The organism is Streptomyces sp. CNQ329 (assembly GCF_000482585.1).
Window position 1 is genome coordinate 1 of sequence record NZ_AXVU01000038.1, and the last position, 55,253, is coordinate 55,253.

General features: G+C 73.2%; 51 protein-coding genes and 5 pseudogenes (1 of these 56 running past the window's edge). 25 read left to right on the top strand and 31 right to left on the bottom strand.

Annotated features, from left to right (window positions below):
* Positions 1-161, top strand: a pseudogene (locus I003_RS36160) (IS701 family transposase); the annotation flags it as partial.
* 168 nt (positions 162-329) lie between these two features.
* On the opposite strand, the gene I003_RS0122810 reads toward I003_RS36160, so the two are convergent.
* The 7 genes from I003_RS0122810 to I003_RS0122840 form a co-directional block, all read right to left on the bottom strand.
* Positions 330-1,994 (bottom strand): threonine/serine exporter family protein, encoded by a 1,665-nt coding sequence (locus I003_RS0122810; protein WP_027773636.1) that lies wholly within the window; start codon positions 1,992-1,994, stop codon positions 330-332.
* Positions 1,995-2,220: 226 nt separating this feature from the next.
* Complete coding sequence (locus I003_RS0122815; RefSeq protein ID WP_027773637.1) at positions 2,221-3,057, bottom strand: ABC transporter permease; 837 nt, start codon at positions 3,055-3,057, stop codon at positions 2,221-2,223.
* Positions 3,054-4,106 (bottom strand): daunorubicin resistance protein DrrA family ABC transporter ATP-binding protein, encoded by a 1,053-nt coding sequence (locus I003_RS0122820; RefSeq protein ID WP_027773638.1) that lies wholly within the window; start codon positions 4,104-4,106, stop codon positions 3,054-3,056. Before I003_RS0122820 ends, I003_RS0122815 begins: the two co-directional genes overlap by 4 nt.
* A gap of 80 nt (positions 4,107-4,186) precedes the next feature.
* Positions 4,187-4,804, bottom strand: coding sequence for a PadR family transcriptional regulator (locus I003_RS0122825; RefSeq protein ID WP_027773639.1), 618 nt, complete (start codon positions 4,802-4,804; stop codon positions 4,187-4,189).
* Between the two features lie 175 nt (positions 4,805-4,979).
* Positions 4,980-5,423, bottom strand: coding sequence for a CBS domain-containing protein (locus tag I003_RS0122830; protein WP_027773640.1), 444 nt, complete (start codon positions 5,421-5,423; stop codon positions 4,980-4,982).
* 148 nt (positions 5,424-5,571) lie between these two features.
* Complete coding sequence (locus I003_RS0122835; protein ID WP_027773641.1) at positions 5,572-7,029, bottom strand: aldehyde dehydrogenase family protein; 1,458 nt, start codon at positions 7,027-7,029, stop codon at positions 5,572-5,574.
* A gap of 89 nt (positions 7,030-7,118) precedes the next feature.
* Positions 7,119-7,979: a Scr1 family TA system antitoxin-like transcriptional regulator gene (locus tag I003_RS0122840; protein ID WP_027773642.1), complete on the bottom strand. Its 861-nt coding sequence runs from the start codon at positions 7,977-7,979 to the stop codon at positions 7,119-7,121.
* A gap of 284 nt (positions 7,980-8,263) precedes the next feature.
* On the opposite strand from I003_RS0122840, the gene I003_RS0122845 reads away from it, so the two are divergent.
* On the top strand, positions 8,264-8,752 hold the full coding sequence (locus I003_RS0122845) for an ATP-binding protein (RefSeq protein WP_027773643.1): 489 nt from the start codon (positions 8,264-8,266) through the stop codon (positions 8,750-8,752).
* A gap of 535 nt (positions 8,753-9,287) precedes the next feature.
* Here the strand turns inward: I003_RS0122845 and I003_RS0122850 are convergent.
* Together I003_RS0122850 and I003_RS0122855 are read right to left on the bottom strand one after the other, a co-directional pair.
* A complete protein-coding gene (locus I003_RS0122850; RefSeq protein WP_018835984.1) occupies positions 9,288-9,527 on the bottom strand; it encodes a DUF397 domain-containing protein in 240 nt (79 codons plus the stop codon).
* A gap of 186 nt (positions 9,528-9,713) precedes the next feature.
* Positions 9,714-9,908 carry a hypothetical protein gene (locus tag I003_RS0122855; RefSeq protein WP_027773644.1) on the bottom strand — a complete coding sequence of 65 codons (195 nt, stop codon included), beginning with the start codon at positions 9,906-9,908 and terminating at the stop codon, positions 9,714-9,716.
* A gap of 165 nt (positions 9,909-10,073) precedes the next feature.
* On the opposite strand from I003_RS0122855, the gene I003_RS0122860 reads away from it, so the two are divergent.
* A complete protein-coding gene (locus tag I003_RS0122860) occupies positions 10,074-12,491 on the top strand; it encodes a phosphoketolase family protein (protein WP_078564270.1) in 2,418 nt (805 codons plus the stop codon).
* 54 nt (positions 12,492-12,545) lie between these two features.
* Here the strand turns inward: I003_RS0122860 and I003_RS0122865 are convergent, their stop codons facing one another.
* On the bottom strand, positions 12,546-13,955 hold the full coding sequence (locus I003_RS0122865; protein ID WP_027773646.1) for a family 2B encapsulin nanocompartment shell protein: 1,410 nt from the start codon (positions 13,953-13,955) through the stop codon (positions 12,546-12,548).
* 171 nt (positions 13,956-14,126) lie between these two features.
* Here I003_RS0122865 and I003_RS0122870 point away from each other — a divergent pair, with 171 nt between their 5' ends.
* The gene (locus I003_RS0122870) at positions 14,127-15,164 is read left to right on the top strand and encodes an NAD-dependent epimerase/dehydratase family protein (protein ID WP_027773647.1); all 1,038 of its coding nucleotides are present in this window, start codon (positions 14,127-14,129) and stop codon (positions 15,162-15,164) included.
* Between the two features lie 52 nt (positions 15,165-15,216).
* Here I003_RS0122870 and I003_RS0122875 read toward each other — a convergent pair whose 3' ends face one another.
* Positions 15,217-16,365 carry a sensor histidine kinase gene (locus I003_RS0122875; protein WP_027773648.1) on the bottom strand — a complete coding sequence of 383 codons (1,149 nt, stop codon included), beginning with the start codon at positions 16,363-16,365 and terminating at the stop codon, positions 15,217-15,219.
* On the bottom strand, positions 16,362-17,225 hold the full coding sequence (locus tag I003_RS32920; RefSeq protein WP_486584345.1) for a response regulator transcription factor: 864 nt from the start codon (positions 17,223-17,225) through the stop codon (positions 16,362-16,364). The genes I003_RS0122875 and I003_RS32920 overlap by 4 nt, the downstream gene beginning before the upstream one ends.
* Before the next feature lie 172 nt (positions 17,226-17,397).
* Between I003_RS32920 and I003_RS32925 the strand changes: the two are divergent.
* From I003_RS32925 to I003_RS32935, 3 genes and pseudogenes are all read left to right on the top strand, one after another.
* Positions 17,398-18,048: pseudogene (locus I003_RS32925) on the top strand (glycosyltransferase family 2 protein); the annotation flags it as partial.
* Between the two features lie 284 nt (positions 18,049-18,332).
* Entirely contained in the window at positions 18,333-19,088 is a 756-nt protein-coding gene (locus I003_RS32930) for a DUF2064 domain-containing protein (protein ID WP_037721479.1), read from the top strand.
* A gap of 173 nt (positions 19,089-19,261) precedes the next feature.
* Positions 19,262-20,101, top strand: a complete 840-nt coding sequence (locus tag I003_RS32935) for a class I SAM-dependent methyltransferase (RefSeq protein WP_106966327.1) — start codon at positions 19,262-19,264, stop codon at positions 20,099-20,101.
* Here the strand turns inward: I003_RS32935 and I003_RS35060 are convergent.
* On the bottom strand, positions 19,989-20,522 hold the full coding sequence (locus I003_RS35060; protein ID WP_078564274.1) for a hypothetical protein: 534 nt from the start codon (positions 20,520-20,522) through the stop codon (positions 19,989-19,991). The genes I003_RS32935 and I003_RS35060 overlap by 113 nt on opposite strands.
* Positions 20,486-21,775, bottom strand: coding sequence for a molybdopterin-dependent oxidoreductase (locus I003_RS0122900; protein ID WP_027773649.1), 1,290 nt, complete (start codon positions 21,773-21,775; stop codon positions 20,486-20,488). The genes I003_RS35060 and I003_RS0122900 overlap by 37 nt, the downstream gene beginning before the upstream one ends.
* 113 nt (positions 21,776-21,888) lie before the next feature.
* Here I003_RS0122900 and I003_RS0122905 point away from each other — a divergent pair, with 113 nt between their 5' ends.
* Together I003_RS0122905 and I003_RS0122910 are read left to right on the top strand one after the other, a co-directional pair.
* The gene (locus I003_RS0122905) at positions 21,889-23,358 is read left to right on the top strand and encodes a hypothetical protein (RefSeq protein ID WP_027773650.1); all 1,470 of its coding nucleotides are present in this window, start codon (positions 21,889-21,891) and stop codon (positions 23,356-23,358) included.
* Between the two features lie 90 nt (positions 23,359-23,448).
* Complete coding sequence (locus tag I003_RS0122910; RefSeq protein WP_027773651.1) at positions 23,449-23,670, top strand: DUF2277 domain-containing protein; 222 nt, start codon at positions 23,449-23,451, stop codon at positions 23,668-23,670.
* Between the two features lie 112 nt (positions 23,671-23,782).
* Here I003_RS0122910 and I003_RS0122915 read toward each other — a convergent pair whose 3' ends face one another.
* Complete coding sequence (locus tag I003_RS0122915) at positions 23,783-24,262, bottom strand: hypothetical protein (RefSeq protein WP_027773652.1); 480 nt, start codon at positions 24,260-24,262, stop codon at positions 23,783-23,785.
* Positions 24,263-24,489: 227 nt separating this feature from the next.
* Positions 24,490-24,960 (bottom strand): GNAT family N-acetyltransferase, encoded by a 471-nt coding sequence (locus I003_RS0122920; protein WP_199784342.1) that lies wholly within the window; start codon positions 24,958-24,960, stop codon positions 24,490-24,492.
* A gap of 79 nt (positions 24,961-25,039) precedes the next feature.
* Between I003_RS0122920 and I003_RS0122925 the strand changes: the two genes are divergently transcribed.
* Both I003_RS0122925 and I003_RS0122930 read left to right on the top strand, forming a co-directional pair.
* Entirely contained in the window at positions 25,040-25,693 is a 654-nt protein-coding gene (locus tag I003_RS0122925; RefSeq protein WP_027773654.1) for a TetR/AcrR family transcriptional regulator, read from the top strand.
* A complete protein-coding gene (locus tag I003_RS0122930; protein WP_027773655.1) occupies positions 25,677-27,341 on the top strand; it encodes an acyl-CoA dehydrogenase family protein in 1,665 nt (554 codons plus the stop codon). Before I003_RS0122925 ends, I003_RS0122930 begins: the two co-directional genes overlap by 17 nt.
* A gap of 66 nt (positions 27,342-27,407) precedes the next feature.
* Here I003_RS0122930 and I003_RS37005 read toward each other — a convergent pair.
* Positions 27,408-27,581: pseudogene (locus tag I003_RS37005) on the bottom strand (MFS transporter); the annotation flags it as partial.
* Positions 27,582-27,790: 209 nt separating this feature from the next.
* Between I003_RS37005 and I003_RS0122935 the strand changes: the two are divergent.
* A complete protein-coding gene (locus I003_RS0122935; RefSeq protein ID WP_027773656.1) occupies positions 27,791-28,657 on the top strand; it encodes a phosphatidylinositol-specific phospholipase C/glycerophosphodiester phosphodiesterase family protein in 867 nt (288 codons plus the stop codon).
* Between the two features lie 21 nt (positions 28,658-28,678).
* Here I003_RS0122935 and I003_RS0122940 read toward each other — a convergent pair whose 3' ends face one another.
* Positions 28,679-29,302, bottom strand: a complete 624-nt coding sequence (locus tag I003_RS0122940) for a TetR/AcrR family transcriptional regulator (protein ID WP_027773657.1) — start codon at positions 29,300-29,302, stop codon at positions 28,679-28,681.
* Positions 29,303-29,402: 100 nt separating this feature from the next.
* On the opposite strand from I003_RS0122940, the gene I003_RS0122945 reads away from it, so the two are divergent.
* Complete coding sequence (locus tag I003_RS0122945) at positions 29,403-30,851, top strand: MFS transporter (RefSeq protein ID WP_027773658.1); 1,449 nt, start codon at positions 29,403-29,405, stop codon at positions 30,849-30,851.
* A gap of 68 nt (positions 30,852-30,919) precedes the next feature.
* Here the strand turns inward: I003_RS0122945 and I003_RS0122950 are convergent, their stop codons facing one another.
* Positions 30,920-31,492, bottom strand: coding sequence for a TetR/AcrR family transcriptional regulator (locus I003_RS0122950; protein ID WP_027773659.1), 573 nt, complete (start codon positions 31,490-31,492; stop codon positions 30,920-30,922).
* Positions 31,493-31,582: 90 nt separating this feature from the next.
* Between I003_RS0122950 and I003_RS0122955 the strand changes: the two genes are divergently transcribed.
* Entirely contained in the window at positions 31,583-31,996 is a 414-nt protein-coding gene (locus tag I003_RS0122955; RefSeq protein WP_027773660.1) for an organic hydroperoxide resistance protein, read from the top strand.
* Positions 31,997-32,053: 57 nt separating this feature from the next.
* Entirely contained in the window at positions 32,054-32,842 is a 789-nt protein-coding gene (locus I003_RS0122960) for a M23 family metallopeptidase (protein WP_486584342.1), read from the top strand.
* 72 nt (positions 32,843-32,914) lie between these two features.
* On the opposite strand, the gene I003_RS0122965 is transcribed toward I003_RS0122960, so the two are convergent.
* The 6 genes and pseudogenes from I003_RS0122965 to I003_RS0122990 form a co-directional block, all read right to left on the bottom strand.
* A complete protein-coding gene (locus tag I003_RS0122965) occupies positions 32,915-36,019 on the bottom strand; it encodes a ThuA domain-containing protein (RefSeq protein ID WP_027773662.1) in 3,105 nt (1,034 codons plus the stop codon).
* 197 nt (positions 36,020-36,216) lie between these two features.
* The gene (locus tag I003_RS0122970; RefSeq protein WP_027773663.1) at positions 36,217-37,086 is read right to left on the bottom strand and encodes a sugar phosphate isomerase/epimerase family protein; all 870 of its coding nucleotides are present in this window, start codon (positions 37,084-37,086) and stop codon (positions 36,217-36,219) included.
* Entirely contained in the window at positions 37,086-38,333 is a 1,248-nt protein-coding gene (locus I003_RS0122975) for a substrate-binding domain-containing protein (protein ID WP_027773664.1), read from the bottom strand. Before I003_RS0122975 ends, I003_RS0122970 begins: the two co-directional genes overlap by 1 nt.
* Entirely contained in the window at positions 38,330-39,382 is a 1,053-nt protein-coding gene (locus I003_RS32940; RefSeq protein ID WP_051368387.1) for an ABC transporter permease, read from the bottom strand. Before I003_RS32940 ends, I003_RS0122975 begins: the two co-directional genes overlap by 4 nt.
* Positions 39,383-39,525: 143 nt before the next feature.
* Positions 39,526-40,554, bottom strand: a pseudogene (locus I003_RS32945) (ABC transporter permease); the annotation flags it as partial.
* The gene (locus I003_RS0122990) at positions 40,551-42,038 is read right to left on the bottom strand and encodes a sugar ABC transporter ATP-binding protein (RefSeq protein WP_027773665.1); all 1,488 of its coding nucleotides are present in this window, start codon (positions 42,036-42,038) and stop codon (positions 40,551-40,553) included. The pseudogene I003_RS32945 and the gene I003_RS0122990, both read right to left, overlap by 4 nt.
* Positions 42,039-42,208: 170 nt before the next feature.
* Here I003_RS0122990 and I003_RS0122995 point away from each other — a divergent pair, with 170 nt between their 5' ends.
* The 4 genes and pseudogenes from I003_RS0122995 to I003_RS0123010 all read left to right on the top strand — a co-directional run.
* A complete protein-coding gene (locus I003_RS0122995) occupies positions 42,209-43,450 on the top strand; it encodes an ROK family transcriptional regulator (protein WP_027773666.1) in 1,242 nt (413 codons plus the stop codon).
* A 222-nt stretch (positions 43,451-43,672) separates the two neighbouring features.
* The gene (locus I003_RS0123000; RefSeq protein WP_486584343.1) at positions 43,673-45,172 is read left to right on the top strand and encodes an FAD-binding oxidoreductase; all 1,500 of its coding nucleotides are present in this window, start codon (positions 43,673-43,675) and stop codon (positions 45,170-45,172) included.
* A 90-nt stretch (positions 45,173-45,262) separates the two neighbouring features.
* Positions 45,263-45,400 (top strand): hypothetical protein, encoded by a 138-nt coding sequence (locus tag I003_RS37010; RefSeq protein WP_486584344.1) that lies wholly within the window; start codon positions 45,263-45,265, stop codon positions 45,398-45,400.
* A 263-nt stretch (positions 45,401-45,663) separates the two neighbouring features.
* A pseudogene (locus I003_RS0123010) lies at positions 45,664-45,885 on the top strand (dihydrofolate reductase family protein); the annotation flags it as partial.
* 55 nt (positions 45,886-45,940) lie between these two features.
* On the opposite strand, the gene I003_RS35075 reads toward I003_RS0123010, so the two are convergent.
* A complete protein-coding gene (locus I003_RS35075) occupies positions 45,941-46,447 on the bottom strand; it encodes an SUKH-3 domain-containing protein (RefSeq protein ID WP_078564280.1) in 507 nt (168 codons plus the stop codon).
* 172 nt (positions 46,448-46,619) lie between these two features.
* Between I003_RS35075 and I003_RS0123015 the strand changes: the two genes are divergently transcribed.
* Positions 46,620-47,267 (top strand): class I SAM-dependent methyltransferase, encoded by a 648-nt coding sequence (locus I003_RS0123015; RefSeq protein WP_027773669.1) that lies wholly within the window; start codon positions 46,620-46,622, stop codon positions 47,265-47,267.
* A gap of 30 nt (positions 47,268-47,297) precedes the next feature.
* Here the strand turns inward: I003_RS0123015 and I003_RS0123020 are convergent, their stop codons facing one another.
* Positions 47,298-48,176: a LysR family transcriptional regulator gene (locus tag I003_RS0123020; RefSeq protein ID WP_027773670.1), complete on the bottom strand. Its 879-nt coding sequence runs from the start codon at positions 48,174-48,176 to the stop codon at positions 47,298-47,300.
* Between the two features lie 104 nt (positions 48,177-48,280).
* Between I003_RS0123020 and I003_RS0123025 the strand changes: the two genes are divergently transcribed.
* Complete coding sequence (locus tag I003_RS0123025; protein ID WP_027773671.1) at positions 48,281-48,937, top strand: dihydrofolate reductase family protein; 657 nt, start codon at positions 48,281-48,283, stop codon at positions 48,935-48,937.
* Between the two features lie 9 nt (positions 48,938-48,946).
* Here the strand turns inward: I003_RS0123025 and I003_RS0123030 are convergent, their stop codons facing one another.
* Together I003_RS0123030 and I003_RS0123035 are read right to left on the bottom strand one after the other, a co-directional pair.
* Entirely contained in the window at positions 48,947-50,581 is a 1,635-nt protein-coding gene (locus I003_RS0123030) for a gamma-glutamyltransferase (protein ID WP_037721481.1), read from the bottom strand.
* A 161-nt stretch (positions 50,582-50,742) separates the two neighbouring features.
* A complete protein-coding gene (locus I003_RS0123035; RefSeq protein WP_027773673.1) occupies positions 50,743-51,195 on the bottom strand; it encodes a phosphatase domain-containing protein in 453 nt (150 codons plus the stop codon).
* A 78-nt stretch (positions 51,196-51,273) separates the two neighbouring features.
* On the opposite strand from I003_RS0123035, the gene I003_RS0123040 reads away from it, so the two are divergent.
* A complete protein-coding gene (locus I003_RS0123040) occupies positions 51,274-51,762 on the top strand; it encodes a MarR family transcriptional regulator (RefSeq protein WP_027773674.1) in 489 nt (162 codons plus the stop codon).
* Positions 51,759-53,021 (top strand): MFS transporter, encoded by a 1,263-nt coding sequence (locus tag I003_RS32950; RefSeq protein WP_037721482.1) that lies wholly within the window; start codon positions 51,759-51,761, stop codon positions 53,019-53,021. Before I003_RS0123040 ends, I003_RS32950 begins: the two co-directional genes overlap by 4 nt.
* Here the strand turns inward: I003_RS32950 and I003_RS32955 are convergent.
* A complete protein-coding gene (locus tag I003_RS32955) occupies positions 53,018-53,266 on the bottom strand; it encodes a hypothetical protein (protein ID WP_051368389.1) in 249 nt (82 codons plus the stop codon). The genes I003_RS32950 and I003_RS32955 overlap by 4 nt on opposite strands.
* Between I003_RS32955 and I003_RS35080 the strand changes: the two genes are divergently transcribed.
* Positions 53,261-53,449 carry a DUF397 domain-containing protein gene (locus tag I003_RS35080; RefSeq protein WP_078564282.1) on the top strand — a complete coding sequence of 63 codons (189 nt, stop codon included), beginning with the start codon at positions 53,261-53,263 and terminating at the stop codon, positions 53,447-53,449. The two genes, I003_RS32955 and I003_RS35080, sit on opposite strands and share 6 nt — an antisense overlap.
* Before the next feature lie 34 nt (positions 53,450-53,483).
* Here I003_RS35080 and I003_RS0123055 read toward each other — a convergent pair whose 3' ends face one another.
* The gene (locus I003_RS0123055; RefSeq protein WP_027773675.1) at positions 53,484-54,659 is read right to left on the bottom strand and encodes an epoxide hydrolase; all 1,176 of its coding nucleotides are present in this window, start codon (positions 54,657-54,659) and stop codon (positions 53,484-53,486) included.
* 104 nt (positions 54,660-54,763) lie between these two features.
* On the opposite strand from I003_RS0123055, the gene I003_RS0123060 reads away from it, so the two are divergent.
* Positions 54,764-55,253, top strand: partial view of a CGNR zinc finger domain-containing protein gene (locus I003_RS0123060; RefSeq protein WP_027773676.1) — the 5' portion only. 74 nt of this gene lie beyond the right edge of the window; the window shows 490 of its 564 coding nt (coding positions 1-490); it begins with the start codon at positions 54,764-54,766; its stop codon lies off the right edge, out of view.

Below are 55,253 nucleotides of genomic sequence, written 5' to 3' on the forward strand. Positions count from 1 at the left end.
ACAACTACCAGGTACGCAAATACGACGCCTGGTATCGCCATATCACCCTGTCCATGCTGGCGTTGGCGTTCCTGGCCGCGATGACCCGAACCCCGCAAAAGGGGGCTCTTCACGCCTGGGCGGTGACCGCGGGCCGCGAACGCGGCGGCTCGCGGCCCTGACCGTCACCGAGGCCCGGCGGCTGTTCAACCTGATCGGCTCGACTCGCACCGCCATCGACCAGGGACTTCACTGGTCGATCTGGAGGCGCGCGCATCAGGCGGAGGCACGACGCCACCACTTCCGAAGGCGGCTACGACTTCAGGTGATCAAGATCTAGCCCTGTAGTACTAGAACCCGCGGGTGCGTTTGACGCCCCGTCGGGTGGGGGCCGTCTTCTCGCCGGGGCGCTTCATGAACAGCCGGGCCATTTCGCCGCCGAGGTTCACGCCGATCGCGATGGCCAGCGCCAGTGCGGCGGCGGTCAGCAGCGAGCGGGCGCCGGCGTTCAGCTCGTCCTGGGCGAAGCCCAGCAGGCCGAAGTACGTGGCGCTGCCCGGCAGCAGCGGGCCGATGGCGGCCGTGATGTACGGGAGCGCGGAGATGAACCGGTAGCGCGAGAAGAGCTGGCCGAAGAGCCCGACGAGCCCGGCGGCCAGCGCGGTGGCCAGCACCGGCGACTTGTTCGCCTGGTGGGCGATGACCGCGAAGATCAGCCAGGCGACGCCTCCGTTGAGGGTCACGACGATCACGGTGGAACGCTCCTGCTGGAGCAGCACCGCGAAGGCCAGCGTCAGCAGCATCGCCGCCAGCAGCGAGACCACGGGCCGCTCCTGGCGGTGCAGCGCCTGATCCGGGCTCAGCTCGGCGCCGAGTTCCACACCCACGTAGAGCACGATCAGCACCCCGACGACGATGCCGACGACGAGGTAGAGCACCTCGAGCAGCCGCGCCGACGCGGTGATGTAGTAGCCGGTCAGCCCGTCCTGCACGGCGGCGACCAGGGCCCGCCCGGGGATCAGCGCGAAGAGCCCGCCGGTGATGACGGCGGAGGACTGGGCGTCGACCTCGGCGATGTTGAGCGCGACGCCGACCGCCGCGGGCGCCATCGCCGCGGCCACGAACTGGTAGAACTCCGGCAGCCCGCGCCCCGCCGCCAGCCAGGCGAGCCGGTCGCCGAGCATCGCGCCGATCGCCGCCGCGCAGAACACCAGCGGGCCGCCGCCCACCAGCGTCGCCGCCGCGCCCGACAGGCCGCCGCTGGCGAGGGTGAGCGCCCACTTGGAGTAGGGGTGGCGGTTGCGGCGGATCTCGGCGAGCCCGCGGTACGCCTCCTCCAGACTGACGGCGGCGTCCTCGTCCACGATGGCGTCGATGAGGCGGTAGACGGCGGCGAGCCGGTTGTAGTCGGTGCCGCGGCGGCGCACCGTGCGGCTGACCGTCACCGGGTCGTCGACCAGGGACGGCTGGTACGTGACGGTCAGGAGGGTGAACGTGACGGTCGGCTCGCAGCGGTCCAGGCCGAAGGCGTGGGCGATGGCGAACATCGCGGCCTCGACGTCCTCCGCGCCCTCGCCGCCGGCGAGCAGCAGTTCGCCGATGCGCAGGGTGAGGTCGAGCACGCGCGGCACCGGCAGCGCGGTCTCCTCGGTGGGCGACAGGACCCGTTCGGGCTTGGGGCGTTCCGTCACGGGCGTACGGAGCATGACGCGCATCCGGTCCTGCCACGGCGTGGACCGCGACAGCGGACCGGTGGCGGGTGGGGGTGCCGTGGGCGGCGGGGCGGCCCCGGCGGCGGCCGAGGGGCCGCCGCGCGGGGGGCGGAAGCCGGAGCCGGAGCCGTGGTCCTCGGGGGCGTGCTCGCCGATGCCCGGGGGGCGGGCGAACTCCGAAGTCGTCTGGCCGTCTTCGGGCGCCGGGGGGAGGGGCACGCCGAAGGGCGGCGTGAACGCGCTGTGCGCCTCGTCGGACTGCGGCTTGTCTTCGCCGTTATCCGGTTCGGGCTCCTGACCCACTGGACCATCACCCCCCGCGGACGTGCCGAAAGGTTTACGCCCGCGAGCATAAGTCGGACGCAGGAAGAACGCCCCCGGGGGGTCGGAAGGGTACGGAGGCACGGCGGCACATCGGATCAAGTCGTACAAACGGGGCGCCACTGGCGCGCAGCGGGGGCGCCACCGGGATCCGGGGCGCCGTCGCGCGAGCCCGCGGGCGCCGCCCGCCACCTGTGCGTACGTGCTCTCAGCGCCCCAGACCACGGTACCGGCGCACCGCCAGCGGGCAGAACACCGCGAGCAGCACCAGCGGCCACACCACCGCCAGCAGCACCGGGTGCTGCGCCGCCCACGAGTCGCCGCTCCAGCCGGGGTTGCCGAACAGCTCGCGCACCGCGCCCGCCGTCGCCGACATCGGATTCCACTCCGCGACGGCGCCCAGCCAGCCCGGCATCGTCTCCGGCGAGGTGAACGCGCTGGACAGGAACGCCACCGGCCACACCAGGATCTGCACCGCCTGCACCATCTCCGGTTTACCCGCGAGGAGTCCGAGGAAGATCCCGGCCCACAGCATCGCGAACCGCAGGAGCAGCAGCAGCCCGAACGCGGCCAGAGCCTCCGCCCACGTACCGTGCCAGCGCCAGCCGACCGCGAGCCCCGCGCCGGCCATGGCGGCGAGCCCGGCGACCGACTCGGCCATGTCGGTGAGCGCCCGGCCGACCAGGACCGCGGACGGGGCCATCGGCATGGTACGGAAGCGGTCGACGACGCCTTTGCCGAGGTCGGAGGTGAGGGAGACCATCGTGGCCTCCAGCCCGAAGGACATCGCGAGCGCGAGCATGCCCGGCACCAGGTACTCGCGGTAGCTGCCGCCGCCGCTCACGGCCATGCCGCCGCCGAGCAGGTAGGTGAAGACCACCAGCATCATCACCGGGAAGACGAGGCTCACCACGGCCTGGGCGGGCCGGCGGGCCCAGTGGGCGAAGCCGCGGCCGGTCATCGTCAGGCCGTCGACGACAGCCCACTTGAGCCGTGCTCCGGGCGTGCGGGCGGGTGGCGGGACGGCGAGGGTGGTGGCGGTCATCGGGCGCTCCCTTCCGTGACGGTACGCGCATCCCCCGTGCCGCCATCTGCTGCCTGCTCCTGCTCCGGGCTCCGCTCCCGCTCCCGGTCCCGTTCCTGTTTGCGGCCGGTGAGATGGAGGAACACCTCGTCGAGCGTCGGGCGGCGCAGGGAGACGTCCTCGGCGGCCACGCCCGCCGCGCCCAGTCCGGCCACGGTCTCGGCCAGCGCCGCCATGCGGTCGGCGACCGGGGCACTGATCCGCCGGGCGTCGGAGTCGACCTCGACGTCGTCCTCCCCGGCCCGGGCGGCCATGCCGATGACGGCCGCGGCGGCGCCGAGCCGGTCCGCGTCCCGTACGACGACGTCGATGCGGTCCCCGCCGAGCCGGGCCTTGAGTTCGTCGGCCGTGCCCTCGGCGACGACGCGGCCGTGGTCGACGACCGAGACCCGGTCGGCGAGCTGGTCGGCCTCCTCCAGGTACTGCGTGGTGAGCAGCACGGTGGTGCCGTCGCCGACGAGCGAGCGGACGGCCTGCCACACCTCCGTACGGCCGCGGGGGTCGAGGCCCGTCGTCGGCTCGTCGAGGAAGAGCACCCGGGGCCGCATGAGGAGGCTCGCGGCCAGGTCCAGCCGGCGCCGCATGCCGCCGCTGTACCGGCCGACCGGCTTGTCGCCGGTGTCATCGAGACCGAACTGCGCCAGCAGCGCCGCCGCCCGCCGCCGGGCACCGGCCCTGCCGAGGTGGTAGAGCCGGCCGAAGAGCTCCAGGTTCTGCCGGCCGCTGAGCACCTCGTCGACCGCGGCGTGCTGGCCGAGCAGCCCGATGCGGTACCGGACCCCGTCCGGCTCCCGCACCGCGTCGTGGCCCGCGACGCGCGCGGTGCCGGCGTCGGGGCGCAGCAGGGTGGCCAGGATCCGTACGGCCGTGGTCTTGCCGGCGCCGTTGGGGCCGAGCACGGCGTGCACCGTGCCCGCGGGGACCGCGAGATCCAGGCCCGCGAGCGCCGCCCTCGCGGCGGTCTTCTTCCCGTAGGTCTTGCGCAGTCCTTCGGCGAGGATCGCCGTCATACGCCTCCTCCGCTCCTCCGGTAGTCAAATTTGATCACCGGCCCGAAGGTATCCCCCGTCCCCCCATTAGTCAAACTTGATTAGTGCGGATCGGGAGCGCGCGGATCCTCCGGGCTCGTCGCCACCCCGGCCCACGGGTCGCCTTCGCCGGCCATCACGTACGCGCCGCCCTCCAGCCGCGCGATCAGGGAGCGGGTCCACTCGGCGCCGGCCTCGGCGGTGTGCAGCCAGAGCCGCATGATCTCGCCGATGTGCCCGTAGTCCTCGCCCTCCTGGGGCGAGTAGTGCTGCAGGACCGCGGCCCGCCATTCCTCCATGGCCTCCAGCCGCTCCTTGAGCAGCCCGACGGCCTCGGCGCGCGGCAGGTCGACCAGGAAGCCGACGCCCGCGGTGAGGAAGTCGATCTTCTCGTCGTAGCGGCGCAGCGCCTCGCGCAGCAGCCGGAAGTACGCGGCGTCACCCTCGGCCGTGATCTCGTACTCGGTGCGCGGCGGGCCGCCGGCCGTGCTGGGCGCCACCTCGTGGGCGATCAGCAGGTTCTGCTTGGCCATCTGCTTGAGCGCGTGGTAGATCGAGCCGGGCTTGACGCTGGACCACTCGTGGGCGCCCCAGTACTCCAGGTCGGCCCGGACCTGGTAGCCGTGCGCCCGGCCGTGCCGGCGGACGGCACCCAGGACCAGGAGGCGAGTCGCGGACAACGGGACCCCTTCTCTTCCGCGGGGAAGTGTGGCCTCCCAGCCTAGTCAACCTTGACTAGCATGTACGGAAGGCCCCGTACGGACGAGCGGGGCAGGCGGGCACGAGGGCGTACGGCGGGGGCCGGGGCTCCCCGCGCGGGAGCCCCGGCCCTGCACCGGTGCGCCGGTACGGACGTCAGTGGTGGCCGCCCGCGTACACGCTGCGGCAGAAGGCCGCGATCTGCTCGTCCGACAGGCCCTTGGTCAGGTCGGACTCGCTGATCATGCCGACGAGCTGGTGGTCCTCGATGACGGGGACACGGCGCACCTGGTGCTGCTCCATCGTGCGCAGCACCTCGTCGACCGGGGTGCCGGCATCGACGTACACCGGACGCCCGGCCGCCAGCTCGCCGGTCATACAGGTCGTCATGTCGCGGCCCTGGGCGACGCACTCCACGACGATGTCGCGGTCGGTGATGATGCCGGCGAGCTTGCCGTCCTGGCCGCACACCGGCAGGCAGCCGACGTCCATGGAGCGCATCTTCGCGGCGGCGGTGGCGACGGACTCGGTCGAGTCGATGCACTCGCAGCCTTCGTGCATGAGGTCGCGGGCGGTCCGGGCGGTGGTGGGAGCGGTCATCGCGGGGGCTCCTGTTCGTCTGGCCGGGAGGTCCGGAGGGGGTGGGAAAAGCGGCTCCGTCACCGCCATGCTCCGGGCCCCCGGCCGGCCGGGCGAGAGAAGCACCGCCGAACGGGTGACAGGTACGGGGAAGAGGGTCCTCCGCCGCTCAGAAGGGGAAGTGCGTCCGGCCGTGCTGCACCGAGATCCACTTCTGCGTGGTGAAGGCGTCGACGGTCGACTCCCCGTTCAGCCGCCCCGTCCCCGAGCACTTCTCGCCGCCGAACGGCACCAGCGGCTCGTCGTGGATCGTGCCGTCGTTGACGTGCACCATCCCCGAGTCGATCCGCCCCGCCAGCCGTACCCCCCGCTCCAGATCCCGGGTGTGCACCGCGCCGCTCAGCCCGAACGGGGTGTCGTTGGCGATCCGTACGGCCTCGTCCTCGCCCGTGAACGGCAGCAGGAACACCACCGGACCGTAGAACTCCCGCCGCAGCAGCTCGCTGTCCGGCGGCAGCCCGGTCAGCACCGTGGGCTCCACGAGCGCGCCGTCCGTGCGCCCCCGCAGCAGCGCGGTGGCCCCGGCGGCGAGCGCCGCGTCGACCTGCGCGGCGAGGTCGGCGGCCTCGCGGGCACCGATGAGCGGGCCGAGCTGGGTCGCCGGGTCCGACGGGTCGCCGACGGTCAGCGCGGCGGCCCTGGCGACGAACTTCTCCGCGAACTCCGCCAGCACCGCCCGGTCCACCAGCACCCGGTTGGCGGCCATGCAGACCTGCCCCTGGTGGGCGAAGCGGCTGAAGAGGGCGGCGTCCACGGCGTAGTCGACATCGGCGTCGGCGAGCACGACCATGGCCGAATTGCCGCTCATCTCCAGCACGGTGCGCTTGAAGTGCCGGGCGGCGACGGTCGCGACGTGCCGGCCGGTCTCGGTGGAGCCGGTGAAGGACAGCACGCGCGGCACCGGGTGCTCCAGGAAGGCGTCGCCGATCTCGGCGGTGTCGGTGACGACGACGTTCAGCAGTCCGGGCGGCAGCCCGGCTTCCTCAAGGAGCCACGCCAGCAGCGTGCCGCCGGTGACCGGGGAGTAGTCGTGCGGCTTGAGCACCACGCCGTTGCCGAGCGCGAGCGCGGGCGCGACCGACTTCGCGGCCAGGAAGAACGGGAAGTTGTACGAGCCGATGACGCCGACGACGCCCACGGGCAGCCGGTGGACACGGTTCTCCTTGCCGGGCGTCGGCGACGGCAGCACCCGGCCCTCGGCGCGCAGTGCGTACGACACGGACTCGCGCAGCACGTCCTTGGTGAGGGCGATTTCGAACGCGGCCTTCAGCCGTGTGCCGCCCAGCTCCGCCACGATCGCGCGGGTGATCTCCTCCTCGCGCTCCTCGACGAGCCGCAGCGCGCGCTCGAAGACCTGCCGCCGGTCGTACGGCGAGCGCTCCGCCCATAACCGCTGCACCCGCTCCGCCGCGCGGTAGGCGACGTCCACCTCGGCGGCGGTCGCGACGGTGACGGTCGCGAGCTGCTCTCCGGTGTACGGGTCGAGGTCGATGACGTCCCACGAGCCCGCGCCGGGGCACCACTTACCGTCGATGTACTGCAGGGCCAGGTCGGAGAAGAGAGACATGAGCGAGGCAGCACCCCTGCGCACGGCGGACAGCGGGCACGGCTGTGACCGCTGACACGCCATCGTACTGGTGCGCGAAATGCGCCTCTCTAGACCTCCCGGATGAGCCCGTGCAGCAACTCCCTCGACTCCGCCTCGTCCTGGGCGGCGACGCGCAGCAGGTCCATCGCCTTCGTGTACGTCGCGACGTCCTCCGGCTTGTCCAGGTAGAGCGCGCTCGTCAGGTGCTCGACGTACACGACGTCGGAGAGGTCCTTCTCCGGGAAGTTCAGGATCGTGAAGGCACCGGAGTCAGGGGTGTGCCCGTGCTGCGCCAGAGGGATGATCCGCAGCGACACGTTCGGCATCTCGGAGGCGTCGAGGAGGTGCTGCAACTGCTTGCGCATCACCTGCCGGCCGCCGTACGGGCGGCTGATCGCGGCCTCGTCGAGCACCGCCTTGAGCTGGGCGGGATGCTCGGCGTACAGCCGCTTCTGCCGCTCCAGCCGGGCGCCCACGCGCTTGTCCGCCTCGGCGGGCGAGATGGGCAGGCCCGCGGTGACGACGGCGTGCGCGTACTCCTCCGTCTGCAGCAGGCCGTGCACGAACTGGACCTCGTACACGTCGATGCCGGCCGCCGCCGACTCCAGCCCCACATAGGTGGGGAACCAGCCCGGCAGGACATCGCTGTAGCTGTGCCACCACCCCGCGGTGTTCGCCTCACTGACGAGGCCGACGAGGGCGTCGCGCTCGGTCTGATCGGTCACGCCGTACAGCGTGAGCAGGTCCTCCACGTCTCGGCTCTTGAAACTCACCCGGCCCAGCTCCATCCGGCTGATCTTGGATTCCGAGGCCCTGATCGCGTATCCGGCGGCGTCGCGCGAGATCCCCTGTTCCTCCCGCAACCGTCTGAGCTGAGAGCCCAGCAGGATACGGCGCACGACCGATCCGCTTGATCCGTCCACGGCCATCGGAGCCCTCCACCCACCTCGGCGACATGGCACTTACACAGGACATGGCACTACTAGCGCGCCCCCGGCGCCACCGGCCCATACTGCCACCACTCCGTATCATTGCGTGCCCGAACGGTTACCCAACCGAGAAAATCTTGGCGGACAATGCCCCTGAACCGGTAGCTTGCTACACATTCCTCGCTCGTGCACGTGCATCTGCCCTTGCATCTGCCATAGGCATTCGGAAACATGGGCATCCGCACGGTGACGACAGACACGCACGCGACTGGGGAGTGCCGCGCATGGGGACCGAAGCAGCAGCCGTGCTCGCGCCCTTATGGCGAGGGCTGCCCCCGCTGGACTCCGGCGCCGTCGACGGTGCGGCCTCCTGTGCGATATCCGGCAGCCACGAGTCCGTGAGCGGCGCCCGCGCCTTCACCCACACCACGCTGCGGCACTGGGAGCTGACCGACCTCAGCGACGATGTCGTGCTGGTCGTCTCCGAGCTGGTCACCAATGCGCTGAGGCACGCCCTGACCGGCTGCGAAGGACAGGACCTGGCGGTGCGGCTGCATCTGATGCGCTGGGCCTCCCGGCTGGTCTGCGCCGTCCGTGATCCGAGCACCGCCAGTCCGGTGGCCGGGGTCGCCGACGTGGGCGCGGAGTCGGGGCGGGGGCTCTATCTCGTCGACTCCTTCAGCGACAGTTGGGGCTGGCACCCGCTGGACGGCTCGCCGCGCGGCAAGGTGGTGTGGGCCGTCTTCCACCTGCCGCCGCCCGCGGCGGACTGACTGCTTCGTACGCGCACACCGATCGCCTGACGGCCGCCGGCCGTGAGGCTCCGACGCATGAGCGGGGCCCGGCGCCGTACGCCGCCGTGGCGGGCTCAGCCCCGCAGCGCCGCCGCGGGACGACGCCGCCGGCCGCTTCCGGGGCAGCCCGAAGCGCCCTCCTCGCCCTCGTCCTGCCCGGTCTCCCGGGTGGCCCCTCCGAACGATTCATGGATCGCCGTACCGGCCTCCGAGCCGGTCGCCCACGGCGCACCGGCACGCGACGACAGGCTCGCGAACGTCCGGGCCGAAGTGCCGGAGGCGGAACTGCTGTGCAGCGACGGCTACTCTTCGCCGCGCCCTGGATACTGGATGATTCACGCTCCGGGACCGTTCGCGGACGGAAAGGAAGCGATCGCATTCCGTGCGGATCGCGGATGTACCGCGATCGACGCCTGCTACGGCGATATCTCAGCCAGGATCCGGATGACAGCCGGCTGCGGTCTCACCCTGCAAGACGGCGGAAGCGGGCGGTGCAGCCGGGAATAGGGGGGTGTCAGTCAACTATGAGATGGTCGAACTCTCCGTCCTTGACGCCCAGCAGCATCGCCTCTACCTCGGCACGGGTGTAGACGAGGGCTGGGCCTTCGGGAAATCGGGAATTGCGAACGGCTATCTCGCCGCCGGGAAGCCTGGCGAACTCCACACAGGAACCCTGCGAGTTGCTGTGCCGGCTCTTCTGCCAGGCGGCGCCGTGAAGATCTCTGGCCGCAATGCCGTTGTATGCGTGGGCCACAGCGCTTCTCCAAGGTGGTTGCCAATGTCAACTGTCGGGGATCATAGCTGTGTTGGCGGCTAGGTGCACGCGCAAATGCACGTGCACACAGCGTGCCCGGTTGATTTCGATCAGGCGTCCACCAAGGTCATCCCCCGAAGGTTCAACGCACAAGGCGGTACCGAATAGTTCCCGATGCGGCCACATTCACGGCCGGATGCTGCTCACCACGTTCGCCGTGGCCTCCAGACCGGACTGGATCGTGGGGGCAACCGTGGTCCCGGAGAGATAGAAGCCGAGCAGCACGCAGACCACCGCGTGCGAGGTCTTCAGCGAGCCGTTGCGCAGAAACATCACGGCAAGCACCAAGAGCAGCAGCACGACCGACACCGACACGGCCATCTGATCACCGGTCCCCGGGGTTCGCCGTCCACATACGTGGCAGTCTGTCCCACCCGTACCCCCCTTTCCTGGCGTTCCGTGCCCGCCATCCGGGTGGTTGAAGGGCCGTCCGGGGCGGGCGGGGGCGCGCCGCGCGCCGTCCGGCGGTTTACGCGCACCCCGGCCGTGAAACTTGGCCATACCGCCGTACCGCCCCCCACCGTCGATGGGACGACGATGAAGAAGCAGGAGCTGGCCGAACTCGACGCCCACTGGCGCGCCCTCAACTACCTGGCCGCGGGTCAGATCTACCTCACCCGCAACCCGCTGCTCACCGAGCCGCTGACGCCCGGCGACATCAAGCCGCGGCTGCTCGGCCACTGGGGCACGTGTCCGGGCCTCAACCTCGTCTACACCCATCTCAACCGGGTCATCAGCGCCCGCGACCTCGACGCCGTGTGCGTCTGGGGCCCCGGCCACGGCGGCCCCGCCGTCTACGCCGGCGCCTGGCTCGACGGCTCGTACGGGGACGTGCACCCCGACGTCTCGCGCGACGCCGCCGGGATGGCGCGGCTGTTCCGGCAGTTCTCCTTCCCCGGCGGGACGCCGAGCCACGTGGCGCCCGTGATCCCCGGGTCGTTCCACGAGGGCGGCGAGCTGGGCTACTCCCTCGCGCACGCCTACGGCGCCGCGTTCGACAACCCCGGCCTCGTCGCCGCCTGCGTCATCGGCGACGGCGAGGCGGAGACGGGGCCGCTGGCCGGGTCGTGGCACGCGAACAAGTTCCTCGACCCGGTGAACGACGGCGCCGTGCTGCCCGTCCTGCACCTCAACGGCTACAAGATCGCCGGCCCCACCGTGCTCTCCCGCATCCCGGAGAGCGAGCTGGACGAGCTGCTGCGCGGCTACGGCCACGAGCCCCTGCACGTCAGCGGCGGCTCCTCTCCCCGGGACACCGCGCGCGTCCACCGGGACATGGCCGCGGCGATGGACGAGGCCCTCGACCGGATCGCCGAGTTCCAGCGGACCGCGCGCGCCCGCGGCGGCCTGCGGACCCGCCCCCGCTGGCCGGTGATCGTGCTGCGCACCCCCAAGGGCTGGACCGGCCCCAGGGAAGTCGACGGCGCCCCGGTCGAGGGCACCTGGCGCTCCCACCAGGTGCCGCTGCCCGAGGTGCGGGAGAACCCCGCGCACCTGGCGGAGCTGGAGCGGTGGCTGCGCTCGTACGGGCCGGAGAAGCTCTTCGGCGCCGACGGCCGGCCGCGCGAGCAGGTACTCGCCTGCGTACCGCGCGGCGACCGCCGCCTCGGCGCCAACCCGCACGCCAACGGCGGCCGGCTGCGGCGCGCGCTGCCGCTGCCGGGGCCCGAGACCTACGCCGTCGCCGTCGACCGGCCCGGGGGCCGGCAGCACGAGCCGACCCGGGTGCTCGGCGCCATGCTGCGGCAGGTGATGGCCGACACCGCGGAGCGCCGCGACTTCCGGGTCTTCGGCCCGGACGAGACCGCGTCCAACCGGCTGCAGGAGCTGTTCGAGGTCACGGACCGGGCGTGGCAGGCGGAGACGGAGCGGACGGACGAGCACCACGGGCCGCACGGCCGGGTCATGGAGGTGCTCTCCGAGCACCTGTGCCAGGGCTGGCTGGAGGGGTACGTCCTCACCGGCCGGCACGGGATGTTCTCGTCGTACGAGGCGTTCGCGCACATCGTCGCGAGCATGGCCGGGCAGCACGTCAAGTGGATCCAGACATCGCGGGAAGAGCCCTGGCGGGCGCCGGTCGCCGGGCTCAACTACCTGCTGACCTCGCACGTCTGGCGGCAGGACCACAACGGCTTCAGCCACCAGGACCCCGGCTTCGTGGACCACATCCTCAACAAGAGTCCCGGTGTCGTCCGGGTCTACCTGCCGCCGGACGCCAACACCCTGCTGTGCGTGGCCGACCACGTGCTGCGCACCGTCAACGTCGTCAACGTCGTCGTCGCCGGCAAGCAGCCGTCGTTCGACTGGCTGACGCTGGAGCAGGCCCGCGCGCACTGTCTGCGCGGCGTCGGCATCTGGGAGTGGGCCGGCACCGAACGTCCCGGTGAGGCGCCGGACGTGGTGCTGGCCTGCGCCGGGGACGTGCCGACGCAGGAGGTGCTGGCCGCGGCGGCGCTGCTGCGCGAGCACCTGCCGGAGCTGGCGGTACGGGTCGTCAACGTCGTCGACATCGCCCGGCTGATGCCGCACGAGGACCACCCGCACGGGATGACGGCCCGGGAGTACGACGCGGTGTTCACCCGCGACGCCCCGGTCATCTTCGCGTACCACGGCTATCCGTGGCTGATCCACCGGCTTGCGTACCGGCATGCGGGGCACGACCAGTTGCACGTGCGCGGCTACAAGGAGATGGGCACCACGACCACGCCCTTCGACATGGTGGTACGCAACGACCTCGACCGCTACCGGCTGGTGATGGACGTCATCGACCGGGTCCCCGGGCTGGCCGTGGGGTCGGCGGCGGTGCGGCAGCGGATGGAGGACGTACGCGGCAGGCACCACGCCTGGATCCGCGAGCACGGCACGGACCTGCCGGAGGTGGCGGACTGGACGTGGCCGGGCTGAGGGCGGTCCCCGGCCGGCGCGGTCGCCGGGCCGGCCGGGGCTCGTCGGGTACGGTCAGCCGGCGCCGATCTGGACGTCCTCCAGGATGCCGAGCGCGTCGGGGACGAGCACCGCCGCGGAGAAGTAGGTGCTCACCAGGTACGAGATGATCGCCTTGTCGCTGATCCCCATGAACCGGACGTTCATCCCCGGCCGGATCTCGTCCGGCAGCCCCGTCTGGTGCAGCCCCACCACGCCCTGGTCCGCCTCACCGAGCCGCATGGCGATCACCGAGCTGGTCCCCTCCGCGGTGACGGGGATCTTGTTGCACGGCAGCAGCGGGATGCCGCGCCAGTTGTTGACCTCGCTGCCCAGGTACTCCGTGCGCGGCGGGTAGATGCCGCGCTTGTTCCACTCCCGGCCGATCGCCGCGATCGCCCGGGGGTGCGCCAGCAGCACGTGCGTCTGCCGGCGGCGGGAGATCAGCTCGTCCAGGTCGTCGGGGGTGGGCGGGCCCGAGCGGGTGTGGATGCGCTGCTTGAGGTCGGCGTTGTGGAGCAGGCCGAACGAGCGGTTGTTGATCAGCTCGTGCTCCTGGCGCTCGCGCAGCGCCTCGACCGTCAGCCTCAGTTGCTGCTCGACCTGGTTCATCGGGTCGTTGTACAGATCGGCGACCCGGCTGTGGACGCGCAGCACGGTCTGCGCGACCTCCAGCTCGTACTCCCTGGGTGTCAGTTCGTAGTCCACGAACGTGCCCGGGAGATCCGCTTCGCCCCGGTGGCCCGAGGCCAGCTCGATCTCGGCCTCGCCCTTGCTGTTCTGCCGCTGCTGCGGGATCTCGCGGAACGCCCGCAGGTGCTCGCGCAGCCCCTCCGCCTGCTCCAGCAGCTCGTCGAGCGCGGAACGCGCGAGGACCAGCACCGTGCCGCGGGTCTGGGCCCGCACCGTGAACGGCCACGTGCCGTCGGCCGCGATCAGCACCTCCCCGCCGACGTAGTCGCCGTCGGCGAGGACGCCGAGGACGGTCTCGTCCCCGTACTTCCCGGCGCCGATCCGCTCCAGCCGCCCGTGCGCGATCAGCACCACCTGATCCGCCGCCGCCCCCTTGGACACGACCGCGTCCCCCGGCGCGACCTCCCGCTGCTCGAACCGGCCGGCCAGCGCCGTCAGCGCCTCCTCGTCCTCGAACGCCCGCAACTGCGGCAGCTCACGCAGCTCCTGCGGAATGACGTGCACCTCGTCGCCGACCGAGGTGAACTCCACCTGCCCGTCGCCGAGCGTGTGCGTGAGGCGCCGGTTCACCCGGTACGCACCGCCCTTGACCTCTGTCCACGGCAGCGCCTTCAGCAGCCAGCGGGAGGAGATCCCCTGCATCTGCGGGGGCGTCTTGGTGGTGGTGGTGAGGTTCCGCGCGGCGGCGGTGTCGAGGCTGAGACGGGCGGGGGGTTCGACGGGCGCGGACGTTTCTTCTGGCGAGGTCGTCATGGCACCGAAGCTAGGCTTCGGCGCAAAGCGGCAGCAATCGCTCGAAAGAGTAGGAATATCTGCCTTGATTCCTGGATAGGGTGGGGGGGTCCTACGGGGTTCTCTTACCGGAGTGTGACGGAGGGCGCGCCAGTGGCCGCCGCCCCGGCCCGCGGCCCTACGCTCGCCGCCATGCGCGTACTCGTCACCGGCGGCGCCGGATTCATCGGATCGCACGTGGTCTCCGCCCTCGCGGAGCGGGGGCACGAGGCGGTGGTACTGGACGTACGGGACGCGGGGCCGCCCCCCGGCGCGTACCAGCGCGGCGACGTGCGGGACCGCGACGCCGTCGCGGCGGCGCTCGCCGGCGTGGACGCCGTCTGCCACCAGGCCGCCATGGTCGGCCTCACCGAGGACTTCGCGGACGCGCCCGCGTACGTCGGCGTCAACGACCTCGGCACCGCCGTGCTCCTCGCCGCGATGGCCGAGGCGGGAGTGCGCCGGCTGGTGCTGGCGGGCTCGATGGTCGTGTACGGGGAAGGGCGCTACGACTGCGCCGCGCACGGGCTGGTACGGCCCCTGCCGCGGGCGGCGGAGGACCTCGCGGACGGGCGCTTCGAGCCCAAGTGCCCGCGCTGCGGTGCGGAGGTGCGGCCGGGGCTGGTGGCGGAGGACGCGCCGGTGGACCCGCGGAGCGTGTACGCGGCGACGAAGCTGGCACAGGAGCACGTCGCGGGCGTGTGGGCGCGCGTCACCGGCGCGCGTGCGGTGTCGCTGCGCTATCACAACGTCTACGGCCCGGGGATGCCCCGCGACACCCCGTACGCCGGCGTCGCCTCCTTCTTCCGCTCGGCACTGGCACGGGGCGAGGCGCCGCGGGTGTACGAGGACGGGGCGCAGCGGCGTGACTTCGTCCACGTACGGGACATCGCCGAGGCCAACGTCCGGGCCCTGGAGGCGGTGTACGGGGACGGGGCCCCGGAGGGGGTGCTCACGGCGTACAACGCGGGCAGCGGGGACGTCCACACCGTCGGCGAGCTGGCGACCGCGCTGGCCGCGGCGTACGGCGGGCCGGCGCCGCAGGTCACGGGCGAGTACCGGCTCGGGGACGTACGGCACATCACGGCGGACTCCGCCAGGCTCCGGGCGGAGCTCGGGTGGAAGCCGGCCGTGGGGTTCGAGGAGGGGGTCACGGAGTTCGCCAAGTCGCCGCTGGGGGCGGCGCCCTGACGGCCGGGGGCGGCGCCCGGAGTACGGGGCGTCGCCCCGACGGACGGCCGGGTCAGCCCACGGCCGCGGGGAGGGTGACCTCGAAGCGGCACCCGCCCGGCACGTTGCGTACCTCCGCGCGCCCGCGGTGCGCCTCGACGATCCCCCGCACGATCGCCAGCCCCAGCCCCGCCCCGGCGGGCGGCACGGGCGTACGGGCGTGGTTGCCCCGCCAGCCCGTGTCGAAGACCCGGTTCAGGTCCTCCTCGGGTATCCCGCCGCACTGGTCGGTGACCGAGACGACCACCGCCGCGCCGTCCTGTTCGCGGAAGGCGACGGTCACCGCGACCGTGCCGTCGGCGGGGGTGCGGCGGATGGCGTTGACCAGGAGGTTGCCCAGCACCCGGGTCATCTCCTTGCCGTCGACCTCCACCGGCACCGCCGCCCCCGGCTCCGGCGGCTCGCCGACGAGCCGTACGCCGTGCTCGCGCGCCAGCGGGTCCGCGCCCGCGAGCGCGTCGCCGACGAGGTCGTACACGGACATCCGCGTGGGCGCGAGCGAGAGGGTGCCCGCGTGGATGCGGGAGAGTTCGAAGAGGTCGCCGACCATGGCGTCGAGGCGCTCGGTCTCGGCGCGGATCTGCCGGTGGTAGCGGCCGGGGTCCGCGGCCACGCCGTCCTCCAGCGCCTCCGCCATGGCGCGCAGGCCCGCGAGGGGCGTACGCAGATCGTGCGAGATCCATGCGACCAGCTCGCGCCGGGAGGCGTCGAGCGCCCGTTCCCGCTGCCGCGACTCCGCCAGCCGCTCGGCGGTCGCCGCCAGCTCCCGGCTCAGCGCCGCCAGCTCGGCGGTCGCGTCGCCCGCGGGGGGCGCGAAGGACCCGCCCTCGGCGAAGGCGTGGCCGAACGAGCGGGTCGCCGCCGCGAGCGCGTTGCTGCGGGCGACGACCCAGCGGCCGAGCAGGACGGCGGTGACGAGGGCGACGACCGCGGCCATGAGGCAGACGATGCTGACGACGGTGAGGTCGTGGCCGGACAGGAACATCTCCCGGGCCACCGCGAGGGTGCCGAGCAGCATCGCGGTGACGGCGGTCGCGGCGACGACGGAGACGGAGACGACGAGGGAGCGGTTGCGCAGCAGGCGCAGGGCGGCGGCGCCGAGGAGGCCGGCGACGGCGGCGCCGAGGAAGGCGTAGGCGGCCATGAGAAGGACGTCGTTCACGGGCGGCCTCCTCCGGGGGTGCCGTGCGGATCGGCCCCGCGGCCGGGGCCCGGCTCGCGGTCGGGGCGGCCGGTCCCGCTTTCCTGGTCCGTCCCGCGGTCCGGGTTCGTCCCGCGGTCCGGGGCCGGGTCGCGTTCCCGGTCCGGGTCCGTCCCGCCGGCGGACGTCCCCTCCCCTCCCGCCCCGGCCGCGGACGGTGCGTCGAAGCGGTAGCCGACGCCCCAGACCGTGGTGATCAGCCGCGGCCGGGCCGGGTCGTCCTCGACCTTGCCGCGCAGCCGCCGTACGTGCACCGTCACCGTCGACAGGTCGCCGAACTCCCAGCCCCAGACCTCCCGCATCAGCTCCTCCCGCCCGAACACCCGTCCCGGGTGCCGCAGGAAGTGCGCGAGCAGGTCGAATTCCCGCAGGGTCAGCGCCAGCTCGGCCCCGTGCTTGGCGGCCCTGCGCGACGCGGTGTCCAGGGTGAGCCCGGCGGCGCCCAGTTCGCCGCCGCGGGGGGCCGCGGCGCGGCTGCGGCGGAGCACGGACTCCACGCGCAGCACCAGCTCGCGCGGGCTGAAGGGCTTGGTGACGTAGTCGTCGGCGCCCAGTTCGAGGCCGAGGATGCGGTCGTCCTCGTCGCCGCGGGCGGTGAGCATGATCACCGGCACGGGGCCGGTGGCGCGCAGCTTCGCGCAGACCTCGAGCCCGTCCATGCCGGGCAGCATCAGGTCGAGCACGACGAGGTCGGGCCGGGCGGAGGCGGCGGCGGCCAGCGCCTGCGGGCCGTCGGCGGCGCGATCGACGGTGTGGCCGGCGCGGTCGAGGTAGCCGGCGACGACCTCGGCCACGGTGGGGTCGTCGTCGACGACGAGCACGCGGGCCGGGTGGCCCGGTGAGGTCCGGGCGGGCGGGACGGAGTCCATGGCGCCAGCGTCGCACGCCCGGGCGACAGGGGGCGGGGGCCGAACGGATGGCGGCGGGCGATGTCCGTGATTCGTAAGAACCGCATGTCCGATATACGGCTTTTGGGCTCGTAGGGTGGTGGCCATGACCGACGTCGTACTCCCCTGTCTGGACGAAGCCGCCGCGCTGCCCTGGGTCCTGGCCCGTATCCCCGCCGGCTGGCGCGCGATCGTCGTCGACAACGGCTCCACGGACGGCTCCGGCGACCTCGCCCGTGAACTCGGCGCCACCGTCGTGCACGAGCCGCGCCGCGGCTTCGGCGCCGCCTGCGCGGCGGGCCTTCAGGCCGCCACATCCGAACTGGTCTGCTTCTGCGACTGCGACGGCTCCCTGGATCCGGGGCTGCTGCCGCGGCTCACCGACCGGATCACGGCGGGCACCGCGGACCTCGTCCTCGGCCGCCGCCGCCCGACCGCGCGCGGGGCGTGGCCCCTGCACGCCCGCGCGGGCAACGCGGCGCTGGGGGTGATGCTGTACCGCCGCACCGGGGTACGGCTGCGCGACCTGGGCCCGATGCGGGCGGCCCGGCGGGCGGCGCTGCTGGAGCTTCAGGTGGCGGACCGGCGCAGCGGGTACCCGCTGGAGACGGTGGTACGCGCCGCGGACGCGGGGTGGCGGATCACGGAGCTGCCGGTGCCGTACGCGCCGCGGACGGGGAAGTCCAAGGTGACGGGGACGTGGCGGGGGACGTGGCAAGCGGTCCACGACATGAGCGGTGTCCTGCGGGGCACCCCGCGGCCTGTCCTGCGGACAGCACCGACCGTCCTGCGGACGGCGGGTGACGGAGGCGCGGGTGGACCGGGTGCGGGGGCGGTCGCAGAGGCGGGTTCCGCGGCCCGCCCGGATTCCACGGGCGCAGGCAGGGGCGAGGCGCCGGGACCGGGTACGGCCGCGGACACCGCTACGGGCCCGCGTGCCGGTACAGGGACGACGGCCGAGGCGGCACCCGCGACCGGGAGCGCGGTGCGCCGCTTTGGCGGCGGATCCGGCGCGGGCGCGCGGAGTACGGAGGCCGGGCGGTGACCGGCGGCGGAGGCGTCACCGTGCTCGTCATCGCCAAGGAACCCCGGCCCGGCCGGGTCAAGACCCGGCTCACGGCCGCGTACACCCCCGCCGAAGCGGCACAGCTCGCGGAGGCCGCACTCGCCGACACCCTCGCCGTCGTACGGGACCTGCCCGCCCGGCGCCGCGTGCTCGTGCTGGACGGCGCACCCGGCGACTGGCTGCCGGAAGGCTTCACCGTCGTACCGCAGGCCCCCGGCGGGCTCGACGAACGGCTGGCCGCCGCGTTCGGCGGCTGCGCCGGGCCGGCGCTGCTCGTCGGCATGGACACCCCGCAGCTCACCGCCGGCCTGCTGGCCCCCGCCCTGGCCGACGACGCCTGGTCGGCCTGCGACGCCTACCTCGGCCCGGCGCTGGACGGCGGCTTCTGGGCGCTGGGGCTGGCGCGGCCCGACCCGGGGCTGCTGCGCGGCGTACCGATGTCGACGGCGCACACCGGCGCCGCCCAGCACCGCCGGCTGCTCGCGGCGGGCCTGCGCGTACGGGAATTACCGCCACTGCGCGACGTGGACACCCCGGCGGACGTCCCGCCGGTCGCGGAGGCCGCCGGACCGGGCAGCCGCTTCGCCGCCACGGCACAGCGCCTGCGCGCCCGGGACCGCGTGGCACACGACGGCGGGGCACCCGGCGGCGCCGCGGTCGGGGCCGCGGACCCCACGGCGGCCGGCGGCACGACAGCGGACCCCACCGCGCTCGACCGAGCCGCCGGATGACGTCGTCCGCACGCCGCCGCCCGGACACAGCCACCGGACCCGGCACGAGAGCCGGGACAGCCGGACCCGCCGCAAGCCGCCCGGCCGACGCCCCCCACGCCCGCCCGCCGTCGGCGGGGCCCCATGGCCCCCAACCCACCACCACCCCACCGAGCCGAGAACGTCTCCACCCCATGAATCCCCAGCCCGCAGATTCCCACCCCGGCACTCCGCACCCCGTCCCCCGTCCCGCGGCTCCCCCGCCGCGGGCCGCCGCCCGCCCGCAGTCCCCGCCCCGCCCCGGGTCGTCCGCGCACCCCCGCCCGGACGTCCCCGGCGACGACCCCTGGGACCGCGCCGACCCCTACGCGCGCGCCCTGCGCGGCGGCGCCGGGCCGCTCTTCCTGCGGCGGCGCGACGGATGGCTGCTGCCGCTCGACGTCGAGCGGTGGTGCGGGGTGCCCGACGGGAGCGACGCCACCGTGCTGCGCCGGTGTACCGGGCCCGTGCTGGACATCGGCTGCGGGCCCGGGCGGCTCGTTGCGGCGCTCGCCGCGCTGGGGCGTCCCGCGCTCGGCGTCGACGTCAGCTCCGAGGCCGTCGCGCACGCCCGGTCGCGGGGCGCCACCGCGCTGCGCCGGTCGGTGTTCGACCCGCTGCCCGGCGAGGGCCGCTGGGGCACCGCGCTGCTCGTCGACGGCAACGTCGGCATCGGCGGCGACCCCGCCGCCCTCCTCGCCCGCGCCGCCGTGCTGCTGCGGCCCCGGGGGCGGCTGGTCGTGGAGGTCGCCGCCGACGACGACGTGGACGAGCGCGTGCACGTACACGTCACGGACGGGGCCCGCGACCTCCCCGCGGGCCGCCACCCCGACCGCGCCCACCACGGCTTCCCCTGGGCCCGGGTGGGGCTGCCGGCCCTGCTCAGGTACGCGGCGGCGGGCCACTGGCGGGAGGAGGACCGCTGGAGCGCGGGGGGACGGCGGTTCGCCGCGCTACGAGCACCAGGGCGGACACCGCGAACAACCCGGCGGTGAGCAGCAGCCAGCGGTGGAGGTAGGCGTCCGCGGGCAGCGCGGTGACGCGCTCGTACCGTCCCACCTGACGGGTGATGAGCGGGAAGTAGACGAGCAGCAGCAGCCCGGAGACGACGGCCGGGAAGCGGACGTAGTTCACCAGCCGCGGCCCCAGTACGCGCTGTGCGCCCCGGTCGGCGAGCGAGTACAGGGGCAGCAGCGCCAGGTCGTGCAGCACCGCCGCGCCCGCCAGCCACAGCGCGACGCCGAGCGGGTCCTTGTCGAAGAGCCGGATGCCAACGTAGGCGGTGAGCGCGAAGGAGGCGAGGAGGAGGACGAGGGTGGGAAGCGGGCCGGGCGCGAGCAGGCCGCGCAGCGTCGCGCGCGTGGCCGGGCGGCCCGCGTTCACGGCAGTTCTCCGAACGTCAGCATGGTGACCCATTTCGTGTTGTGCACCCCCGGGTTCGCCGGGACGATGATCCGCGCCGGATAGCCGTGGTCGCGGGAGAGCGCCGCGCCGTTGACGTGGAGCGCCAGCAACGACCGTGGATCGCGTACCTGGTTGTCCCGCAGCGATGCCGACCGGAACGCCCCCCTGGGCTGCGCCGACTCCGCGAACACCCCGTCCTGCTCCCCGGCCCCCACCAGCGCCGCCAGGTCCGCGAGCCGGACCCCGCGCCACAGTTGGTCGTCCGTCGACCAGCCCTCGACGCACGCGATCGGCAACGCCGCCGTGTGCTGCGGCAGCGTCAGCAGCTCTTCCCGGGTGAGCACCGCGCGGCGGCCGTTCCCGGCGCGTACGACCAGCCGCCAGCGCGCGCCGATGTCGGCCGGCCGGACGCCGAGGGCGGCGGCGGTCTTGTTGATCTGGAAGCCGTTCGGTCCGTCGCCCGGGTCGGAGAAGCCGTGCGGGGCGAGGAGCGCGGTGCGGCGCAGCGGGCCGCCGATGCTCTGCCCCGCGGTGACCGCGACCAGGCCCAGCGACCCCGCGCCGACCAGCGCCACGGCCCCGCGCCGCGAGATCGTCGGCGGCGCCGGGTCGGTGGCACGCAGCTCGTCCATGCCCTGGTCGCGCAGCCCGCGGCGCAGCTTGCCGACGCGGGTGGCGAGGTGCACGGCGAGGGCGCCGAGGAACACCCAGGCGCCGTAGAAGTGGAGGGTGTAGAAGGAGCCGGGGAAGACGTAGAAGAGCTGCATGTTGACGACGCCGGTCGCGAACTCGAAGAGCCCGCTGCCCACCAGGAGCAGCGTCGAGCCGCGCTCCAGGGCGTGCCGGGCGGAGCGCAGCGGCGGCCAGGCGAAGAGGCGGGGAAGGACGGACCAGAGCTTGGCGAGCACGACGGGGACGAGGGCGACGCCGAGGGTGACGTGGACGCCCTGGTTGAGGCGGTAGAGCCAGTGGGGGTCGGTGGGCCAGGAGAAGAGGTAGAAGCCGAGGATGCCCTTGCCCGGAGTGGTGTCGTTGCCGGGGAGTTCGGGGTTGTAGGCGGCGTACGACAGGAAGCCGGTCAGCAGCATCAGGGGGAGGCCGGCGAGGAGGACCGTGCCGAGGAGCGCGGTGAACCACGGGCCGCGCAGCGGGCTGCGCCAGAAGGCGGGGCGGAAGGGGCCGGGCGGGGGCGGGCCGGCCCCCGGGCCGGCCTCGGGGCCGGAGTGAGGGCCGGGTCGGGGTGCCGGCGGGCGTACGGCGGACATGGTCCGACCGTAGGCCGCGAATGCGCCCGTATCATCGCACCGAGTCCTGACGAAAGCGTGACGTCGACGCGCGTTCCCCGCGCGGGCGGGGTGCGGTTGCCTAGCGTGACGACGTGACCTCCTCACCCCTCGGGCCGCCCGCCGCCGGCACGGAGACGGAAACCGGGGCCGGGACCGGCCCCGGACCCGCCGCGGAGACCGCCGTCCCCGCCTCCCCGGTATCCGCCCCCGCCGCCGGCCGCCGGTGGGACCTCCTCGCCGCCGTCCTGGCCGCCGTGGTGATCACGGCGGCGGCCCTCGTCGGGCGGGCGATCAACGACCGCGACATCCTGCACGTGCACTTCCCGCCCCTGTCCGCCGCCTGGGAGCCGCACTACGGACCCGGCACCCCCGCGGCGCTCGCGGTGGCCGCCGCCGTCGTCGCGTACGGGCCCGCGCTCGCCGACCGGCTTCCGTGGCGCCGGCTGCTCCTCGCCACGTGGGCGGCGTCCATGGCGTGGATCTGGTCCCTGGCGCTGGTCGACGGCTGGCGGGACGGCGTCACCGGGCAGTTGACGGCGACGAACGAGTACGCCCGGCCGGAGACCGTCGCCCGCTTCGCCGACCTGGGGCACGCCGTACGCACCTTCACCGACCACATCCTCATCCAGACCCCGGACAACTGGCCCGCGCACATCGCCGGGCACCCGCCCGGCGCGATCCTCACCTTCGTCGGCCTCGACCGGGCCGGGCTGGGAGGCGGCGCGTGGGCGGCGGTCTTCTGCCTCACGGTGGGCGGATCGGCGGCGGTCGCGGTGCTGGTGGCGCTGCGGACCCTGGGCGGCGAGGAGCGCACGCGGCGCGCGGCGCCGTTCCTCGTGCTGGGGCCGTGGGCGGTCTGGGCGGGGGTGTCGGCGGACGGCTACTTCGCGGCGGTGGCCGCGTGGGGCCTGGCGCTGCTGGCGCTCGCGGCGACGCGGACCGCGCGGCGGCCCGCGGTGGCGGCGGCGGGCGCGGGGCTGCTGCTGGGGTGGGCGGTGTACCTGTCGTACGGGCTGACGCTGCTGGTGCTGCCGATGGCGGCGGTGCTGTGGTGCGCGGCACGCCGGGGGCACGGGACCGGGGTGCTGCGGACGCTGCCGTGGGTGGTGCTGGGCGCGCTGCCGGTCGCGGTCGCCTTCACGGCGGCGGGCTTTTGGTGGTGGGAGGGGTACACGCTGCTGCACGAGCGCTACTACCAGGGCTTCGGCGGAGAGCGCCCGTACAGCTACTGGGTGTGGGCGAACCTGACGGTCGCGGCGATCAGCGCGGGCCTGGCGGCGGTGGCGGGCACCCGCCGCGCGGTACGCACCGCCTGGCCGCGGCGGGCCGGCCGCCCCGCCGCGTACGCCCTCGCGGTCATGGCGGTCGCCGGGCTGGCGTGCCTCGTGGCGGCCGATCTCTCCGGTCTGAGCAAGGCGGAGACGGAGCGGATCTGGCTGCCGTTCACGCTCTGGCTGCTGCCGGCCGCCGCCCTGCTCCCTGCCCGCGACCACCGGGCCTGGCTGGCGGCGCAGGCGACGCTGGCGCTGGTGGTGAACCACCTGCTGATCACGAGCTGGTAGGGGCACCCGGACCGGCCCCCCCGGGGGGCCTCACCCGGCCCTCCTGCCGCCGCCGTCCGGATGTCAGTGGCACGGCGTACCGTCGTCAGTATGTGCCGAAGCATCAAGACTCTGCGCCCTCCGTACGCCGACACCGTCACGGACGACGACATGCGGGCGGCGGCTCTGCAGTACGTCCGGAAGATATCCGGCTTCCGCCACCCCGCCCCGCACAACGCCGAGGCGTTCGACAAGGCGGTGGAGGAGATCGCCGCGTCGACGCAGGAGCTGCTGGACTCGCTGGTGGTCCGCGGCGGCAAGGGCGCCGCGTAGCCCTCCGGCTCCCGGTCCACCGCGGGCGGCAGCGGGCTGACGCCGGCGTGGCGCTCGGCGGCGTTCGCGCGCGCACGTACACGCGGGTGACGCCTGCCGCCCCCGATCGGTGTCAGACGCGGGCCGCGCCGGGGGGCCAGATGACGTCCACCGGAATGCGCAGGCCGCGGGCGTAGGCCACCAGGTGGGCGGTGACGTCCCGGGGGGTGGAGGCCGAGCCGTCCCAGACCGCCAGGACCCGGCGGCAACCGCGGATCAGCCGCTCGTCGACGGTGATGCGGGCGTCGCGGTCGCGGGGGTCGAAGTCGACCAGCCGGACCTGGTCGGCGAGCATCACCATCTCGCCCGCCGCGACGGCGTCGCGGCGGGGCAGCGGGAGGGGGAGGTTGTCGGCGGCGGGCAGGACCGTGACCAGTTTCAGGCCCACTTCACGCACCGCCCGGGCGAACGTCACCGGGAGCCCCGCGCCCGCCCGGGCCAGGCCGCCGACCGCGAGGCGCGGATCCATGCGCCGCAGTTTGCGCCGCACTTCGGACTGCACCAGGCTCAGCGTCGACTCGCTGAGATCCGCATGGCCGATGAACCCGATCACCGCACCGATCCTCCCGTCTGTCCCATGGCCGACCGCGAGCCCCTCGGCATGACGCGTCGCCCCAGAAGATCAAACACCATATGCCGACGACATGGGCCGAACGGCCCTACCGGACAGCCTTACCGGCAGGAGTCCTGTCCACGCACCGTTCGGCGGCGAATCTGGAACGAGCCGCGCACCTCCCCACGGCGTGCGTACCGCAGGAACGGCTCCGATCGCCGGGGCGGTCAGGCTGCGGTGGCGTCCAGGGCCAGGACCAGCATCACGTGCTCGTCCTCCCCGTTCCACTCCGAGCCCGTCCGCTGGAAGCCCAGCTTTTCCAGCAGCCGCACCGAACCCGCGTTGCCCACGTACGGGTCGGCGTGCAGCGGGCGGTGCCGCTCCAGCTCCAGGAACGCGGCCACCGCGCGCGTGCCTATCCCCCGGCCCCAGAACTCCCGGCCGAAGACATAGCCCAGGAACCGGCGGTCCCCGTCCCACCACGCCACCACGTTCCCCGCGACCCGCCCGTCGACCTCCACCGTCCGCACCAGGCCCGTCGGGTCCGCCAGGACCCGCCCCCGCCAGTGCGTCATGAAGCGCTCCCGCTCCCGCGGCGGGAAGTGCGACCGCCGCACGTTCTCCGGGTCGTGCTCGTGCGCGAGGAAGACCTCCAGGTCCTCCTCGGCCACTTCCCTCAGCCGCAGCTCATCCGTCATGTCGCCGAGTCTCGCACCCCCCGCTGACATCGGCCCCGACGTCTTGTTGAAGCAATGAATCGCTGCTTCAATCCTTCCCATGCCCTACCGCCGCACCCCCGCCGTCCAGGCGCGGATGGACGGCCGGCGCGACGCCCTCCTCGACGCCGCCCGCGCGCTGCTCGCCGACGAGGGCTACGCCGGCTGCACCGTCGCCGCCGTCGCCGCGCGGGCCCGTATCGCCACCGGCAGCGTCTACCGGCACTTCCCCAGCAAGTCCCTGCTCGCCGTCGAGCTGTTCCGCAGCGTCGTCACCGCGGAGGTCGAGGCCGTCTCCGCCGCCGCCCGCCGGCCCGCCGATCCCGCGGAGGGCGTCGCCGCCGCCGCGGAGACCTTCGCGCGCCGGGCGCTGCGCCGGCCGCGGCTGGCGTACGCGCTGCTCGCCGAGCCCGTCGACCCCGCCGTCGAGGCCGAACGCCTCGTCTTCCGGCGGGCGTTCCGCGACGTGTTCGCGGCGCGTATCGCCGAGGGCACCGCAAGCGGGCGGCTGCCCCGGCAGGATCCGCTGCTGACGGCCGCCGCTCTCGTCGGGGCGTGCGCGGAAGCGCTCATCGGGCCGCTGTCGGGCGCGGCCGGCGAGGCGGAGGGCCGCCCGGATGGCCCCGGCCCTCGCGCCCCCGGGCCCCACACCCCCGCGCACCTCGTCGCCTTCACCCTGCGAGCCCTGGGAGTCCCCCATGCCGACCACCCATGAGGTCACCAACCAGCCCCCTCCCCTCACCTCCTACGACGTCGCCGCCTACCCCGCCCTCCTGGAGTCCCTGCGCGCCCACGGCGCCGGCTGGGCCGAGGACGGCCTGCACGCGCTGGGGCTCCTCGCCGGCGGGCCGCAGGCCCAGGAGTGGGCCCGCAACGTCGAGGAGCAGCCGCCCGTGCTGCGTACCCACGACCGTTACGGGCACCGGATCGACGAGGTCGCGTTCCACCCGCACTGGCACGAGTTGATGCGTACCGCCGTCGAACACGGCCTGCACGCCGCGCCCTGGCGGGAGCGCACCCCCGGCGCCCACGTCGCGCGCGCCGCGAAGCTCTTCGTCTGGGGCCAGACCGACGCCGGCCACCTGTGCCCCGTCTCCATGACCTACGCCGCCGTCCCCGCGCTGCGCACCTCGCCGGCCCTCGCCGCCGCGTACGAGCCCCTGCTGACCTCCGCCGACTACGACTTCGGGCTTCGCCCGCCCACCGCCAAGTCCGGTCTCATCGCCGGGATGTCCATGACGGAGAAGCAGGGCGGCTCCGACGTACGCGCCAACACCACCCGCGCCGTACCGACCGGCGACGGCGACGGGCTCTACGCGCTCACCGGGCACAAGTGGTTCACCTCCGCGCCCATGTCCGACGTCTTCCTGACCCTCGCCCAGGCACCCGGCGGGCTGTCCTGCTTCCTCGTCCCGCGGGTGCTGCCGGACGGCACCCGCAACGCGATCCGCCTCATGCGGCTGAAGGACAAGCTCGGCAACCGCTCCAACGCCTCCTCCGAGATCGAGTACGAGGGCGCGCTCGGGCAGATCGTCGGCGAGGAGGGCGCGGGCGTGAAGACCATCATCAAGATGGTCAACATGACGCGCCTCGACTGCGCGCTCGCCACCGCCGGCGGCATGCGCCTCGGGGTCGTACAGGCGCTGCACCACGCCGATCACAGGCGCACGTTCGGCACGCGGCTCGCCGACCAGCCACTGATGGCGAACGTGCTCGCCGACCTCGCCGTGGAGGCCGAGGCGGCGACGGTGGCGAGCATGCGTCTTGCGGGCGCCGTCGACCGCGGCGAGACGGGCACCGCCGACGAACAGGAGGCGCTGTTCCGGCGGATCGGGCTGGCGGTGACCAAGTACTGGGTGTGCAAGCGCGGCCCGGCGCACGCCGCGGAGGCGCTGGAGTGCCTGGGCGGCAACGGGTACGTCGAGGAGTCCGGCATGCCGCGGCTGTACCGGGAGGCGCCGCTGCCGTCGATCTGGGAGGGCTCCGGCAACGTCGCGGCGCTCGACGCGCTGCGCGCGATGGCCCGCACGCCGGAGACGGTGACGGCGTACTTCGCCGAGGTCGACGCCGCCGCGGGCGCCGACGCCCGGCTCGACGCGGCGATCGGGCGGCTGCGGAAGGATCTGGCGGACCTGACGGCGGTGGAGTACCGGGCGCGGCGCGTGGTCGAGTCGATGGCGCTGGTGCTCCAGGGCGCGCTGCTGCACCGGTACGGCGACCCGGCGGTGGCGGACGCCTTCTGCGCGGGGCGCCTCGACGGCGACGGCGGCGGGCTGGCGTTCGGCACGCTGCCGCCGGGGGTGGACACGGCGGCGGTCCTGAAGCGGGCCCGCCCGGCGGGCGGCGCGTACGGCGGGAGCTGAGACGGGGAGCGGTCGCGTACGGTACGGGCCCGGCCGTACCGTACGGGCGCCACGGCCCCCGCGCCCCCGCGCCGGGTCCTTCCCGGCGGCCACCGCGGTGGCCGACAGCGGCGTCGCGGCGGCGAGGCCGCCCCAGAGAACGGCCGCACCCCGGGAGGCGAGTGCGGTGAGGACCGCCGGGGAGACGGCGAGGCCGAAGCCCGTGGAGAGCTGGAGGCGGGCGAGGGCGCGTCCCAGCACGGGGCGCCCGCGCCCAGGCCGGCGTTGCGCAGGGCGCGGCCGGCCGCGAGGGCGGCGTCGCGTGCGCGGCCACTGCGCTGAGCAGCGGCGGGCGCCGCGCGTTCGCTCCGTAGGCGGTCAACTCCCGTTCACCGCAGGCACCCTGTGCAAGTCGCCCCGCGGCGTCGATACTTCGGTCCATCCTGCACGCCGCACCAGGGGAGGGACCCTTGTCCGCCTACTCCAGACGCCGCGCCGTCGCCACGCTGTCCGCCGCCGCAGCCGGCGGCGCGCTCGCCGGAGGTCTCGCCTCCTCCGCCCAGGCCGCGGGTCGGGGCCGGGGGCCCGCGCCGCTGAAGCGGGCCCACGCGCACAACGACTACCTCCACGAGCGCCCGCTGCTCGACGCGCTCGACCACGGCTTCGCCAGCGTCGAGTCGGACATCTGGCTGGTGGACGGCCAGCTCCTCGTCGCCCACGACGAGTCGCAGCTCGACCCGGCCCGCACCCTCCAGCGGCTCTACCTCGACCCGCTGGCACGCCGCATACGGGCCAACGGCGGCCGTGTCTACAAGGGCCACAAGCTGACCCTGCACCTGCTCATCGACCTCAAGACCGCCGGCGACCCCACCTACCGCGCGCTGTCCGAGGTGCTGCGCGGCTACGGCTCGATCTTCAGCTCCGCCGCCGGCGGCAGGGTACGGCGCCGCGCGGTGACCGCCGTCGTCTCCGGCGACCGCGGCGCCCGCGCGCCGATGGAGGCCGAGAAGCTCCGGTACGCCTTCTACGACGGCCGCCACGACGACATCAACACCGGTGTCCCCGCCTCGTTCATCCCGCTCATCAGCGGCAACTGGAACTCCAGCTTCACCTGGCAGGGCACCGGCACGATGCCGGCCGCCGAGCGCAACTGGCTGAACCTCATCGTCCACACCGCCCACCAGCAGGGCCAGACGATCCGCTTCTGGGCCACGCCCGACACCCCGGGCGCGGCGCGCGACAACCTGTGGCGCACGCTGCTCGACGCGAACGTGGACTGGATCAACACCGACGACCTGGCGGGCCTGCAGTCCTTCCTTCGCGAACACGACGCCTGACGGACCCGGGCCCCCGGCGTCTCACACGACGTACGCCCCCTCCCGCGCCGCCACCGCCGCCGCCTCGGCGGCGCGGTCGGCGGCGGCGGTGTCGAGCGGGTCGCCGCTGGCGAGCAGCCGGTAGTACAGGGGGGCGGAAACGGCGCGGATCACCTCGTGCGGGTCCGTGCCCGCGGGGAGTTCGCCGCGGGCCACGGCCTGTTCGACGCAGGGGGCCCACTCGGCGATGCGGATCTCATAGAAGCGGTGCAGGGCCGCCGCGGTGCGGTCGTCGCACGTGGCCGCGGCGATCACGGCGCGGAACAGCGCGCCCTGCCGGGCGTCGGCGAGGGTGGCGAGGACGAGGTGCGCGTTGGCGCGCAGGTCGCCGAGGAGGGTGCCGGTCTCGGTGCGCGGCACGGACTGCTCCGCCATGTCCGCGAGCAGGTCGGCGATGAGCCCGGTGGCGGAGCCCCAGCGGCGGTAGACGGTGGTCTTGCCGACCTCGGCACGGCGGGCGATGTCGGCGAGGTCGAGGTGGGCGAAGCCCTGTTCCGCCAGGGCGTCGCCGGCGGCCTTCAGGACCGCGGCCCGGACCCGCGCGGTACGGCCGCCCGGCCTCAGGGTGCCGGGATCGGCTTCGGGAGTCGGCTCTGCCGCCGCCATTAACGGGTCTCCAGTTTCATTAGTTCGCCCTCCTCTGCTACCTTCGATGCCAGCTTAACGGAACATAAGTTCCGTTAGCTCGCTCGAAGGGAACCTTCACATGTCCGTCCTCGGCCGGGCCGCCACCGCGCCCGCCCCCACCGCGCTCCGCATGACGGGCCGGCAGAAGCTCGTGCTCACCCTTCTCCTCGGCGCCCAGTTCATGGTCGCGGTGGACTTCTCCATCCTCAACGTCGCCCTCCCCGTCATCGGCGCCGGTCTCGGCTTCCCCCTCGCCCACCTGCAGTGGATCGCCACCGCCTTCGCGCTCGCCGCCGCCGGCTTCACCCTCCTCTTCGGCCGCGTCGCCGACCTCTTCGGCCGCAAGCGGCTCTTCCTCGGCGGCATGGCCCTGCTCTGCCTGTCCTCCGTGCTCGGCGGCCTCGCCGCCTCCCCCGGGATGCTGCTCGTCGCCCGCGTACTCCAGGGCCTGGCCACCGCCGCCGTCGTGCCCGCCGGGCTGTCCCTGCTCACCACCGCCTTCCCGGAGGGTCCGCTGCGGCAGCGTGCGCTCGGGCTCAACGGCGCGCTGATGTCCGCCGGGTTCACCGCGGGCGCCGTGCTCGGCGGGCTGCTGACCGACCTGCTCTCCTGGCGCTGGGCGTTCCTCGTCAACGTGCCCGTGACCGCCGTGATCCTCGCCGCGGCCCCCGCCGTCATCGCCGACTCCCGCCCCGCCGACCGGCCCCGCCTCGACCTCCCCGGCGCGGTCACCGTCACCGGCGGGCTGCTCGCCGTCGTCTACGGGCTCACCCACGCCGGCGAGGCCGGCTGGACCGAACCGGTCACCCTGGCCGCGCTCGGCGCGGGCGCCGCCCTGCTCACCGCGTTCTGGTTCGTCGAGCAGCGGGCACAGAAGCCGCTCGTGCCGGTACGCATCCTGCGGCGGCCCACCGTCGTGTGGGGAAACGCCGCCGGGCTCGTCGCCTTCCTCACCGAGACCTCCCTCGTCTTCCTCCTCACCCTCTATCTGCAGGAAGTCCTCGGCTACACCCCGCTCGCCACCGGCCTGGCCTTCGGCGTCCTGGGGCTGGGCACCGTGCTCGGCGGTACCCTCGGCGGGCGGGTCATCGGCCGGGTCGGCAGCCGCGCGGCGATCGTCTACGGCGGTGTGGCCCAGGCCGTCGCCACCGCGGCCCTGCTCGCGCTCGGCACGTCCGGCGCGTGGGTCTGGCTGCTGCTCGCGGCGACGTTCGCCGGCGGAGTCGGCAACATGCTCATGATCGTCGGGTTCATGGTCACCGCCACCTCCGGACTGCCCGACTCCGAACAGGGCCTGGCCACCGGGCTTGCGACGATGACCCAGCAGGTCGGCATCACGATGGGCATCCCGGTGATGAGCGCGATCGCCACCGCCCGGATCACCGCCGCCGGGGGCCACGGCCCGCAGGCCGTGCTCGACGGGGTCAGGACCGCGGTCGGGGTCAACGCCGCGCTCGCCCTCGCCGGGGCGCTGGCCGCGGGGGCGCTGCTGGGGCGCGGGCGCAAGCGGGCGGCGCCGGGGCGATGAGTCCCGTACACGTCCGAGGCGCCGGCACGCGCGAACGGCCGTACCGGAAGCCGGGCCGTCCCCGCCGCCTAGGCCACCGTGCCCCCCGGGGTCAGCGCCCGCTCCACCGCCTCGCGCGTCAGCTTCCGCAGTTCCGCCGCGTCGTCCAGGTCGTGGCCGACGAGGAGCCCGTCGCGCAGCACCAGCAGGATGTCCGCCGTGCGCTCCGCGTCCGGGTGCCCGTCCGCGGCCAGCAGGTCGCGCATCAGGGTGCGGAACCACCGCCGGTAGTCGCCCACCGCGCGGCGCACCGGGTGGTGCGGGTCGGGGTACTCGGCCGCGGCGTTGATGAAGGGGCAGCCGCGGAATCCCTGCCCCGCGCCCGCTTCGGCGATGTGGTCGTAGACCGCCAGCACCGTGGCCCGCGGCGGGCCGCCCGCGAGGGCCGCGGCCACCTCCTGCTGGCGCCGGCACTGGTCGGTCAGATAGGCCGCGACCAGGTCGTCCTTGGTACGGAAGTGGTGGTAGAAGGTCGCCTTCGCCACGCCCGCCTCGGCGATGATCCGGTCGACGCCCACCGTGTGCACCCCGTCGGCGTAGAAGAGCCGCGTCGCGGCGTCGAGGACGCGGCTGCGGGCGGGAGACTTCGCGGGGGCGGCCACGTCTTGACCGTACCAGACAGACCTGTCTAGTCTGAGGGTGAGCAGACAGAACTGTCTGTTCACTCACCGTCTCCCGGAGAGGCCCTTCCCATGAGTGTTCTGTACACCGCGGTCGCCACCGCCAACGGCCGCGACGGCCGCGGCGCCACCTCCGACGGCAAGCTCGACGTCACGCTCGCCCCGCCGACCGAGCTGGGCGGGAGCGGCGAGGGCACCAACCCCGAGCAGCTCTTCGCCGTGGGCTACGCCGCCTGCTTCACCAGCGCCATGGGCGTCGTCGCCAAGGGCATGGACCTCGACGTCTCCGACGTCTCCACCACCGCCGAGGTCGGCATCGGCCCCAACGACGCCGGCGGCTACGGGCTGGAGGTGACCCTGCGGGTGGAGATGCCCGACTCCATCCCGGCCGAGCAGGGCCAGAAGCTGCTGGAGGCCACCCACCAGGTGTGCCCGTACTCGAACGCCACCCGCGGGAACATCCCGGTGCGGCTCGTCGTGGAGTGAGGGTGATCCCGGCGCGCCGTCACCGGATCGGGGTGCGCGCGCACCTAGCGTGACGCCGTGTCAACGAGTCGCCACCACTCCCCCCGAAAGCGGCGCGACGCCGTCGCCGTCGTCCTCCCCCTCGTCGCCGCGGCCGTGCTCGCCGCCCTCGCCGGCGCGAGCACGGCCGGTGCCGCGAGCGCGGCCCCCCGCAGCGCCGGTGTCACGGCGCCCGTGACCGCGGCCGGCCCGCCGTCCGTGAACGCGCCGCACGCCGCCGGCGCCCCGCGCGCGGAGCCCGAGCCGCCCCCGTACCGCGTACGCAGCGGCGACACCCTCTCCGCGATCGCCCGCCGGCTCCAGGTGCCGCCGCAGCGGCTGTACGAGGCCAACCGGTCCGTCATCGGCGCCGACCCGGACCTGCTGCGGCCCGGCCAGGTCATCCTCGCGCCCGCGCCCGGCTGGAGAGCACCGGTCGACGTCGACTACCGGATCTCCGCCGCCTACGGCATCCCCGGCGCCGGCTGGTCCGCCGGCTACCACACCGGCGTCGACCTCGCCGTCCCCACCGGCACCCCGGTGTACTCCGTCGGCCCCGGCGAGGTCCACCGCACCTCCGCCGAGGGCGCGTACGGCAACCACGTCCTCGTCCGCATGGCCGACGGCCACTACGTCCTCTACGCCCACCTCGACCGGATGTCCGTCGTCGCGGGCGACCCCGTCAGCGGCGGCACCCGGATCGGCGAGTCGGGGAACACGGGCAACTCCACCGGGCCCCATCTGCACTTCGAGGTCCGCCAGGGCCCCGACTACGGCACGGACATCGACCCCGTCGCCTACCTCGCCCGGTACGGCATCGCCCTGTGAGGCACCGCGCACGCACAGCGGCGCCCCGGGCCTGACCGCCCGGGGCGCCGCCGTCCGTTCACCTCCCGATCGCTAGCCGAACGTCACCGAGTCGACGTCGAACGAGTTGTTCTGCGGTGACGTGAACCTCAGATAGAGCTTGTGCGATCCCGCCAGCTCCTCGACCGGCACCGCCTGCGTGGCCTGGTAGTTGTCCCAGTCCCCGGTGTTCGGCACCGATGTCGTCGCCAGGAGCTGCCCGTCCGGGGCGTCGGCGCGCAGTTCGATGGCGCCCACGCCGTACGGCGACGACAGCTTGTACGAGACCTGGCTCACGCCTTCGACGGACATCGGTTCGAAGGCGATCCAGTCGCCGTCGGAGATGTCGCCGATCCGCTTGCCGTTCTCGGCCCCGGACTGGTCGATGATCCGGGTGCCGGACTGGTCGTCGTAATACTCGGCCTGCTTGTGCTTGGGCTGCAGGACCGACTTGGCGTACCCGGTCAGCGCACCGGCGCCGTCACCGCCGCCGTCCTGGTAGCGGGCGTTGAGGACGTAGGTCAGGTCCGCGCCCTCCGGGTGGCCGCCGAGGTCACCGGTGTCGACGGTGCCCTCGCAGCCGGGCAGGTCGGTCGTGGAGTGCTCGTGGTCGTCGTGCCCGAGGGCCGGGTTGACGAAGACCTTGGAGCAGTCGATCTCGCCGTCCTCCGGGTCGGTCACGGTGACCGTGTACGGGATCTGGTCGCCGAACTCGATCAGCGTGCCGTTGACCGGGGTCTCGATCGTCACCTCCGGGGCGGTGTTGCCCGCGGTGATGGGGATGTTGGCGTAGCCGGTGTTCCCGGTGGAGTCGGTGACCTTGAGCTGGGCGGTGAAGTCGCCCGCCGTCTCGTAGGTGTGGCTGGCGTCGGCCTCGGTGGAGTCGAAGGTGCCGTCGCCGTCGAAGTCCCACGCGAAGCTGAGCGAGTCGCCGTCGGGGTCGTTCGATCCCTCGCTGGAGAAGTCGACCTCCAGCGGCACGGGCCCGTTGGTCACCGAGGCGGTGGCCTTGGCGACCGGGGAGCGCTTGCCCTGGTTGTAGTCGATGCGGTACAGCCCCGAGTCGCTGTTGCCGCCGCCGAACTCGCTGCCCCACTCCAGGACGTAGAGCGAACCGTCCGGGCCGAAGGTCATGTCCATCGGCTTGTTGAAGTTCGCCGAGGCCAGGAAGTCGTTGATCTTCAGAACCTCCTCGTTCTCGTCGAAGCGGACCTCCTTGACGTAGTTGCGGGTCCACTCGTAGAGGAAGCCGGCCCCGTCGAAGTACTCGGGGAACTTCGTCTCGGAGGGGTTGTCCGCGTCGTAGTGGTAGACGGGGCCGCCCATGGGCCCGGAGCCGCCCTCACCCATCTCCGGGAAGGTCTCGGAGGGGCCGTAGCCGTACCAGATCTCCGGCATCTCGACCTTGGGCAGCTCGGTCAGCCCGGTGTTGTTCGGCGAGGGGTTGGTCAGGTTGTCGCAGTCGAACTTCGCGCCGACCTGGCCGGTGTCCGGGTTGTACGGGGCGTAGGGCTGGTTGTTTCCGTGGCAGAAGGGCCAGCCGAAGTTGCCGGGCTGCTTGATGACGTTGTACTCGACCATGCCCTCCGGGCCGCGGTCCGTCGTCGGCAGCCCGCGGTCGGGGCCGTAGTCGGCGGCGTGGACGTAGCCGGTCTCCTGGTCGACGGTGAAGCGGAACGGGTTGCGGAAGCCCATCGCGTAGATCTCGGGACGGGTCTTGTCGCTGCCCTCGGCGAACAGGTTGCCCTCGGGGATGGTGTAGGTGCCTTCCTCGGTGGGCTTGATCCGCAGGATCTTGCCCCGCAGGTCGTTGGTGTTGCCCGCGGTCCGCGCGGCGTCCAGCATCTCCTCGCCTTCACGCCAGTCGATCGGCGAATAGCCCTGCCAGTCGGGGCTCAGGTTCGGCGGCACGTCGTCACCGGTGCCCAGGTACAGCGTGCCGTCGGGGCCGAACTCGACGGCGCCGCCGGTGTGTCCGGGCTCGGGGAAGGTGCGGTCCCGGTACGCGGGCACGTCGAGCAGCTTCTTCTCGCTGGCGGTGTCGAGCGTGCCGTTCGTGAGCGTGAAGCGCGACAGCCTGTTCACGTCCTCGGCGCTGCCGGCCGGGGCGTAGTAGAGGTAGATCCAGCCGTTCTCGGCGAAGTCCGGGTCCAGTTCCATGCCGACCAGGCCGTCCTCGCCGCCGGTGTAGACGTCGAGCTTGCCGGCGGTGGTGGTCTGGTGGGTGGCCGGGTCGAAGACCTGGACCTCGCCGGCCCGCTGGATGTAGTAGACGCGGCCGTCCTCGGCCACGTCCAGCTCCATCGGGTCGGCGGTGTCGTCGTCGAGGGTGACCTTCTCGTAGCCCTTCCAGACCGTGCCGCCGCAGTCGCCGGGCTCGGCGCCGGCGGCCCACTTCACGCCGCCGATGACGTGGTCGCGGAACTCCGCCTCGCTGTAGGCGGGGGTGTCGTGGCCCATGGCGGTGGCCCAGACGTTGCCGCCGTCGGCGTTACGGCACCAGGAGATCGGGTGGTCGGCGCCCATGGCGTCGCCGCCCGGGTCGTACGTCGTCTCGTCGGCGGTGACGAGGACGTGCACGTCGCCGCGGGGGTTGACGTCGAAGTTGTACCACTCCTCGGGGCGCTCCCAGCGCTCGGGAAGGCCCTTGGTCGAGGGGTGCACCCTGTCGGCGACCTTCGCGGTGCCCTGCAGCACGCCGGGCGAGTGGCTCGGCATGTGGGCGCCGCCGTTGATCAGCTCGTCCCACCAGGGGAACTCGTTCTCGATCCCCATGTCGAGCGTGTTGTGGACGGCCGCGACGCCGCCGCCGTTCTGCACGTACGTCTGCATGGCGGCGCGCTGCTCGTCCGTGTCCCAGACCATGCCGGAGTTCTGCAGCATGATGATCACGTCGTACTCGGCGAGCGCGGCGTCGTTGAAGACGGTCGAGTCGTCGGTCTGGTCGACCTCGAACCCGTTCTCCTCCGCCTCCTCCTGGACCATCTGGATGCCGGCGGGGATGGAGCCGTGGACGTATCCCACGGCCTTGGTGAACAGCAGCGCCTTGAAGGCCGGTGCCTTCTCGGCCGCGGATGACGGCAGCGCTGTGAGTGCGAGCAGGACGGCGGCCAGCAAGGTGACCACCGACCTGCCTATGTCACGAGCATGACAGCTCATGAGTCGGTCCTCTCCTTCGGTGTGCGGGATGTGTGGGGCGTACCGGTCGGTGAGAGGGGTTCATGGGGGCGATCCGCGCGCGGGTGCGCGCAGGGTGGTCCGCCGGGCCCGGATCGGGGTCCCGGAACTCCGGGCCCGGCGGCGTGTGGGCGAGCGGTGCGTACGCGGTCAGGGTGCGTACGGGTACGTCGGGTCACTCAGGCGGGTAACGCGCGGCGCAGGAAGGCGAGTCCGTCGACCGCGATGGCGTCCTGGGTCGGCGCCAGCGCGCGCCACACCGACGCGGCGACGGCGATGGTGGCGTTGTGCGCGGTGAAGGACTCGATGCACAGCGGGCCCCGGTAGCCGGCTTCGTCCAGTGCGCGGAGGAAACCGGGCCAGTCGAGGTGGTCGGCGCCGGGGGCGCCGCGGTCGTTGGCGCAGACCTGGACGTGCGCGATCCGGCCCGCCGCCGCACGTACGGCGCCGGGCAGCGAGCGCTCCTCGATGTTCTGGTGGTAGGTGTCGAGGGCCACGCCGATCGTCTCACCGGGCAGCCCGTCCAGCGCCGTCACGGTCTGCGCGACGGTGTTGAACAGGCTCGTCTCGTACCGGTTGAGCGGCTCGACGGCGAGCAGCACACCCGCGGCGGCGGCATGGGCGACGACCGGTGCGATGTTGTCGCGCCATTCGGCGTACGCCGCGGCCCGCTCGTCGGCATCCATACGCCAGGTCCGGCCCACCGCCGTGTACATGGGGCCGGCGACGACGGGCGCGCCGACCTCGCGCGCCGCGTCGACGCAGTGCCGCAGGTAGTCCTGCGTGGTGCGGACCGCCAGCGGCTCGGCGCGGACGAGCCCGCGTTCGGGCGGCATGACGGCGACGACGGCGGCGGGGGCCAGGCCGTTGTCGTCGAGGAGCTTCGCCGCCGCGGCCGGCTGCCAGTCATCGGGCTGCTCCATCGGCAGCTCCGCGCAGTCGAACCCCCACCCGGCCAGCCGGGGCAGCACCGACTCCAGGGCGCGTTCGGTGACCGGGGAGTGCCAGATCCACGGGTTGGCGCCGATCAGCCGTCTTCCGGCGGGCATCACTCACCGCCCCAGTCGCCGGGGTAGCCGGGCAGGTCCTCGCAGCCGCAGGCGCCGTAGTGCAGCGGGGGCATGCCCTCCTTGTAGTACTCGTCGAAGTTCTCCTCGGTCACGACGGGCTGCGGCAGCGTCCACTCCTTCGGCACCTCCTCGCCCTTGAGGATCTTCAGCGCGGCGATGACCGGGGTGCGCCACTGGAACGTGGGGTACGCCGGGGCGATGGCGGTGAGGTCCTTGTCCTTCCACGCCTGAAGGAAGTCCTGCTGGTCCTCGCCGGTGATCGGCGGGATGTCCTCGCCCGCGTCCTCGAACGCCTCGACCGCCGCCACCGACGTGGCGCCGGAGTCCATCCACACCCCGTCGATCTGCCCGTGCCGCGCAATGGCGTCGGAGACGATCGACTTGGCCTTCGACGGGTCGCCGTCGGTGAACTTCACCTCGACCACGTCGAGCCCGGCCTTCTCGAACGCGATCTCGGCCGCCGACCAGCGGGTCTCCAGCACGTCCACGCCGGGCGAGATGCGCAGGGCCACGATCTTGCCGCCCTTGTCCACCTCGTCCACGAGGAAGTCCGCGGCGGCGGCGCCGTACGCGTAGCCGCCGATGGGGCTGATGAACGTCACCGCGCAGTCGGTCTCCACGCCCCGGTCGAAGACGATCACCGGGATCTTGCCGCACGCCTCCTCGACCGCCGGGGTGAGCGTGGCGGTGGTGTTCGGCGAGACGATCAGCGCGTCGCAGTCCTGGCCGGACAGCTCCTGGATGTCGGAGATCTGCTTGTCGTCCTTGCCCTGGGCGTCCAGGACGGTGAAGTCGGCGATCTCGTCGTGCTGCGCGACCTCCGCCTTCATGGTCTTCAGACCGACCTGCCGCCAGGGGTTGAAGACCCCGGCGTTGGAGAAGCACAGCTTGGTCCCCTCGATACCGCCCTTCCTGGCGTACTGGGAGGTGTCGACCATCCCGCCCGCCTGCGGGTCGAGCATCTGCTCCCAGGGCTTGCCCTCGGGCCCTTCCGGAGTCGCCTCGGTGAGCCGCAACTGGCGGTCGTAGTCCGCCTGGTCGAAGAACTCCGACTTCTTGTCGCCGTCCTCCGCCTGCTCGGAGGCCGCGGCGTCGTCCGCCAGGTCGTCCTTCGGCGCGTCGGAGGAGCAGGAGGCGATCAGCGCGGCGGCCATCAGCGCGGCGGCCGGGGCGGCCAGCCGGCGGCTCCTGCCGCGGGTGAGGGTCGTGCGGCGCGTACGGCTCATGAGGAGGACTTCCCTTCCGAGGGCGTCGAAGGTGAGGAGCGGGGCGAGGGTGGTCCGGTACGGCGCAGCCTGGCGAAGCCCGACCGGCCGGTGGCGCCGAGGCCGACGGCCGCGATGACGATGAATCCCTGGACCGTGGACTCCAGCGCGCCGGAGACGCCCTGGAGGTTGAGGAGCGTGAACAGCGCCTGGAGCGAGAACGCGCCGGCCATGGCGGCGACGACCGAGCCGCGACCGCCGCCGAGGATGACTCCGCCGAGCACGACGGCGGTGATGGCCTCGAACTCCAGCCCCCGGCCGGCCTGCGCGGAGACGCCGGAGAACCCGGCGACCAGCACCGCGGCGAGTGCCGCGGCGGTGCCGGAGAGCACGAACGCGAGGGTACGCACCCGGGGTACGCGCACGCCCGCCAGCGCGGCGGCGCGCTCGTTGTCGCCGGTGGCCAGGAGCGTACGGCCGAAGTCGGAGCGCATCAGCCACACGGCGATCGCACCCACCGCGAGACACGCGAGGACCGCCCACGGCAGCCAGCCGCCGGCCTCACCGCGGCCGAAGGTACGGAAGGACTCGGGCAGCACACCCTGCGGGGAGCCGCCGGTCCAGTAGAAGACGGCGCCTTCGAGGATCAGCATCATGCCGAGGGTGGTGATGAACGACGGCACCAGCAGCACGGTGGTGATGAGCCCGTTGACCAGGCCGACGATCGCACCGGCGAGCAGCAGCCCGGCGGTGACCAGGAGCCAGGGGGCGTCCGGGTACGAACCGTAGAACTCGGCCCCGGCGACGACGCCCGCCGTGACCACCGCGCCGACGGAGAGGTCGAAGCCCCCGGAGACGATCACCATGTACTGGCCCGCGGCGAGGATCACCAGCGGGGCGGCGCGCTTGATGAAGGCCAGGAAGGAGTCGGGCTCGTAGAACCCGGGGTCGGTGATCGCCAGCGCGGCGAGCAGGACGGCGAGGAGAACGTAGACGGGGGCGCCGGTGCCGAGCGCGGCGGCCAGTCGCCGCCCCGGGCCGACGGTGTGTTCGGCGGTCGCTGTCGTCATGCGGGCAACTCCTTACCGGACGCGTCCTGCGCCTCCCGCCGGGCGTCGCCCGGGGAGGCGGCGCCCTCCGCGCCGCGCGCCTTCCCCGCCGGGCCGGCCGGCGCCGCCGGGGCCTTCTCCGGCTGCCCGTCTCCTCCGCCGCCTCTCCTGCGCCGCCGTCCGGCGGCCCGCGCCACGCGCGGCCTCGCGTACAGGGCGACGGCGGCGATGATGACCACGCCGCGGACGACGTTCTTGAAGAACGGGTCGACGGAGAGCTGGTTGAAGATGCTGTCCAGCACGGACAGCAGCAGCACCCCGCCGAGCGTCCCCGCCACCCCGCCGCGCCCGCCGGCCAGCGCGGTGCCGCCGAGCACGACGGCGGCGATGGAGTCCAGGTCGTAGCGCGCCTCGGTGCCCGCCCAGGGGGCGCCTGCCCCGAGCCGGGAGGCGAGGAAGAGAGCGGCGGCGCCGACGCACAGGGAACACAGCACGTGCGCGTAGATGACGGTGCGCCGGGTGCGTACGCCGGACAGGCGGGCCGCGTGCTCGTCGCCGCCGGTGGCGTACATGTGGTGGCCCAGGCGGGTGCGTTTGGTGATCAGCCAGAGCACGGCGGCCACGGCGATCAGCAGGAAGACGGAGACCGGGATGAAGCCCATGCGGTCGTAGCCCAGCCGCTGGAACGACGCGGGGACGTCGCCCGCGGGCCCGGTGTAGTTGTCCTCGATGTAGCCGCGCAGGATGAACGCCATGCCGAGGGTCGCGATGAAGGCGTTGACCTTCAGCCCGGTGACGATGAGGCCGTTGGCGAGCCCGACCGCGGCGGAGAGCGCGAGCACGGCGAGCACCGCCGTGACGACGCTGCCGCCCTCCATCGTCTCGGCGGCGACCAGCGTGCCGAGGCTGATGAGGTACGCGACGGACAGGTCGAGCGAGCCGGTGAGGATCACCGCGGACTGGCCGACGGCGACCAGCCCGAGGGCGACGGAGTTCTGCAGGATGCCGGTGAAGTTGGACTGGGTCATGAACTGGCCGCCGTCGGCGGCGACGATGATCCAGCCGATGAGCGTGACCGCGGCGGCGGCCAGCCAGACGCCGACGACGGGGTCGGTGAGCTTGAGCCGCCCGGCGGCGGGCAGCCGGCGCGGGCGGGCGGCCGGCGCGGGGGCGTCGGTGCGTACGGCGGTCATGCGGCGCTCCCCTCGGAGGACCCGTCGGACGCCGTCGCCAGTCGCATGATCTCCTCTTCGCTCGCGCCGGCGGGGAGTTCGCCGGCGAAGGTGCCGTCGGCCATGACGAGGATCCGGTCGCTCATGCCGATCAGCTCGGGCAGTTCCGAGGAGACGATGAGGACGGCCATGCCGTCGCGGGCGAGTTCGCGGACCAGGGTGTGGATGGCGGCCTTGGCGCCGACGTCGACGCCGCGGGTCGGCTCGTCGAAGAGCAGCACGCGGGGTCCGGCGGCGAGCCACTTGGCGATGACGACCTTCTGCTGATTGCCGCCGGAGAGGTACTGGACTTCCTGGTCGTGGCCGCGGGCACGGAGGTTGACGCGGTCGAGCAGCCCGGCGACCTCGCTCGCCCGCGCGCCGCCGGCGTGGACCGCGCGGGTGACGAGGAGGGCGTTGTCGCGTACGGACTGGTGCAGGGCCAGCCCTTCGCCCTTGCGGTCCTCGGTGACCAGGGCGACGCCGCCGCGGATGGCCTGCCGCGGGCTGCCGGGGCGCAGCGCGCGGCCGGCGACGGTCATGTGGCCGCGGGTGAAGGGCGCGGCGCCGAAGAGGGCCCGTACCAGGGAGGTACGGCCGGAGCCCTGGAGTCCGGCGACGCCGGTGACCTCTCCCGCCCGGAGGGTGAGGTCGATGCCGGCGAGGCGTTCGTTGCCGGCGCCCGCCGTCGTCAGCACGGGCTCGCCGATCTCCTCGGCGCGGGCGCGGGGCGGGTAGTACGAGCCGAGTTCGCGGCCGACCATGGCCCGTACGACGTCGTCGGGGGTGGTGTCGGCGGTGGTGAGGGTGGTGACCTTGCGGCCGTCCTTGAGGACGGTGATGCGGCGGGAGAGGTCGAAGACCTCGCGGAGACGGTGGCTGATGTAGAGGATGCCGATGCCGCGGGCGGCGAGGCGGCGGATGAGCGCGTAGAGAAGCTCGACCTCGTGGTCCGCCAGGGGTGCGGTCGGCTCGTCCATGACAAGCACACGGACGTCGGAGGCCGCCAGCGCCTTGACGATCTCCACCGTCTGCTGGCGGGCCACCGACAGGTCCTTGACCTGGGTGTGGGGGGCGATCCCGGTCTCGTCCAGCTCGGCCAGCAGCTCGGCCGTGCGGCGCTCCATGGCGCGCCGGTCGACGAGCCCGCGGCGTACCGGCTCACGGCCGAGGAAGACGTTCTCCGCGACGGTGCGGTGCGGGAGGAGCGCGAACTCCTGGTGGATGAGACCGATCCCGGCGGCCTGGGCCTGAACGGGGTGCGAGAAGGCGTGCACCGTGCCGTCGAGCGTGATCGTGCCCTCGTCGGGGGCGTACTCCCCGGCGAGCACCTTCATCAGCGTCGACTTGCCCGCACCGTTCTCCCCCACCAGGGCGTGCACCTCGCCCGGTTCGAGGTCGAGCGACACCCCGTGCAGCACCCGCACCCCGAGAAAGCTCTTGGAGACGTCCTGCATCGTCAGCATGAAAAGCAATGTCCCCAGGCTTCTTTGGACTGTCAAGAGCTTAAGCAAGGGCTTTCGCCGAAGAGTTGGCAAAGACTTTGGCCGAATGTCGAACAAAGAAGGTCTTGTTGGTGTCGTAGGTCGTCTCTATGGTGGTCGATGTGACAGCCGCTTCCTCTCCTTCTTCGCCGATGCCGCCACCGCCGCCGCCATCGGCCTCCGGCACACCGCCCCCCGGAGGGCCGGGGAACCCGCCGTACAGCCCGCCCGCGGGCCAGTCCCCCGGCGAGGTCCTGGCGCTCATCAGCTCCGGCGCCGCCGCCACCCGCGCCGAGATCGCCCGCCTCACGGGCCTCGCCCGCTCCACCGTCTCGCAGCGCGTCGACGCGCTGATCGCCCACGGTTTCGTCGACGAGGACGCCGAAGCCGGCTCCACCGGCGGCCGTCCCCCGCGCCGCCTCTCGCTGCGCACGCGCGAGCACGCCGTCGCCGGCGTCGACCTGGGCGCCTCGCACTGCCGGGTCGCGCTGTTGGACATCGGCGGCACGCTGCTCGCGGTCCGCGAGGACCCGCTGACGATCGCGGACGGCCCGGAAGCGGTTCTCGGCCACGTCGAACGGACGATGCAGCGGCTGCTGGAGGAGGCCGGCCGCGACCCCGGGACGCTCCGCTCCATCGGCGCGGGCGTGCCGGGCCCGGTGGAGTTCTCCACCGGCCGCCCGGTGGACCCGCCGATCATGCCGGGATGGCATCAGTTCCCCATCCCCGAGTTCTTCGACGAGCGCTTCGGCGTCCGCGCGCTCGTGGACAACGATGTGAACGTCATGGCACTGGCCGAACAGCGCCGGGCCTTCCCGGACACGTCGTACCTGCTCTACCTGAAGGTGGGCACGGGCATCGGCTGCGGCATCATCGCCGACGGCCGGCTGCACCGGGGCGCGCAGGGCTCGGCGGGCGACATCGGCCACATCCGCGTGGGCGAGCGCGAGGAGCTGTGCCGCTGCGGCAACTCGGGCTGCCTGGAGGCGATAGCGGGCGGCGCGTCCCTCGCGGTCCGCCTCCGGGAGCTGGGCCTGGAGGCGTCGGCGGGTCTCGACGTCGTACGCCTGGTCAAGGAGGGCAACCGGGAGGCGGTCCGCATGGTCCGCGAGGCGGGCCGGGCGGTGGGGGAGGTGCTGGCGGGCCTGGTGAACTTCTTCAACCCGGAGACGGTGGTGGTCGGCGGCGCCCTGGCCGCGGTGCACGACCAGTTGCTGGCCGGGGTGCGGGAGGCGGTGTACCGCAGGTCGCATCCGCTGGCGACGCACGTGCTGCGGATCGAGCCGAGCAGGACGGGCGAGAACGCGGCGGCGATCGGGGCGGGGATCCTGGCGATAGAGCACGCGCTGTCCCCGAGGCAGGTGGACATGGCCCTGGCGGAGGCGGCGGGCTGAGGCGCACGGGCCGACGCCCGCGCGTGCTCGTACACACCGCGCGGCCGGGCCCGGCCCTGCGCCCGGAGCCGCTCCGTGCGCCGGGGCGGCGATCCGCCGGTGATCACCGAGCATGAAGACGTTCCCCTCCCGCGGGACACCCGCCGAACCCCACGGTGTGCAGACAGCTCGAATGGCGACTCATCCCGCCAGGCCTGATGCTGAATCCGCGAGGTGATCACCATGAGCGGAAGGCACGGCCACAGGGGTGGCACACCCGTGCGGAGCGGGCGGCACGACGAGGACGCGGACCTTCCGGACTCCCTCGTGGACGCGTTCGCCTCCAGGCTGCGAGGAGAGCTCATCCGGCCCGGGCAGCGCGGCTATGATCCGGCGCGCGAGCTCTGGAACGGCATGATCGACAGGTACCCGGCGATGGTGGCCCGGTGCGCGGATGAAGACGACGTCGTCGCCGCCGTCGACTTCGCCCGCGACAACGGGATGCTGGTCGCCGTGCGCGGAGGCGGGCACGGCGTCGCCGGTCACGCGGTCTGCGACGGTGGTCTGGTCATCGACCTGTCCGGGATGCGCGGCGTCGACGTCGACCCCGAGGCGCGCACGGCGGTTGCGCAGGGCGGCTGCACGCTGGGGGACGTCGACCGCGAGACGCAGCGCCACGGGCTCGCCACTCCGCTGGGCGTGGTGACGCAGACCGGGATCGCCGGCCTGACCCTCTCCGGGGGAATGGGCTGGCTCCGCCGCAAACACGGGTTGAGCTGCGACAATCTCCTGTCCGCACGGATTGTCACCGCCGACGGGCGCGTTCTGGTCGCCGACGGGAACCACCATCAGGACCTGTTCTGGGGGATCCGCGGCGGTGGCGGCAACTTCGGCGTCGTCACCTCGTTCACCTACCGTGTGCATCCCCTGGGGCCGGAGGTCTTCGTCTGCTTCGTGTTCTACCCCGCGGCCCGTGCGAAGGACGTGCTGCGGGCCTGCGAGCGCCACCTGGCCCAGCGGCCGGACGACTTCGCCCCGATCGCGATCCTCGGGAAGGTCCCGGAGGCGGAGGAGTTCCCGCCCGACGCGTACGGGAAGGACTTCGCGGCGCTGCTCGCGCCGTACCCGGGAGACCCGGCGGAGGGCGAGCGGCTCCTGCGGCCGCTGCGCGAGATCACCGACCCGATCTGCGACCTCAGCGCCACCATGCCCTACACCCGGGCCCAGTCGATCCTGGACGAGGACTACCCCGACGGCTGGCGCTACTACTGGAAGTCCATGAACGTACCCGCCCTCAGCGACGAGCTGATCGAGCGGCTTGCCGCCCACGCCGCCGCCTCGCCCTCGCCCCGGTCCACCCTCGACATCTGGTACCAGGGCGGCGCCATGGCCCGCGTCGGCGAGGAGGAGACCGCCTTCGCCAATCGCGACGCCCCCTATCTGATCGGTATCGAGGGGAACTGGGAGGCGGAGAGCGACTCGGCCCAGAACGTGGCCTGGGTGCACGACACCTGCGCCGACCTGCACCCGTTCTCCGCCGGCGGCGTCTACCTCAACTTCCCCGGCTTCCTGGAGGAGGGCGAGCGGCTCCTGCGCGAGGGCTACGGCAGGAACTACGAACGGCTCTCGGCGGTCAAGGCGACCTACGACCCCGGGAACCTCTTCCGCCTCAATGCGAACGTCAAGCCGAGGCAGACGGGCGCGGTCACCGACGGGGGCGACCCGCGCGACCGCAGACCCTGAGGGCTCGGGCCGCGGTGACCGCGGAAGCGGACCGGCGGCGGGAGGGAGGCGTGCCTCGCACTCCGGACGGTCGTCGGCCACACTGACCCGATGGAGTACGCAGGCCGGGTGCCCCCTCCACCGCTCGACCGGTTCATCGACGACGTCTACTGCCTGACCGGGACGCCCCGCCACCGCCGGATGACCATCCCGCCGATGCCGTCGGCGCGGTCCAGGCCGGCGGGCTGAACGCGGGCGCCGGGGTGAGCGGCAACCACCTGGCCGCGTAGTTCAGCAGGGCGTTCAAGGACTTCACCGGCCGCACTCCGACGGAGTACCTGGCGCTGCGGCGCCGGTTCCCCGCCGAGCAGGGGTTCCCGCCGGACGCGGGTCCGATGAGCGCCGATTGACTTCTTAACGTCGGGCCGCTCCACGACTGGTACTTCAACGGGGACACGCCTCTCATCGACAGCGGCGACCAGGAGTACGACCATGCGGGTGGCGGGAGCGGCATCGCCGGTGACCGGGACGTCGCCGTGAGCGCCGGCGAGGTGGGCGGTCAGATCCTCGCGACCGGCCTCGTGGACGAGGTCGCGATGGACGCGGTGCCGGTGGTCTTCGGGTCGGGCAAACGCTACTTCGGCAGCATCGACGGGCAGCATCTGCTGGAGGATCCCCACGTGGTCATCCAGGGCGACAGGGTCCTGCACCTCCGGTTCCAGGTACGCCGCTAGACGCGGTGACCGTATGGGTCCGGGTCTTCAGGTGACGGCACCTGAGCCCATCCGGCTAGTCCAGGTCACTGGGCATGACCCCGTGAACGAGATTGTTCAGTGCCTCATGTATATCTTTGCCCACCATCATGTCACCGGTTGAACCTATCAGCAGAACTCGCCCGTGCTCATCACCGGCAAGTGCGGCTCTGTCGCCATGGAGGACACCGAGGGGAAAGGTGCTGCTTCCTGCCGCTTCGGAAAGCTGAGCATACGCACGAGGGCTCAACAAGCCCTCCCGGGGATCCACTTGGAAAGGATTCCTGTACATCGTTCGGCCGGGCCCCGAGACCTGTATATCCAGTCCGCCGAATTCCCGGAGTATCGTGCGGACCGCCGGCGGCGGAGGGGGGTAGGAGGCGGAGTCGGAAAAGATCGGCCCGGCTGCGGTGTTTCGCTTCTGACGAATCAACTCGATCTGCTCGACCCAGTCGTCCACCTGATCTCCCGTATCGCGTCCTGGCTTCCAGCCGGCTTCAGTCAGCTTCTGAACCGTTTCAGCTTCGAGCGGTACCCTGTCCATCAAATGGCGGCCTTTCGAGATCCCTGATGAGGAATCAGGGATCCTACCGTCCGACGAGGCTCCTGGGCGCCCGGACCCGTGCGAAGCAACCGGCAGAGGATCACATGGCACCGGGGTGTGAGCGGATCGAGTGGTGACGGGCGGAGCCGGAGGGGCCGTAGGGTGCACTCGTATGAAGGGTCTCGGTAGCCAGATCGCGTACTGGGACGGCGTCGGTGCGACGAAGACGTTCACCCATCCGGTGCATCTCGGCTGGCTGGCGGGGGTGAGTCCGGACGCCCGGGTCCTGGACTACGGCTGTGGATACGGTCGTGTCATGGCCGAGTTGAGCGAGCACGGCTTCCGTGACGTCTCCGGCGTCGACCTGTCTCCCGCACTCATCGAGCGGGGTCGTCAGTTGCGGCCCGACCTCGACTTCGCCGTCCTGGAGTCCCCGCCGGAGCTGACACGCGCGTCGGGGAGCTTCGATCTGATCCTGCTGTTCGCCGTGCTGACGTGCGTCCCCGACAGCACCGCTCAGCGGGCGCTGATCACGGAGCTGGACCGCGTCCTGGCGCCCGGCGGGCTGCTCTACGTCAGCGATGTGGTCCTGCAGGACGACGAACGAAACCACAGCCGGTATGCGGCCTATGCCCGGCAGTTCGGCACCCCGTACGGGGTGTTCGCCACCGACGACGGTGCGGTGTGCCGGCACCACGACCTCGCGGAACTGCACGCTTTGCTGTCGGACTTCGGCGTGAGGGACGAGCGCCGGATCGAGGTGGCCACGATGAACGGCCACCGGTCGCAGGCGGTGCAGCTTCTGGCCCGCAAGCGGTAGCCGTCGCAGCCCTTCGTCGAGGGCCGCGCCCTACGGGGACGCCGTTCCCGCCGCCGCCCGCCGGATCGCCTCGATGAGTGCGCTCGTCCCCGGAGGGTCCGGGGGGTCTCCGTACGTCGCCGTGTAGATGCGGCGCCCGGCGTCGGGGATCTCCGTGGTGTGGATCTCCGGGTTGCGGTGGGCACGCAGGGCCAGGCCCGGGAGCGTCGTCACGCCGACACCCGCCGCGACGAGGGCCTGGACCGCGACCATGTCGTCGCAGACCGAGTCGATCCGCGGCGCGAAGCCGTGGCGGGCGCAGACCGCCGTCAGTTCGCTGAGGCAGCGTGCGCAGCCGCCGATCCACGCCCCGTCGCGGTGGTGGGCCACGCTGTCGTCCGGGTGACGGCTGACCAGGTGGATCGGGTCGTCCGCCACGTGGGTCAGGCGGAAGCCCTCGTCTTCGAGCGGGGCGTGCGCGTGCCGGTAGACGAGCGCCACGTCGACGTCGCCCCGGCGCAGCATCTGCAGCCCCTCCTCCGGATGCCGGTCGACGATGCTCAGCGCCAGGCCCGGGTGGGCTTCGGCCAGGTCCCGCGCCGCCTTCGGAACGATCGTGCTCAGTACGGAGGCGTTGGCGGCGAGGCGGACGCGGCCGGTGCGCAGGCCGACCTGGGCGGCGAACTCGCTGGTCGCCGCGTCGACCCGGCCGACGATCTCGGTGGCGCGGCGGGCCAGGAGTTCGCCCTCGGGGGTGAGGCGGATGCCGCGCCGTACGCGCTGGACGAGCTTGGCGCCCGTGGCCGCCTCCAGACGCGACAGGTGGTGGCTCACCGACGGCTGGGAGTAGTGCAGTTCCCGCGCGGCTTCCGTCACCGACCCGTGGCGCGCCACCGCCGCGAGCACTTTGAGATGGACGAGGTTCAGCACACATCAAGGATATTGATGTGATCTTCGAAGATTTGGCATTGGACGTCATTGCAGGCGTCCGGCCATGCTCTCCCCGTATCGGCCCGACTCTCCGAGGAGCACCCATGGGCAAGCTGAGATGTCACATCTCGATCTCCCTCGACGGTTACGTCGCCGGCCCCGGCCAGAGCGTCGAGAACCCCCTCGGCGTCGGCGGCGAGGGCCTGCACGACTGGGTGGTTCCGCTCGCCGCCTGGCGGGAGATGCACGGCATGGAGGGAGGCGAAGTCACCGCCAGCACGCCGGTGTTCGAGGAGACGATCGCCGGCATCGGCGCCGCCGTCATGGGCCGCGGCATGTTCGGCCCCGTCGGCGGCGGTCCCTGGGCCGAGGACGAGCAGTGGACCGGCTGGTGGGGTGACGAACCGCCCTACCACTACCCCGTGTTCGTCGTCACGCACCACGCGCGCGACCCCCTGGAGATGGCCGGCGGGACCACCTTCCACTTCGTCACCGACGGCATCGAGTCCGCGCTCGCGCAGGCGAAGGAGGCCGCCGGCGGCAAGGACGTGATGCTCTACGGCGGTGGGCAGATCGTGGGGCAGTACCTGGCCGCCGGACTGCTCGACGTGCTCGAACTGCACGTCGTGCCGGTGCTGCTCGGCGGCGGCTCCCGCCCCCTCGACGGCCTCGGGGATACGGACGTACGGCTGGAGCAGGTCCGGGCCGTCGAGGGGAACGGCGTCGCCCACCTCACGTACCGGGTGCATTCCGGGCGCTGAGGACCGGCCTCAGGCGCCGAGCGCCACCCCGTCCTGCCGCGGATCCGCGCCGCCCAGCAGGCAGCCCCGTTCCGCGTCCGCCGAGATGACCATCGCGCTGCCGCCCCCGCCCCAGGGCCCGGCGTCGGTCACCTCGTGCCCCCGCTCCCGCAGCCCCTCCAGCACCGGGCGGCCCAGGCGCGATTCGCACCGCAGCTCCTCCGGCTGCCCGAGGACGTCCGCGTCGCTGCCCGGGTGGATGAAGAACCGCGGTGCCTCCACCGCCTCCTGCGGGTCGAGGCCGCGGTCCACCAGGTGGGAGATGAGCTGCGTGTTCCACTGCACCTGGCCGTCGCCGCCCGGCGTGTTGCCGGCGTGCTCCAGCCGGCCCGCCGCGTCCGTGACGATCCAGGCGTTCAGCGTGTGCAGCGGCCGGCGGCGCGGCCGGACCGCGTTGGGGTGGCCGGGTAGGAGGTACGCGCCGCGGCCCAGGCGGTTGTTGAGCAGCACGCCGGTGCCGGGGAGCGTGAACGTGGAGCCGAAGGCGAAGGCCAGCGAGTGGATGTAGCTCACCGCGCGCCCCTCCGCGTCCACGGCGACCATCGACGTGGTGTCGCCGTCCGCCCGGCCCGCCCCGCCCGGCGGGACCTCGTCGCGCGCGAGGCGTGCGCGCGCCGCGGTTATCTCCCCGGCGGTCAGCGTCTCCCGCCACACGTCGGTGTCGCTCGCGCAGCGCCCCACGCGGTCCGCGAAGGACAGCCGGGCCGCCGACGCCAGCAGGTGCACGGCGTCGGTGCCGAGCGGGGGAAGGCCGCCGAGGGTGCCGTCGCAGAGGGCGAGTTGCTGGAGGGCCATCCAGCCGGGGCTGGGGGGCGGGGTCTGGTGCACGGTACGGCCGCGGTAGGCGGTGCTGATCGCCGGCTGCGGTGCCACGTCGCCGCACAGCGCCCACTCCTCGCCGCTGAACGGCGCGCCCGCCGCACGCAGGGCGGCCACGGCCCGCTCCGCGAACGCGCCGGTGTAGAAGGCGGCGGGGTCGGCGGCGAGGGTACGGATCGTCGCCGCCAGGTCCGGCTGCGCCAGCCGGTGGCCGACGGCGGGCGGGCTCCCGGCGGGCAGCAGGTTCCGCAGCGCCTCGGGGTCGGCGGCGAGGAGCTGCTTCTCCTCGTCGATGTCGCGCCGGGTCTTCGCGGTGCAGGGCAGGCCGCGTTCGGCGGCGCGGGCCGCGGGGGCCCACAGTTCGGGGAGTGCGCGCGTGGCGCCCGCGGCGTGCAGGGCGGCGAGGGCGGCGGGCGCGCCGGGTACGGCGACGGAGAGCGGGCCGGAGAGCGGCACGGCGTCGTGGCCCCGCGACGTGTAGAAGTCGAGGTCGCCGCCGTCGGGACCGTAGCCGCTGCCGCACACCGTCCACACCCGGCCGTCCGGCTCCCGCACGACGGCGAAGGCGTCGCCGCCGACGCCGCACTGGCCCGGCAGCGCGAGCCACGACATCGCGGCCATCGCCAGCACCGCGTCCACGGCGTTGCCGCCGTCGCGCAGCACGGCGGCGCCGGCGAAGGTGACGGCGGGGTGTGCGCTCGCGGCCATGCCGTCCGCGGAGAGCACGGGGGCACGGGGCGGGCGCTGCTGGGCTGACGGCGGGTGCGACGCGTACGACTCGGCCATGGGGCGAGTATCCGTCCGGCGGAGCCGGAGATCCATGTGCCGTCCGCCACGGATCCGTACCGCCCCCCGGTGCGCCCGGCACACTCCGGCCGCCCGGCAAAGGACCGGCCCGGCCGGGGAGTCGCGCCCCGGGCGGGAGCCGGCGCGGGGCGGTGCGCGGGTCAGCCCGCCGGCGCGCCCCGGCCCCGGGGGAAGCGGGTGACGTACCGCCGCTGCCAGGGCGTCTCCACCGCACGGCGGTGGTAGTGCTCCCGGACGTACGCCACCGCCCGGCCCGCCGGCACTCCGTCGAGCACCGCGAGGCACGCCAGCGCCGTCCCCGTACGCCCCACCCCGCCGCCGCAGGCGACCTCCACCCGCTCCTTCTCCGCCCGCTCCCACGCCTCGCGCAGCGTCGCCTCCGCTGCCGCGCGATCGGCCGGCAGGCGGAAGTCGGGCCACCGGATCCAGCGGCTCTCCCACGCCGTCTCCGGCGGGGTCCGGCCCAGCAGGTACACCCCCAGCTCGGGGTCCGGACCCGCCGGCACCGGCTTGCGCAGCCCGCGCCCGCGCACGTACCGCCCGGACGGCAGCCGCAACACCCCGGCCGCGGCGGGCTCCCACGTCTCGCTCATGCGCCGAGCGTAGCCGCGGGGGCCCGCCCGCGGGGTGGGTCCTCCTGGAAATTATCACAGCGCTGTTATATTAGCGCTGTGACATCTACGGACCCCACCAAACTGCCCGACCCCTGGCAGACCCTGCACACGCTGCTGGCCTCCCTCGACGCCGAGATCGAGCAGGTCTACACCGACCGCGGCATCGAGGGCGTACGCCCCCGGTTCGCGTATCCGCTCATCCGGCTCGCCCACACCGGGCCGCTGACCATCCGCGAGCTGGCGGAGTCCCTGCACCGCTCGCACTCCGCCGTCAGCCAGACCATCGCCGCCATGCGCAAGGCGGACCTGGTCACCTCCGAGCCGGGCCCCGACGCCCGTACCCGGCGCATCGACCTGACCGAGCGGGGCCGCTCCCTCGTGCCGTTCCTGGAAGCCGAGTGGCGCGCGACCCACGCGGCGGTCAGCGAACTGAACGACGCGCTGCCGTACCCGATGACCGCGGTGGTGGAGGACGTACGAGCGGCGCTGGCCGACCGGTCGATGCGCCGGCGCATCGAGGACCGCCTCGCCGAGCCACCCCGATGAGCCTGGGCATCCGCTTCCTCGACACCCGCCCGCTGCGCAGCAGTCCCGCGTTCCGGGCCCTGTGGACGGGCACGGCGGCCTCCCAGCTCGGCGCCCAGATCACCCTCGTGGCCGTGCTCGCCCAGGTCTGGGAGCTGACAGGCAGCCCGGTCGGCACCGGCGCCATCGGCCTGGCCACCGGCCTGCCGATGATCCTCTTCGGCCTCCTCGGCGGCACCCTCGCGGACACCGTCGACCGCCGCGCGCTCGTACGAGCCACCACCGCGGGCCAGTTGCTGGCCGCCGGCGCCCTGTGCCTCCAGGCGCTGGCGGACAACCGCAACGTCTACCTCCTCCTCACCCTGGTCGCCCTCGCCACCACCTTCGCCGCCCTCGGCGCCCCCGCCCGGCGCACCTTCCCGGTCCGTCTGCTGCCCGCCGACCAGGTGGCTGCGGGCCTCGCGCTGAACAACGTCAGCTTCCAGGTCGCCATGCTCGCGGGACCCGCGACGGCCGGCCTGATCATCGCCCGCTGGGGCCTGGCCGCCGCGTACGCCACCCAGGCCGCGGCGATCGCCGTCGCCGTGCTCGCGGTCCTCCGCCTCCCGCCGATGCGCCCCGAAGGCGTACGGGCGACGAACGGCAGGCGCCGGGCCGAACGCGGCGGCTGGCGCATCGTCCTGCACCGCCACACCCTGTGGGGCTCGCTGGCCACCGACCTGTCCGCCACGCTCCTCGCGATGCCCGTCGCGCTCTTCCCCCTCGTCAACGAGGTCCGCTTCGACGGTGACCCGCAGACCCTCGGCCTGTTCCTGTCGGCCGTCGCGGTCGGCGGCATCACGGCGGGCCTGCTCTCCGGCACCGTCACCCGCGTCCGCCGCGGCGGCCTGGTCCAACTGACCGCCGCCGCCGTCTGGGGCCTCGCCCTCGCCTGCTTCGGCCTGGCCGGCCCTCTCTGGCTGGCCCTCGCCTGCCTCGCCGCGGCGGGCGCCGCCGACACCATCTCCGTCGTCACCCGCAGCGCACTGGTCCAGCACGAAACCCCGGACGCCTACCGCGGCCGGGTCTCCTCGGTGGAACACGTCATCGGCGTGGCGGGCCCGGAACTCGGCAACTTCCGCGGCGGCCTGGTCGCCTCCGCCACCTCGGCGAGCTTCTCCCTGGTCACGGGCGGCCTGGCCGCGGCGGCGGGCATAGCGGCGATAGCCGCCGCCAATTCCCCCCTCCGCACCTACCGCACCCCCACCCCAGGCCCGAACACCCCGACCCCGGCGGGCTAGCCTCCGTCGCCGTCAGGCACGGGGAGCCGGGCACCGCGGCTCTCGGCGACCCGGTGCACGTCGCTCAACGACTCCACCATGCGCGCCACGAGGTAGCGGAACTGCGGGAGGGTGGTCGCGTCGTCCTCAAGCATGCCGCCGGCGTGGCCCAGCAGCTCGACCGCCATCCCGAGCTGCACCCGCTCGATGTCGTCCGCGACCCGGGAGACGTGACCGGACCCGTCCCCGACGCTTCTGTGATGCACGGCTGGCGCAAGTCCTCGTACAGCGGGAGCGAGGGAGGTAGCTGTGTCGAGGTCATAGACGACCATCCCTCGGGAATCCCCGTCCGCGACTCCAAGGATCCGAACGGCCCCGCGCTGCTATTCCACCCGGATGCCTGGGCGTCTTTCGTCTCAGCCGTGAAGAGCGGGGACTTCCGCCTCTGAACCCGCACCCCGGGGCCGGCGTTTCGCAGGTGCGTCACCGCCGAGCGGCCAGTACCGCCGCGAGGCCCTCCTGCAGGTCCTTCACGAAGTACTCCGGAACCTCCAGCGACGGGAAATGTCCCCCGCTCTCGGGCAGCCGCCACCGGACGATCTGCCGGTACCGCTCCTGCGCCCACGGGCGCGGGCACTTTTCGACGTCCCGGGGGTACATCGTGAGGGCCGACGGGACGTCGACCCGGAGTTCGGGGTCGAGCGAGTTGTGGCTTTCGTAGTAGATGCGGGCCGCCGATGCGCCGGTCCGTGTCAGCCAGTAGAGGGTGACGTCGTCGAGGACGCGGTCTCTGGAGATCGTCTCGAACGGGCTGTCCTCCGTGTCCGACCATTCGGCGAACTTGTCGAGGATCCAGGCGAGAAGCCCGACGGGTGAGTCGACGAGCGAGTAGCCGATGGTCTGCGGCCGGGTCGCCTGCTGCTTCGCGTAGGCGGCGCGGTGGCGCCAGAAGTCGCGGGTTTCCTCGGTCCACTGGCGCTCGGCGGTGGTCAGCCCGTCGGTGGTCAGCCCGGGCGGCCCCTCCGCGAACGTGGTGTGGATGCCGAGGACGTGTGCCGGGAACCTGCCGCCGAGGACGGTGGTGATGTTGCCTCCCCAGTCGCCGCCGTGGGCGGCGAACCGGTCGTAGCCGAGCCTTCCCATCAGTTCGACCCAGGCGGCGGCGATCTTTTCGGTTCCCCATCCGGTGGTGGCCGGCTTGTCGCTGTAGCCGAAGCCCGGCAGCGACGGGACCACGACGTGGAACGCCGGGGCGTGCGCATCTTTCGGGTCGGCGAGTTCGTCCACGACATCGATGAAGCGGACGACGCTGTCCGGCCAGCCGTGGGTGAGGAGCAGAGGGGTGGCGTCCGCGCGTGGGGAGCGGCGGTGCAGGAAGTGGATTCCCAGGCCGTCGATCGTCGTACGGAACTGGCCGATCCGGTTGAGACGCGCTTCGAACGGCCGCCAGTCGTACCCGGTGCGCCAGTAGTTCACGACATCGACGAGGTCGGCGAGCGGAACGCCCTGCCCCCATCGGCGGGGGCCGGGCGGCGCGGCGCGAGGGACCGTCTCGGCCTCCGGCAGTCGCGCCGCGGCGAGGCGCGCGCGCAGATCGTCGAGGTCGGCGTCGGTCGCGTGGGTTTCGAACGCTTGCACGTCACTGGTCGGGCGGGGCATGAGACCTCCTGGCCGTCGTGGAACCGGCTTCCCGTCTCTCGCGAACCGGCTTAGACGGTTCTAGCATTTCTCATTATCAGCACGCAACCTGCTAAGCTGGTTCCATGCGTGTGCTTCTCCCTGACTTCCGCCTCGGCAGCGTGCTGGCGACCAGCTTCACGGGGACGCTGTCGGAGCGTCGCGGCGAGCCCGTGGAGCGGATTCCCACGCCGCAGCGGCTCGTCGACTGGCTGGCGGTGAACGGCCTCGCGGTGGACTCCTGCACCGCGGCCCAGCTCGGCCTCGCGCGGGAGCTGAGGGAGGCGATTCACGCCGCCGCGACCGCGGCGGCGGTGCAGGACGACCTTCCCGCGGCTGCCGTCGGGGTCATCAACGACTTCAGTGCCCGGGGCCGGGCCGTGGCGGTCCTCACGCCGGAGGGCAAGCGGCGATGGCGGCTCGGCCCGGCGTCCGGCGTGGAGGACGCCCTCGGCGTGATCGCCGCCGACGCGATCAGCATCATCGGCGGCGAACGGGACGGGAAGCTGGCCCTGTGCGCCTCACCGACCTGCCAGGCCGCCTTCTTCGACACCAGCCGAAGCCGGACCCGCAAAT

Coding starts and splice junctions, on each gene's coding strand:
- I003_RS0122815 (WP_027773637.1), bottom strand. CDS start 3,057: ATGACCGCCACCACCCTCGCCGTCCCGCCACCCGCCCGCACGCCCGGA.
- I003_RS0122820 (WP_027773638.1), bottom strand. CDS start 4,106: ATGACGGCGATCCTCGCCGAAGGACTGCGCAAGACCTACGGGAAGAAG.
- I003_RS0122830 (WP_027773640.1), bottom strand. CDS start 5,423: ATGACCGCTCCCACCACCGCCCGGACCGCCCGCGACCTCATGCACGAA.
- I003_RS0122835 (WP_027773641.1), bottom strand. CDS start 7,029: ATGTCTCTCTTCTCCGACCTGGCCCTGCAGTACATCGACGGTAAGTGG.
- I003_RS0122840 (WP_027773642.1), bottom strand. CDS start 7,979: ATGGCCGTGGACGGATCAAGCGGATCGGTCGTGCGCCGTATCCTGCTG.
- I003_RS0122845 (WP_027773643.1), top strand. CDS start 8,264: ATGGGGACCGAAGCAGCAGCCGTGCTCGCGCCCTTATGGCGAGGGCTG.
- I003_RS0122855 (WP_027773644.1), bottom strand. CDS start 9,908: ATGGCCGTGTCGGTGTCGGTCGTGCTGCTGCTCTTGGTGCTTGCCGTG.
- I003_RS0122865 (WP_027773646.1), bottom strand. CDS start 13,955: ATGACGACCTCGCCAGAAGAAACGTCCGCGCCCGTCGAACCCCCCGCC.
- I003_RS0122870 (WP_027773647.1), top strand. CDS start 14,127: ATGCGCGTACTCGTCACCGGCGGCGCCGGATTCATCGGATCGCACGTG.
- I003_RS32935 (WP_106966327.1), top strand. CDS start 19,262: ATGAATCCCCAGCCCGCAGATTCCCACCCCGGCACTCCGCACCCCGTC.
- I003_RS35060 (WP_078564274.1), bottom strand. CDS start 20,522: ATGGGTCACCATGCTGACGTTCGGAGAACTGCCGTGAACGCGGGCCGC.
- I003_RS0122900 (WP_027773649.1), bottom strand. CDS start 21,775: ATGTCCGCCGTACGCCCGCCGGCACCCCGACCCGGCCCTCACTCCGGC.
- I003_RS0122910 (WP_027773651.1), top strand. CDS start 23,449: ATGTGCCGAAGCATCAAGACTCTGCGCCCTCCGTACGCCGACACCGTC.
- I003_RS0122920 (WP_199784342.1), bottom strand. CDS start 24,960: ATGACGGATGAGCTGCGGCTGAGGGAAGTGGCCGAGGAGGACCTGGAG.
- I003_RS0122925 (WP_027773654.1), top strand. CDS start 25,040: ATGCCCTACCGCCGCACCCCCGCCGTCCAGGCGCGGATGGACGGCCGG.
- I003_RS0122930 (WP_027773655.1), top strand. CDS start 25,677: ATGCCGACCACCCATGAGGTCACCAACCAGCCCCCTCCCCTCACCTCC.
- I003_RS0122940 (WP_027773657.1), bottom strand. CDS start 29,302: ATGGCGGCGGCAGAGCCGACTCCCGAAGCCGATCCCGGCACCCTGAGG.
- I003_RS0122945 (WP_027773658.1), top strand. CDS start 29,403: ATGTCCGTCCTCGGCCGGGCCGCCACCGCGCCCGCCCCCACCGCGCTC.
- I003_RS0122955 (WP_027773660.1), top strand. CDS start 31,583: ATGAGTGTTCTGTACACCGCGGTCGCCACCGCCAACGGCCGCGACGGC.
- I003_RS0122965 (WP_027773662.1), bottom strand. CDS start 36,019: ATGAGCTGTCATGCTCGTGACATAGGCAGGTCGGTGGTCACCTTGCTG.
- I003_RS0122970 (WP_027773663.1), bottom strand. CDS start 37,086: ATGCCCGCCGGAAGACGGCTGATCGGCGCCAACCCGTGGATCTGGCAC.
- I003_RS0122975 (WP_027773664.1), bottom strand. CDS start 38,333: ATGAGCCGTACGCGCCGCACGACCCTCACCCGCGGCAGGAGCCGCCGG.
- I003_RS32940 (WP_051368387.1), bottom strand. CDS start 39,382: ATGACGACAGCGACCGCCGAACACACCGTCGGCCCGGGGCGGCGACTG.
- I003_RS0122990 (WP_027773665.1), bottom strand. CDS start 42,038: ATGCTGACGATGCAGGACGTCTCCAAGAGCTTTCTCGGGGTGCGGGTG.
- I003_RS0122995 (WP_027773666.1), top strand. CDS start 42,209: ATGCCGCCACCGCCGCCGCCATCGGCCTCCGGCACACCGCCCCCCGGA.
- I003_RS0123000 (WP_486584343.1), top strand. CDS start 43,673: ATGAGCGGAAGGCACGGCCACAGGGGTGGCACACCCGTGCGGAGCGGG.
- I003_RS37010 (WP_486584344.1), top strand. CDS start 45,263: ATGGAGTACGCAGGCCGGGTGCCCCCTCCACCGCTCGACCGGTTCATC.
- I003_RS35075 (WP_078564280.1), bottom strand. CDS start 46,447: ATGGACAGGGTACCGCTCGAAGCTGAAACGGTTCAGAAGCTGACTGAA.
- I003_RS0123015 (WP_027773669.1), top strand. CDS start 46,620: ATGAAGGGTCTCGGTAGCCAGATCGCGTACTGGGACGGCGTCGGTGCG.
- I003_RS0123025 (WP_027773671.1), top strand. CDS start 48,281: ATGGGCAAGCTGAGATGTCACATCTCGATCTCCCTCGACGGTTACGTC.
- I003_RS0123030 (WP_037721481.1), bottom strand. CDS start 50,581: ATGGCCGAGTCGTACGCGTCGCACCCGCCGTCAGCCCAGCAGCGCCCG.
- I003_RS0123035 (WP_027773673.1), bottom strand. CDS start 51,195: ATGAGCGAGACGTGGGAGCCCGCCGCGGCCGGGGTGTTGCGGCTGCCG.
- I003_RS32950 (WP_037721482.1), top strand. CDS start 51,759: ATGAGCCTGGGCATCCGCTTCCTCGACACCCGCCCGCTGCGCAGCAGT.
- I003_RS35080 (WP_078564282.1), top strand. CDS start 53,261: ATGCACGGCTGGCGCAAGTCCTCGTACAGCGGGAGCGAGGGAGGTAGC.
- I003_RS0123055 (WP_027773675.1), bottom strand. CDS start 54,659: ATGCCCCGCCCGACCAGTGACGTGCAAGCGTTCGAAACCCACGCGACC.